This is a genomic window from Salinisphaera aquimarina, assembly GCF_042643355.1.
GTDB lineage: Bacteria > Pseudomonadota > Gammaproteobacteria > Nevskiales > Salinisphaeraceae > Salinisphaera > Salinisphaera aquimarina.
On the sequence record NZ_JBHRSS010000001.1, the window covers coordinates 1 to 56748 of the forward strand.

At 63.3% G+C, this 56748-nt stretch carries 51 protein-coding genes and 1 pseudogene (1 of these 52 only partly in view); 25 read left to right on the forward strand and 27 right to left on the reverse strand.

The genetic code is table 11. The features are described 5' to 3' along the window. From ACFOSU_RS00005 to ACFOSU_RS00020, 4 genes are all read left to right on the forward strand, one after another. Positions 1-523, forward strand: a 523-nt coding sequence (locus ACFOSU_RS00005) for a phosphomethylpyrimidine synthase ThiC (protein ID WP_380685150.1), incomplete at its 5' end; no start/stop codon positions are given. Positions 524-609: 86 nt separating this feature from the next. Next, positions 610-1002, forward strand: coding sequence for a DUF3015 family protein (locus tag ACFOSU_RS00010; protein WP_380685152.1), 393 nt, complete (start codon positions 610-612; stop codon positions 1000-1002). Between the two features lie 177 nt (positions 1003-1179). After that, on the forward strand, positions 1180-2109 hold the full coding sequence (locus ACFOSU_RS00015) for a histone deacetylase family protein (protein WP_380685154.1): 930 nt from the start codon (positions 1180-1182) through the stop codon (positions 2107-2109). A 41-nt stretch (positions 2110-2150) separates the two neighbouring features. Continuing rightward, on the forward strand, positions 2151-2558 hold the full coding sequence (locus ACFOSU_RS00020; RefSeq protein WP_380685156.1) for a hypothetical protein: 408 nt from the start codon (positions 2151-2153) through the stop codon (positions 2556-2558). A 272-nt stretch (positions 2559-2830) separates the two neighbouring features. Here ACFOSU_RS00020 and ACFOSU_RS00025 read toward each other — a convergent pair. The 3 genes and pseudogenes from ACFOSU_RS00025 to ACFOSU_RS00035 form a co-directional block, all read right to left on the reverse strand. After that, positions 2831-4366, reverse strand: a pseudogene (locus ACFOSU_RS00025) (AMP-binding protein); the annotation flags it as partial. A gap of 79 nt (positions 4367-4445) precedes the next feature. Continuing rightward, positions 4446-6446 carry a TRAP transporter permease gene (locus ACFOSU_RS00030; RefSeq protein ID WP_380685158.1) on the reverse strand — a complete coding sequence of 667 codons (2001 nt, stop codon included), beginning with the start codon at positions 6444-6446 and terminating at the stop codon, positions 4446-4448. Between the two features lie 138 nt (positions 6447-6584). Further along, positions 6585-7742, reverse strand: coding sequence for a TAXI family TRAP transporter solute-binding subunit (locus ACFOSU_RS00035; RefSeq protein WP_380685160.1), 1158 nt, complete (start codon positions 7740-7742; stop codon positions 6585-6587). Positions 7743-8327: 585 nt separating this feature from the next. Here ACFOSU_RS00035 and ACFOSU_RS00040 point away from each other — a divergent pair. After that, positions 8328-8591: a ComEA family DNA-binding protein gene (locus ACFOSU_RS00040; protein WP_380685162.1), complete on the forward strand. Its 264-nt coding sequence runs from the start codon at positions 8328-8330 to the stop codon at positions 8589-8591. 222 nt (positions 8592-8813) lie between these two features. Here ACFOSU_RS00040 and ACFOSU_RS00045 read toward each other — a convergent pair whose 3' ends face one another. Together ACFOSU_RS00045 and ACFOSU_RS00050 are read right to left on the reverse strand one after the other, a co-directional pair. Continuing rightward, the gene (locus ACFOSU_RS00045) at positions 8814-9479 is read right to left on the reverse strand and encodes a glutathione S-transferase N-terminal domain-containing protein (RefSeq protein ID WP_380685164.1); all 666 of its coding nucleotides are present in this window, start codon (positions 9477-9479) and stop codon (positions 8814-8816) included. Positions 9480-9571: 92 nt separating this feature from the next. Further along, on the reverse strand, positions 9572-9850 hold the full coding sequence (locus ACFOSU_RS00050; RefSeq protein WP_380685166.1) for a DUF3634 family protein: 279 nt from the start codon (positions 9848-9850) through the stop codon (positions 9572-9574). Positions 9851-9890: 40 nt separating this feature from the next. Here ACFOSU_RS00050 and ACFOSU_RS00055 point away from each other — a divergent pair, with 40 nt between their 5' ends. Beyond that, positions 9891-10310: an RNA-binding S4 domain-containing protein gene (locus tag ACFOSU_RS00055; RefSeq protein WP_380685168.1), complete on the forward strand. Its 420-nt coding sequence runs from the start codon at positions 9891-9893 to the stop codon at positions 10308-10310. Between the two features lie 11 nt (positions 10311-10321). Here ACFOSU_RS00055 and ACFOSU_RS00060 read toward each other — a convergent pair whose 3' ends face one another. Further along, on the reverse strand, positions 10322-10813 hold the full coding sequence (locus tag ACFOSU_RS00060; RefSeq protein ID WP_380685170.1) for a pilin: 492 nt from the start codon (positions 10811-10813) through the stop codon (positions 10322-10324). A gap of 177 nt (positions 10814-10990) precedes the next feature. On the opposite strand from ACFOSU_RS00060, the gene ACFOSU_RS00065 reads away from it, so the two are divergent. Beyond that, the gene (locus tag ACFOSU_RS00065; protein WP_380685172.1) at positions 10991-11470 is read left to right on the forward strand and encodes a polyribonucleotide nucleotidyltransferase; all 480 of its coding nucleotides are present in this window, start codon (positions 10991-10993) and stop codon (positions 11468-11470) included. Between the two features lie 162 nt (positions 11471-11632). On the opposite strand, the gene ACFOSU_RS00070 is transcribed toward ACFOSU_RS00065, so the two are convergent. Beyond that, positions 11633-12916: an MgtC/SapB family protein gene (locus ACFOSU_RS00070; RefSeq protein WP_380685174.1), complete on the reverse strand. Its 1284-nt coding sequence runs from the start codon at positions 12914-12916 to the stop codon at positions 11633-11635. Positions 12917-13046: 130 nt separating this feature from the next. Here ACFOSU_RS00070 and ACFOSU_RS00075 point away from each other — a divergent pair, with 130 nt between their 5' ends. Next, a complete protein-coding gene (locus ACFOSU_RS00075) occupies positions 13047-13856 on the forward strand; it encodes a crotonase/enoyl-CoA hydratase family protein (RefSeq protein WP_380685176.1) in 810 nt (269 codons plus the stop codon). A gap of 24 nt (positions 13857-13880) precedes the next feature. Here ACFOSU_RS00075 and ACFOSU_RS00080 read toward each other — a convergent pair whose 3' ends face one another. Then, a complete protein-coding gene (locus ACFOSU_RS00080; RefSeq protein WP_380685178.1) occupies positions 13881-14438 on the reverse strand; it encodes a phosphoribosyltransferase family protein in 558 nt (185 codons plus the stop codon). A gap of 182 nt (positions 14439-14620) precedes the next feature. On the opposite strand from ACFOSU_RS00080, the gene ACFOSU_RS00085 reads away from it, so the two are divergent. The 3 genes from ACFOSU_RS00085 (at position 14621) to ACFOSU_RS00095 (ending at position 17657) form a co-directional block, all read left to right on the forward strand. Further along, positions 14621-15745, forward strand: coding sequence for a zinc-dependent alcohol dehydrogenase family protein (locus ACFOSU_RS00085; RefSeq protein ID WP_380685180.1), 1125 nt, complete (start codon positions 14621-14623; stop codon positions 15743-15745). A gap of 107 nt (positions 15746-15852) precedes the next feature. Beyond that, on the forward strand, positions 15853-16359 hold the full coding sequence (locus ACFOSU_RS00090; protein WP_380685182.1) for a plastocyanin/azurin family copper-binding protein: 507 nt from the start codon (positions 15853-15855) through the stop codon (positions 16357-16359). Between the two features lie 173 nt (positions 16360-16532). Then, positions 16533-17657 (forward strand): alkene reductase, encoded by a 1125-nt coding sequence (locus tag ACFOSU_RS00095; RefSeq protein WP_380685184.1) that lies wholly within the window; start codon positions 16533-16535, stop codon positions 17655-17657. A gap of 199 nt (positions 17658-17856) precedes the next feature. Here ACFOSU_RS00095 and ACFOSU_RS00100 read toward each other — a convergent pair whose 3' ends face one another. Together ACFOSU_RS00100 and ACFOSU_RS00105 are read right to left on the reverse strand one after the other, a co-directional pair. Next, complete coding sequence (locus tag ACFOSU_RS00100; protein WP_380685186.1) at positions 17857-18144, reverse strand: tautomerase family protein; 288 nt, start codon at positions 18142-18144, stop codon at positions 17857-17859. Between the two features lie 103 nt (positions 18145-18247). Further along, positions 18248-19120: an AEC family transporter gene (locus ACFOSU_RS00105; RefSeq protein ID WP_380685188.1), complete on the reverse strand. Its 873-nt coding sequence runs from the start codon at positions 19118-19120 to the stop codon at positions 18248-18250. Between the two features lie 214 nt (positions 19121-19334). On the opposite strand from ACFOSU_RS00105, the gene ACFOSU_RS00110 reads away from it, so the two are divergent. Then, positions 19335-19637: an antibiotic biosynthesis monooxygenase family protein gene (locus tag ACFOSU_RS00110; protein ID WP_380685190.1), complete on the forward strand. Its 303-nt coding sequence runs from the start codon at positions 19335-19337 to the stop codon at positions 19635-19637. 435 nt (positions 19638-20072) lie between these two features. On the opposite strand, the gene ACFOSU_RS00115 is transcribed toward ACFOSU_RS00110, so the two are convergent. After that, complete coding sequence (locus ACFOSU_RS00115) at positions 20073-21014, reverse strand: DNA ligase (protein WP_380685192.1); 942 nt, start codon at positions 21012-21014, stop codon at positions 20073-20075. A 100-nt stretch (positions 21015-21114) separates the two neighbouring features. Between ACFOSU_RS00115 and ACFOSU_RS00120 the strand changes: the two genes are divergently transcribed. Continuing rightward, positions 21115-22011: a polysaccharide deacetylase family protein gene (locus ACFOSU_RS00120; protein ID WP_380685194.1), complete on the forward strand. Its 897-nt coding sequence runs from the start codon at positions 21115-21117 to the stop codon at positions 22009-22011. 73 nt (positions 22012-22084) lie between these two features. On the opposite strand, the gene ACFOSU_RS00125 is transcribed toward ACFOSU_RS00120, so the two are convergent. Then, positions 22085-23527 (reverse strand): alanine/glycine:cation symporter family protein, encoded by a 1443-nt coding sequence (locus tag ACFOSU_RS00125; protein WP_380685196.1) that lies wholly within the window; start codon positions 23525-23527, stop codon positions 22085-22087. A gap of 517 nt (positions 23528-24044) precedes the next feature. On the opposite strand from ACFOSU_RS00125, the gene ACFOSU_RS00130 reads away from it, so the two are divergent. Both ACFOSU_RS00130 and ACFOSU_RS00135 read left to right on the forward strand, forming a co-directional pair. Then, positions 24045-25208, forward strand: a complete 1164-nt coding sequence (locus ACFOSU_RS00130) for an alcohol dehydrogenase catalytic domain-containing protein (RefSeq protein ID WP_380685198.1) — start codon at positions 24045-24047, stop codon at positions 25206-25208. Next, positions 25205-26251, forward strand: coding sequence for a proline racemase family protein (locus ACFOSU_RS00135; protein WP_380685200.1), 1047 nt, complete (start codon positions 25205-25207; stop codon positions 26249-26251). The genes ACFOSU_RS00130 and ACFOSU_RS00135 overlap by 4 nt, the downstream gene beginning before the upstream one ends. Before the next feature lie 7 nt (positions 26252-26258). Here the strand turns inward: ACFOSU_RS00135 and ACFOSU_RS00140 are convergent, their stop codons facing one another. Next, positions 26259-26489, reverse strand: a complete 231-nt coding sequence (locus ACFOSU_RS00140; protein ID WP_380685202.1) for a hypothetical protein — start codon at positions 26487-26489, stop codon at positions 26259-26261. Positions 26490-26648: 159 nt separating this feature from the next. Between ACFOSU_RS00140 and ACFOSU_RS00145 the strand changes: the two genes are divergently transcribed. Then, a complete protein-coding gene (locus tag ACFOSU_RS00145; protein ID WP_380685204.1) occupies positions 26649-27227 on the forward strand; it encodes a DNA-3-methyladenine glycosylase I in 579 nt (192 codons plus the stop codon). A 294-nt stretch (positions 27228-27521) separates the two neighbouring features. On the opposite strand, the gene ACFOSU_RS00150 is transcribed toward ACFOSU_RS00145, so the two are convergent. The 3 genes from ACFOSU_RS00150 to ACFOSU_RS00160 form a co-directional block, all read right to left on the reverse strand. Further along, positions 27522-28007: a cupin domain-containing protein gene (locus ACFOSU_RS00150; protein WP_380685206.1), complete on the reverse strand. Its 486-nt coding sequence runs from the start codon at positions 28005-28007 to the stop codon at positions 27522-27524. Positions 28008-28162: 155 nt separating this feature from the next. After that, positions 28163-29026, reverse strand: a complete 864-nt coding sequence (locus ACFOSU_RS00155; protein ID WP_380685208.1) for a TraB/GumN family protein — start codon at positions 29024-29026, stop codon at positions 28163-28165. Between the two features lie 391 nt (positions 29027-29417). Beyond that, positions 29418-29972, reverse strand: coding sequence for a PadR family transcriptional regulator (locus tag ACFOSU_RS00160; protein WP_380685210.1), 555 nt, complete (start codon positions 29970-29972; stop codon positions 29418-29420). A gap of 38 nt (positions 29973-30010) precedes the next feature. On the opposite strand from ACFOSU_RS00160, the gene ACFOSU_RS00165 reads away from it, so the two are divergent. Next, entirely contained in the window at positions 30011-30625 is a 615-nt protein-coding gene (locus ACFOSU_RS00165; RefSeq protein WP_380685212.1) for a DUF4188 domain-containing protein, read from the forward strand. 15 nt (positions 30626-30640) lie between these two features. Here ACFOSU_RS00165 and ACFOSU_RS00170 read toward each other — a convergent pair whose 3' ends face one another. Next, positions 30641-31810 carry a hypothetical protein gene (locus ACFOSU_RS00170; RefSeq protein WP_380685214.1) on the reverse strand — a complete coding sequence of 390 codons (1170 nt, stop codon included), beginning with the start codon at positions 31808-31810 and terminating at the stop codon, positions 30641-30643. Between the two features lie 282 nt (positions 31811-32092). On the opposite strand from ACFOSU_RS00170, the gene ACFOSU_RS00175 reads away from it, so the two are divergent. Continuing rightward, entirely contained in the window at positions 32093-32416 is a 324-nt protein-coding gene (locus ACFOSU_RS00175) for a hypothetical protein (protein WP_380685216.1), read from the forward strand. A 108-nt stretch (positions 32417-32524) separates the two neighbouring features. Here ACFOSU_RS00175 and ACFOSU_RS00180 read toward each other — a convergent pair whose 3' ends face one another. From ACFOSU_RS00180 to ACFOSU_RS00190, 3 genes are all read right to left on the reverse strand, one after another. Further along, the gene (locus ACFOSU_RS00180; protein WP_380685218.1) at positions 32525-33268 is read right to left on the reverse strand and encodes a hypothetical protein; all 744 of its coding nucleotides are present in this window, start codon (positions 33266-33268) and stop codon (positions 32525-32527) included. Positions 33269-33354: 86 nt separating this feature from the next. Beyond that, on the reverse strand, positions 33355-34218 hold the full coding sequence (locus ACFOSU_RS00185) for an EamA family transporter (protein ID WP_380685220.1): 864 nt from the start codon (positions 34216-34218) through the stop codon (positions 33355-33357). Between the two features lie 344 nt (positions 34219-34562). Further along, positions 34563-36263, reverse strand: coding sequence for a class I adenylate-forming enzyme family protein (locus ACFOSU_RS00190; protein WP_380685222.1), 1701 nt, complete (start codon positions 36261-36263; stop codon positions 34563-34565). Between the two features lie 314 nt (positions 36264-36577). On the opposite strand from ACFOSU_RS00190, the gene ACFOSU_RS00195 reads away from it, so the two are divergent. The 6 genes from ACFOSU_RS00195 (at position 36578) to ACFOSU_RS00220 (ending at position 43627) form a co-directional block, all read left to right on the forward strand. Beyond that, positions 36578-37747, forward strand: coding sequence for an acyl-CoA dehydrogenase family protein (locus tag ACFOSU_RS00195; protein ID WP_380685224.1), 1170 nt, complete (start codon positions 36578-36580; stop codon positions 37745-37747). A gap of 222 nt (positions 37748-37969) precedes the next feature. Then, positions 37970-39028 carry an amidohydrolase family protein gene (locus ACFOSU_RS00200; RefSeq protein ID WP_380685226.1) on the forward strand — a complete coding sequence of 353 codons (1059 nt, stop codon included), beginning with the start codon at positions 37970-37972 and terminating at the stop codon, positions 39026-39028. A gap of 145 nt (positions 39029-39173) precedes the next feature. Next, the gene (locus ACFOSU_RS00205) at positions 39174-40418 is read left to right on the forward strand and encodes a cation:proton antiporter (RefSeq protein WP_380685228.1); all 1245 of its coding nucleotides are present in this window, start codon (positions 39174-39176) and stop codon (positions 40416-40418) included. Positions 40419-40523: 105 nt separating this feature from the next. After that, positions 40524-41399, forward strand: a complete 876-nt coding sequence (gene yghU / locus ACFOSU_RS00210) for a glutathione-dependent disulfide-bond oxidoreductase (protein ID WP_380685230.1) — start codon at positions 40524-40526, stop codon at positions 41397-41399. A gap of 139 nt (positions 41400-41538) precedes the next feature. Next, entirely contained in the window at positions 41539-42507 is a 969-nt protein-coding gene (locus tag ACFOSU_RS00215; protein WP_380685232.1) for an MBL fold metallo-hydrolase, read from the forward strand. A gap of 508 nt (positions 42508-43015) precedes the next feature. Then, entirely contained in the window at positions 43016-43627 is a 612-nt protein-coding gene (locus tag ACFOSU_RS00220; RefSeq protein ID WP_380685234.1) for a biosynthetic peptidoglycan transglycosylase, read from the forward strand. Here the strand turns inward: ACFOSU_RS00220 and ACFOSU_RS00225 are convergent. Then, positions 43559-44230, reverse strand: coding sequence for a hypothetical protein (locus tag ACFOSU_RS00225; RefSeq protein WP_380685236.1), 672 nt, complete (start codon positions 44228-44230; stop codon positions 43559-43561). The two genes, ACFOSU_RS00220 and ACFOSU_RS00225, sit on opposite strands and share 69 nt — an antisense overlap. A 112-nt stretch (positions 44231-44342) precedes the next feature. After that, positions 44343-45029 carry a glutathione S-transferase family protein gene (locus tag ACFOSU_RS00230; protein ID WP_380685238.1) on the reverse strand — a complete coding sequence of 229 codons (687 nt, stop codon included), beginning with the start codon at positions 45027-45029 and terminating at the stop codon, positions 44343-44345. 342 nt (positions 45030-45371) lie between these two features. Here ACFOSU_RS00230 and ggt point away from each other — a divergent pair, with 342 nt between their 5' ends. Further along, positions 45372-47288, forward strand: coding sequence for a gamma-glutamyltransferase (ggt, locus tag ACFOSU_RS00235; RefSeq protein WP_380685240.1), 1917 nt, complete (start codon positions 45372-45374; stop codon positions 47286-47288). Positions 47289-47909: 621 nt separating this feature from the next. On the opposite strand, the gene ACFOSU_RS00240 is transcribed toward ggt, so the two are convergent. From ACFOSU_RS00240 to ACFOSU_RS00260, 5 genes are all read right to left on the reverse strand, one after another. Then, positions 47910-50147 (reverse strand): DUF6351 family protein, encoded by a 2238-nt coding sequence (locus ACFOSU_RS00240; RefSeq protein ID WP_380685242.1) that lies wholly within the window; start codon positions 50145-50147, stop codon positions 47910-47912. A 144-nt stretch (positions 50148-50291) separates the two neighbouring features. Beyond that, positions 50292-53450, reverse strand: coding sequence for an amidohydrolase family protein (locus ACFOSU_RS00245; RefSeq protein ID WP_380685245.1), 3159 nt, complete (start codon positions 53448-53450; stop codon positions 50292-50294). Positions 53451-53752: 302 nt separating this feature from the next. Then, the gene (locus tag ACFOSU_RS00250) at positions 53753-55351 is read right to left on the reverse strand and encodes a sodium:solute symporter family protein (protein ID WP_380685247.1); all 1599 of its coding nucleotides are present in this window, start codon (positions 55349-55351) and stop codon (positions 53753-53755) included. 46 nt (positions 55352-55397) lie between these two features. Beyond that, complete coding sequence (locus tag ACFOSU_RS00255) at positions 55398-55547, reverse strand: hypothetical protein (RefSeq protein ID WP_380685249.1); 150 nt, start codon at positions 55545-55547, stop codon at positions 55398-55400. A gap of 117 nt (positions 55548-55664) precedes the next feature. After that, on the reverse strand, positions 55665-56748 hold the 3' portion of the coding sequence (locus ACFOSU_RS00260; RefSeq protein ID WP_380685251.1) for a Zn-dependent hydrolase. Its footprint extends 137 nt past the window's final position; 1084 of the gene's 1221 nt are visible here — the last part of the coding sequence; its start codon lies off the right edge, out of view; the stop codon is at positions 55665-55667.

Genomic DNA, 56748 nt, shown 5'->3' on the forward strand with positions numbered 1-56748 from the left:
CACCCTCGGCCCGCTCACTACCGATATCGCCCCCGGCTACGACCACATCACCTCCGGTATCGGCGCCGCCCAGATCGGCTGGTACGGTACCGCCATGCTCTGCTACGTCACGCCCAAGGAGCATCTCGGCCTGCCCAACAAGGCCGACGTGCGCGAAGGCATCATCACCTACAAGATCGCGGCTCATGCTGCGGATCTGGCCAAGGGTCACCCCGGCGCGCAGATCCGCGACAACGCGCTGTCCAAGGCGCGCTTCGAATTCCGTTGGGAAGACCAGTTCAATCTCGGCCTGGACCCGTTGAAGGCACGCGAATTCCACGACGAGACCCTGCCCAAGGACAGCGCCAAGGTCGCGCATTTCTGCAGCATGTGCGGCCCGAAGTTCTGTTCCATGCGGATTTCACAGGAAGTGCGCGAGTTCGCCCACGAACGCGGCATCCATACCGCGCAGGACGCCATCGATGCGGGCTTGGAGGAAAAGGCCGAGGAATTTCGCGAGGGTGGGAGCAAGATCTATCAATGACGAAAGTCCTTTGAGGTTAAGTCTCGATTCATCTAGATCGGGCTAGCTTCAAGATCAGCAAGAAGTGGCTAAAAGGGAAGTGAAATATGAACATGAGTTCCAGCACGATCAAACGCGGCGTTGCGCTGTGCAGCGTCATGGCAATCGGCCTGAGCGTCGCGACGATCAGTTCGGCGCGTGATCGCGATGACCTGATCACCACGGCCAGCACGGCCGGCACCACGGCCTATATCGTCGGCAAGAACATCGACGATAACGATTTTGCCCAGGCCCAGGATTTCGCGGACACGCAGCAGGTCGCCTTGCGCCGTGAGGCCGCCACCGGCGAGGGCGAGAACATCGACTCGCTCGCGGCCCTGCTGGGTGAAGAGAATCCGCAGGCTTTCGGCCAATGGATGCAATCGCATTACGCCGAGCTGTATTCGAACGAGGCGTCGGCGAAGACTAATCTCGCCGATCGCATCGTGGCCATGCGTTGAGTCCCGGGCACTAGGCTTGACCATGACCAGGCGCCGCGTTCATCGCGGCGTTTTTTTGTCCGCGGCCCAGCGACGCCGGGCCTGTTGCAATCAGGCAGGCGCTGGTGTTGGATGAGCGCTGAACAATAACAGCGGCCGGCCGAGCCGCCCCGAGGAGCCAGCGCAGATGGGCAAAGCATGACGACCGCGTATTTCAGTCACGACAGCTCGGCGCTGCACGACATGGGCGGCGGCCACCCCGAGTCGCCGGGCCGGCTGATCGCCGTCGAGAAGGGCATGGGCGTGGTCGGCGTGGACCGGCGCGTGCAACGCCACGAAGCGCCGGCGGCGTCGGTCGAAGCGATCAAGCGCGTCCATGACAGCGGCTATGTCGACGAGCTCATGGCGTTCGCGCCGCGCGAGGGGCTGCGCCAGATCGACGGCGACACCGCCATGAACCCGCACAGTCTGACCGCCGCGCTGCATGGTGCCGGGGCCGCCATCGCCGCCACCGACGCCGTGATCGCAGGCCAGGTCGCCAACGCGTTCTGTGCGGTGCGTCCACCCGGCCATCACGCCGAACATGCCCGAGCGATGGGGTTCTGTTTTTTCGACAACGTGGCGGTCGGCGCCGCCCATGCCATCGCCGCACACGGCCTGAGTCGGGTCGCGATTCTCGATTTCGATGTGCACCATGGCAACGGCACGGAAGACGTCTTTCGCGGCAATCCCAACGTGCTGTTCTGTTCCAGCTACCAGAATCCGCTGTTCCCGTTCACCACCGATACCAGCGTGCCCGGCTCGTTGATCAAGTCGCCGCTGCGTCCGGGCACCGGCGGCCATGTGTTTCGCAAGGCCATAGAGCGCGACTGGCTACCGGCGCTGGACGCCTTCGCCCCGGAAATGATCTTCATCTCCGCGGGTTTCGACGCGCACCGCTCGGACCCGCTCGCCGATCTGCTGCTCGAGGCCGATGATTTCGCTTGGGTCACCGAACGAATTACGGAAGCGGCGGCGCTCTATTGTGACGGCCGTATCGTGAGTACGCTGGAAGGCGGCTACGCGCTGGATGCGCTGGCGGCGAGCGCGGCCGTGCATATCGATACCCTGTCCAGTGCAGGTGAGTGATGAGATATCCGACGCTGACCACGGGATGGCGGATCGCGGCCTTGCTGTCGCTGGCTCTTGTGGTGATCACGGTCACGGCGCGCGCGCAGGACGCGTCCGGCGGGGCGCCGACGGACGGTGACGACGCGCCGCCGGCAGCAACGGCCGAGCGCCCGCATAGCAACGATCCGCGCGACTATCTGAAATTCAGCACCACGCTGACCGCCGACTGCATGCTGCATCGCGCCCAGCTTCGCCAGATCGTGAATACCCATCCGACGCGGGCGATAAAGGTCGTGTTGTGGAATTACACCGGCAAGACGCGCAGCCAGGGCAGCAGCACCAAGATACTGCCGCCGCATGCCAAGCCCGAACCGCTGGGATGCGACGGCATGAGTGGGCTCAAGCGCCATTGGGAGATTGAAAGCGCGGAATTCGTGGCGATAAACGATCCGCCGGATGACAAATAGCCGTGTCGATCATCTATGGCATGTGCCCGACTCGACGGGACAGGGCCACGTAAGCCGGCGCGACGACGGTATGCCTCACGCAAAGGCGCAAGGAAGAGATGAGCATGTCGATGTAGGCGCTTCGCAGGCATGGCCTTCAGATTACCGGCGTCCTTGCGGCTTCGCGTGAACCCTCTTTTCTCGAATGCGTCTAATGCGCGTATTGGTGTGGAAACAGGCCGCCCGGCTTCGCCCACGATCAGGATCGACGTTCATGCCGCGCCATTGTCAGCTCAGACGCCGGCTGCGTGGTGTTCCAGCCACCAGGCGCGGAGCCGTTTTCGGGCGATCTTGCCGTTGTCGTCGCGGGGCAGATCGGCCACCCGCGTGAATCGTCGCGGTACCTTGTAGCCGGCGATGCGCGCCCGCAGTTGTTCGCTTAGCTCGGACTCGATCGATGCGGCGCTGCCCTCAGCCGCGACCAGGGCCACCAGCGACTCGCCGTATTCGGGATCGGGTATGCCGAAGACTGCGCAGTCGAGTACGCCAGGCAGATCGATCAGCACCGCCTCGATTTCGGCCGGGTAGATGTTGACCCCGCCGGAGATGACCATGTCGGAGGCACGGTCGCAGACGAACAGATAGCCGTCGGCATCGAGATAGCCGATATCGCCGACCGTCACGAGATCGCCGCGCGCCATCGCCTGTCGGTCGGCATCGCGGTTCTGGTAGGTGAAATCCGCGACCGCCGGTTGATGACAGTAGATCAGACCGGCCTCACCGACCGCGCATTCGACGCCGTCCTCGCCCACGATGCGCACCACTGCGTCGCCCGCCGGTCGGCCGGCACTGCCGGGTTTGTGTCTGACGTCGTCGGGCGTCTGCACCGTGATCACGCCGGTTTCGCTCGAAGCATAGAACTCGTGGATCACCGGGCCCCACCAGGCCAGCATGTCGGCCTTGACCTGCGGGGCGCACGGCGACCCCGTCGATGCCACGAAACGCACCGACGAGATGTCGTAGCGATCGCGCACCGCCTGCGGCAGTCGCAGCAGGCGCACGTACATGATCGGCACCAGGAACACGGTTTCCACCTGGTGGCGTTCGATCAGCGCGAGTGTCTGTTCGGGGTCGAAACGCGGCGCCACGACCAGGGCGTCGCCCTGCAGCAGCACGTGCTGCGCGAACAGGCTGGGTCCGCTGTGATAGAGCGGCGCTGGCACCAGCGCGCGCACGCCCGGCCGGATGCCCAGTGCGGACTCGAGAATAGGGCGCATCTGCTCGGCCTGGCGTGCCGCGCGATCGCTGGGCGACTGCAGGCGCCGCACGCCTTTCGGCCGGCCGGTAGTACCGGAGGTATAGGCGAGATGCCCGCGCGGCGTGCGCGCCGGTCCGGCATAGGCCGGCTGCCGCGCCAGCCAGGGCTCGAACGACATGGCGTCGGTGCCGGCCGCGATTGTGGGCTCGGCGGGCGTGGGCTCATCCACTACGAGGACGGTGACCGCGACCGGTATGCTGCCCGCAATCTGGTCGAGCAGGTCGGCCTGCACGATCAGCACCTTCGCGCCGGAGTCGGCGAGAATATAACCGACTTCATCGGCCTTGAAGTGCCAGTTGACCGGGCAATAGAAACAGCCGGCGCTGCGACAGGCCTGGATGATGTCGATATAGACCGGGTGATTGCGCAGCATCACCGCGATCACGTCGCCGTCGTCCACCCCCAGCGCGGCGAGGCCGCCGGCCAGCCGCAGGCTGCGCCAGTCGACCTCGTCACCCGCTATGCGGCGGCCGTCGAAATACAGCTCCGCGGTCATCTGCGTGCGGCCGAACGCGACAGCGTCCGGCCGTGTTCTGCCAGGCGTCGGCGTTCAGGCCGACGCATCGGATGTGGCCATGCCGTGCGCACAATCAGCCATGGGCCGCCACGACCCGGCCGCGATTCGACCAGAACGCCAGCGCCAGCGCCGGCAGGCCGAGCACCGCGCTGATCAGCCAGAGCTGGCTGTCGGACAGCGGCACCGCGCCACCGCCGGGCACGGCAATGGCCAGGCCGGCCAGTATCAGCATCAGCCGCATGGGCCACTGCAACAGCGCGTGGCGACACAGATTGCCCACGCCAAGCAGATAGCCCTGCATGGCGCCGGCGATCAGGACGACGCCGATCACCGCCTCGCTGAACACGAGCGCGATCTCCCCGGCGCTGCCCTGCAGAATCAGTGCCGGGTTGAGTACGAACAGGAAGGGAATGAAATAGATGATGCTGCCCAGGCGCATGGCCTGGAAGCCCGTGGCCATCGGCCGGGCCCCGGCAATGGTCGCCGCGGCGAAGGCGCCGAGTGCGACCGGTGGGGTGATATAACTGAGCATGCCCCAGTAGAGAATGAACAGGTGCACCGCCAGCGCATTCATGCCGCCGCCGTTGACCAGCGCCGGCGCCAACGCCACCGCAAGGAAGATATAGGCCGCGGTGACGGTCATGCCGATGCCGAGAATGAAACTCGTCGCCGCGCCCATGAACAGCAGCACCAGCGTGCTGCCGCCGGCCAGATAGATCAGGTCGTTGGCGATGGTGCCCGACAGCCCGGTCACAGACAGCGCGCCCACCAGCAGGCCCACGCCACAGAGAATGGCAATGAGTTCGGCAAACAGCTTGGCCGCGCCCGAGAAGAAGTCCTTGACCTCGGCCCAGCCCCAGCGTTGGAACGGCAGCACCTGGTTGATCACGATCAGCAGGGCGGTGGCATAGAACGGCGCGATCGCTTCCTGGCGCAGCACGAACAGCATCCAGATCAGCAGCACGAACACGAAGATGAAATACCAGCCTTCCTTCATGGTCTGAGCTAGTGACGGCAGTTCCTCGCGCGGCAGGCCTTCGAGCTCGTGGCGCGCGGCATAGGCATCGATCTGGATGAACAGACCCAGGAAATACAGCACCGAGGGCACCACCGCGGCGAGCGCGATATCGCCGTAGGGGATATTGAGAAAGCTGGCCATGATGAAGGCGGTCGCGCCCATCACCGGCGGCATCAGAACACCGCCGGTCGAAGCGCAGGCTTCCACGCCGGCCGCGTAGGACTTGCCGAAACCGACCCGGCGCATGGCCGGAATCGAGAGCACGCCGGTGGTGAGCACGTTGGTGATCACGCTGCCGCTCATGGAACCCATCAGGCCGCTGGAAAAGATCGACACCTTGGCCGGGCCGCCGCGGACGTGGCCGAGCAGGGCGAAGGCGAGATTGATGAAAAACTTGCCGCCGCCGGTTTTCTGCAGGGCGACGCCGAACAGCAGGAAGCCGATCACCAGATTGGCGAAGGCCTGCAACGGAATACCCATGACGCTTTCGCGGCTCATGGCGTGATAGATGGCGGTCTGCGACCAGCTCGACGGAAAGCCCTGGATCGGCCCGGGCATGACGTCGGCGAAGATCGGGTAGACGCTCGCCAGGCCCACGATGATCGCGATCGGCAGCCCGCCCGCGCGGCGGGTGGCTTCCAGCACGACCACCCAGAGCAGAAAGCTCATGTATATCGCGTTCTGGGGCGCGGCGTACTCCCAGCCCAGATCGATGATATCGGTCGCGTTATAGACGAAATATCCGCAGGTGCCGAGTGCCACCAGAAACAGGATCACGTCGTACCACGGCACCGTGGTGCGCCTGGAGTGGCCCCAGGCCGGCCACATCACGAACACCAGCGGTAGCATCAGCAGCACCACGGTATAGAAGAACTGGCTCTCCACCGAGGTGATGATCGACAGATAGCCCAGATTGAGCAGGTAGTCGAGCGTGGTCAGGGTCAGCGCGAGCGTGGCCAGACGCGGCAGCCACGCCCAGGCGCCGGCCAGTGGGCGAATCCCCGATATCTCGGTGGCTTCGCTGTCTGTTTCCTTGATCGGATCATTCGGTGTCATGGACATAACCGCGGTACGGTGAAAAGCGCCTGCGAATCCGGAGGGTTCGCGCGCGAGAGTGAACGGGCCGGGCCCGATAGAACGAGCGACGGCGCGTGTCGTTGCCGATCACGCGCCGCCGTCGTCGGTGGTATGACGCTACTTGAAGACGGGGTCCATGCCCTGTGCTTCCAGCGCTTCGGCTCGTGCCGACATCCAGCCCTTCTTGAAGGCCGCATCGTCGCTCGGCGGATCGCTGGCCATATAGCCTTTCCATGCACTGGCGAGCGTGTCCTGACGCTTGACCAGCATGTCCTGATGGGCCTGCATGGCATCGGTCCAGTAGCCGGTGTCCTTGTAGTACTGGACCACCGAATCATGGAACGGAATCACCCATTCCATGTTCTGCTTGTCCCGCGCATAGCCGGCGTTGCCCGGCGCGGCGTCCTTGTACTTGTCGAAATCCTCGATCAGTACCTTCACCAGGCTGTAGGCGGTCTTGTCGTCGAGCTTGTCGGTGCCGATGAGGATCGGATAGGGATAGCTGGCGCCGACCCAGGGTTTGTCCTTGCTGTAACCGCCCGCGGCCGAGGTGACCTGATGCGGGTCGAAATAAGGCGCTACCGTCTTGAGACGCTTCCAGCCCTCGGTGTCCTTCGGATCCAGCGTCGGCCAGACGATGCCGCGCGGGCTGGCCGCCAGCTGCTGGGCCGGCGGCGCCACGCTCATCGTGAACGACGCATCGACCTGGTTGGCGATGATGCCGTCGAAGGAGCGCCCATAGCCGGGATAGGTCACTTTCTTGACGTCGTCCCAGGTCAGGCCGCCAAAGGCGAGGAACGCCTCGGTGCCCTTGTTGAGCGCATCGTCGCCGCGGATATAGGCAATCCGCTTGCCCTTGAGATCGGCGGGCGTCTTGACGTCGATATCATCGGCCACGGCAACGCCGAGACCGAAACTTGCCGTCGAGGTGGCGATCACCCGGATCGGCTGCGGTCCCCACTGGCGCCCGGCGAACATCAGCACGCCCTCGAAACCGTAGTAGCTGGCAATACCGCAGGCGCACAGCGGAACACGGCCCACGCGCAGCGGCGTCATCCGCGACACATCGTTCTCGCCGGGCAGAATACGCACCGACGTGCCGTATTCGTTCTGCAGCAGGTTGCCGATGGATACCATCTGCGTATAGCCCGCAGAGCCGGTGCCATAAGCGGTCATGGCGAGGGTTTTAGGCAGTTCCACTTTATCGGCGGCGAGCGCCATCGATGTGCTCAGCGCGAGCGCGCTGACGGTCAGCGCCTTTATGATCGGTCGCATGGTTAGGGTCTCCTGAGGGCTTTTGGGGCGTGCAATCGCTGCACATGTTTCGCTTAGTGAAACTTTGTTTTACTCGATTCGCGATTAACAGTAGACAGCGCGCTCGGGAGTGTCAACGAATCCTTGTCTACAACTTTTGTAGGACGGATATCGTTGTAATTGCCATGTTTTCAGCCGGTGCGCAGCGAAATCGATATGCCCGGATCAACTTTCGGGCCCCGTTCGCCGGTTTGTCAGCAGCGCTGTTTTTCTCTCGTTCAATGGGCACATCGACGCTCGTCGGTGCCTGAATAAAAGCATGGACGATCGCCAGGGTCCATATAAAATATTGTTTGTTAATATTTTATTTAAATAGTAGAGCGTTGGAGGGTCTGATTCTATAGCGGCACGATAAGGCGATTATCCACGAAATAGCGAAGATTACCGCACTGAAATCATGTTTTATGACTAGGTTTCGATCGATCGATGGAGGTGGCGGCCACGGCGTATCGATAAAGAAAGAAATCCAGCGCTGTGATTTGCACTCGTGAATTACCTGCGTGTACCTTGCACTTTCGGCGTAAATACAACAAAAAAGGACTGATAATGAAAACAACAATCCTGATCCTGGTGCTCATGACGGGCTTCTTCGCGACGGCCGCGCTCGCCGCCGTCAACGTCAATACGGCCGGTGCCGACATGCTGGAACAACTCAGCGGCATCGGGCCTGCCAAGGCCGACGCGATCATCGAGGATCGTGAGGAAAACGGGGACTACCAGAAGCTGGACGAGATGACGCGCGTCAGCGGCATCGGCAGCAAGACCGTCGATGGTCTGCGCGACGAGGCAACGGTCACGACCAGCCAATAGGACCGATGCTCCAGCAATGCGCAAGAAAGCCCGCTTCGGCGGGCTTTTTCATGGGAGCAACCATCCGTTTCCAGAATGGGTGGCTGGGAGGCGGCCGGCTACCGCGTCGACGAGGCTAAGCTATACCCGCGCCAGCCATCCATTGTCCATCGATTCGCGTGCCAGTGCACTGCGCGGGCGTACACGTCGACCCGGGCATCGACAGGCCGTGTGGGTAAGCGCTCAGGCGTAGGCGTAAGGCCCGCCTTTTTCGAGCGCCCGGAGATAGGCGGGTCGTTCGTGGATGCGTTTTACGAAAGCCCGGATTCGCGGGCATCGGTCTTCCAGGCCGCGGCGGCTTGACGCTGCCTCGAGCGGGAAGCTCATCATGATGTCGGCGGCGCTGAATTCGTTGCCCACAAACCACTCGTGCTGACGCAGTTCGTTTTCCATGTAGTCGAGATGCAGATCCAGCTGTGGGCGAATGAACTGTTTCTTCACGTTTGCCGAGATCGCCTTTGCGATCGGCCGGATCAGGAACGGCGATTTTTTCTCCACGGTGTCGAATACCAGATGCAGAAGCAGTGGCGGCATGGCCGAGCCCTCGGCGTAGTGCAGCCAGTAGTCATACTGCAATCGCTCCGGAGTGCCGCGCTCCGGTGCCAGGCGGCCGCTGGCGTGACGATCGACGATGTAGTCCACGATCAGGCCGGTTTCGGCGACCGTGTTGGCGTTGTCGGTAATCACCGGCGACTTGCCCAGTGGATGAACCTGGCGCAGGGCATCGGGGGCGAGCATGGTTTTCGGATCGCGCTTGTAATGCTTGACCTCGTACTCGAGCCCCAGCTCTTCAAGCAACCACAGCACACGCTGCGAGCGTGAATCTTCGAGGTGGTGAACGGTAATCATCTCAGGTCTCCCGGTGCGTCAAAGCATCGGTCAAGATACGCCGATGTCTCATCTATTTCAGCGACATGCCTTAGGGGATGCACCGGCGTGACCTAGCCACGCGCCCGCCGGCCGCCCCCGGGGCCGGGCGCCGTGGGTGGTGCCCATACATTGCGAATCGCCTGACGGCCGACTTCGGGGAAGTCGTCTGAAAATCGCAGCCGCGCGTGGCGGCCGCGGCCCTTGCATTCGATTTCGCCGCGGGTCACGCCATGCAGGGCGATCACGTCGCGCACCGCGGCGACGAAACGGCGGCCGGGCTGGCCAGTGACGATCTGCACGCCGTTGTCCGTGACCCGCAGTTTGTAGACCAGACGAAATCGGGAGAACAAGGATATTTGTGTTGGATCGGTTTGATGTCACAGTCTGCGTATGAGCTCAGATTCTGGCAAGCAGCGGGACGTCACCGCCAAGACCTCGGTGCGGGTCGACAAATGGCTGTGGGCGGCGCGATTTTTCAAGACACGCTCGCTGGCGTCGCAGGCGGTCAAGGGCGGCAAAGTGCATGTGAACGGTCACCGGGCCAAGGCGAGCACCGGCGTTCACGTGGGCGATCGTCTGGATATCACCAAGGGCGAGGTCGCCTTCGTGATCGACGTTATCGATCTGGCCGAGCAGCGCGGTTCGGCCGAGCGCGCGCAGCAGCTGTATGCGGAGACGCCGGCCAGTTCACAAGAGCGCGAACGCCGAAGTGAAGAGCGGCGCGCAGCGCGTGTCTCGATGCCAAGGCCTTCCATTCGGCCGGACAAGAAACAACGGCGTCAGCTGCGGCGGTTCAAGCAGGGCGAGTAAGGTCTGTTGACCTAGCGACAGCTGGCCGGCAGATAACGCACCGGTACGCCATCGCTGGATGGCGCAGTGCAGTTCCACCGGATCGTGCCACCGTTGAAATCGGCCTCGATGAACACGAGTTCGTTGTCCAGCAGGCCGCCGTCATAGCGGATCCGGATCGCGGGATGGTTGGTGTTGTTGTTCCACCAGATACGTTTTACGTATCGCCCGCTGCCCGCGCCGGCCTCGCTGTCGTTGCCCATGCCCAACTCTTCGAGCACGTTGCCCCAGTTGTTGTTGGCCACTACCGGAAGGCGGCCGTTGACGGCGTAGTATTCGGCGACCGCACGACGCAGTGGCTGTGCGAGCGTCAGGCCCTCGCTGACCTTGGTGCGGGCAACATAGTTCTGATATGCCGGAATGGCGATCGCCGCCAGTGCACCGACGATGGCGACCACGATCATCAGCTCGATCAGGGTGAAACCCGGTGTTGTGCGCCCGGCCACTCGGCTGAAGTGTCGCATCGCGGACCTTTTTATTATTTTTATTATGAAGATAGTTTTCGCGCGGTTGCCCGGACGCTGTCAACCCGTAAGCGATCCATGCCGCGCGACCCGCTACAATCGCGCTGCACCGACACCGGGTAACGATGACGTGGGGTCGTCGCCGGCGTCGAGCCATTCGCAAGACAGGGAGAGAACATGACAGATCGGTTCAGTAAGGCGCGGCGCGCCGGCATCGTTGCGGCCATGGCCGGTACCTTGATCGGCACCACCGCCTGTGGCGTGGTCCTGTATCCGGAACGCAAGGGCCAGGTCGACGGGCGTATCGACCCGGCGGTCGCGGTCCTCGACGCGGTCGGGCTGCTGTTCTTCATCGTGCCTGGCGTGATTGCGTTCGCGGTCGATTTCGCGACCGGGGCGATCTATCTGCCGGGTTCGGCCGGCTTCACGACGCTGGATATGGATGATGCCAATGTCTACAGGATGGATGCCGGCAGTCTCGATGCCGCAGCTATCCAGCGCGTGATCCGGGAGCAGACCGGCGAGCAGGTATCGCTGGCCGACCCCGCGCTGCGTACCCGCAGCGTTGGCGGCGAAGCGTGGTTGCCGCTCGACGCGGTGCTCGACCGTAGCCAGTACGCGGCGCTCACGGGCGTGCGCATGCAGGCCGCGCGCTAGCCTGCCCGTCCGTGTCCTTGTATAGCGAAGACACGGCCGCAGCCCGCTGCGTTCGAGGCATGACCAGGACACACGTTATCTCGTCAATCGGCAGGCTGCGTCGCTTGAGTAAAAGGCGCGCGGTAGTGGGTCGTCTTTTCCCCGGCGGGTATCACATCGGCCTCAAAACAGGGGCCAGTAATCGAGCATTATCAACAGTGCCACGGCGCCGGTCATCGCCACACAGGTAGCGCTGGAGGCCACCAGCAAGCCCAATCGCTGCCCGCCGAGCAGGTAGGCGAGCAGGCTCTTGAACAACACACTGCTCATCGCCGCGACGACCAGCGCCCGGGCCGCGGTGTCGGTCGGCACGCCGGTTTGGGTCAGCTGTGCCATCGACAGGGTGACCGCGGTCAGATCGCCCATCGCCGCAATGGCGGCAATGGCGAATACGCCGGCATCGCCCACCAGATGATGCGCGGTTGCGCTGGCCAGGGTGATGGCGACCAGTAGCACCGCGAAGCGCAGCGTGTCTTTGAGACGAAACGGCGGCCCCAGCCGGCGCGGGGCACGCAGGCGCGAGGTATCGAGGCGTGAATGCAGCAACAGGGCGCTTATCAGCGCAACGCCCATCATCACCAGCAGCGGCACGACGGCCGCGCGCGCAAGCACGGGGCTGGCGACCGCGGCGACCACGATCATGCGTGGCATGCCCATGGCCTGAGCGAGGATGATGCCCACGGCCAGCAACGCGTCGAGGCCGCGGGTGCGACGCGACAGGCGCGCGAAATGAAGAGTGAGCGCGGTCGACGAGGCCAGGCCACCGAACACGCCAGTGGTAAGAATGCCGCGGGCCTGGCCGAGCAGCCGGACCGCGAAATGCCCCGCAAACGAGATCGACGCGACCACGACGACCAGCATCCAGATCCGATAGGGGTTGAGCGTTGCCCACGGGCCCAGGCCCTGATCGGGCATCAGCGGCAGCACCAGCACCGAGATCATCAGCAGCTTGAGCGCGGCGATCAGTTCGTCGCGATCCAGACGCTCCAGCCAGCCGTGCAGTTCCGGCTTGAGGCCCAGCAGGGTCGCGGTGACCACGGCGCCGGCCGCGGCCGGCGCCGGTGAGCCCGTCGTCGCCATGGCCGCCAGCGCGAAAGTGGTGAAGGCCGCGATCTCGCTGGTGATGCCGTAATCGCGGCTGGCACGCGACGACAACACATGGGCGGCGATGAGTATGGATGCGATGGCGATCAGGCCCAGCCCGAGCACGATCGGCCCCATCGTCACGGACAACTGGCCGATGACGCCGCCCCCGACACCGATGATTGCGAAGGTTCGCAATCCGGCCACGCGCTGCCCCGAGTCGGCATCGCGTTTCTGCCAGCCGCGTTCGAGGCCGATGAGCAGGCCGACCGCGAGCGCGACCGCCAGATTCCGGAAAGCCAGCAGCGTGGGATCGATCTCCATGAACCGGATTTTTACCCATCTGGGCGTGCGCAGGGTAGTCAGGCGCCAGTGGAAGTCCCGGAGCGTGCGTCACTGGCTCGCGTCGCGCAAAGACGGCACAGTGAGACAAATCCCTCACCTCGTCGCTTGCATGAGCCAGTCCGAAACCGTCGTCATTGAACGCCAGGCCGATGTGGCCCACGTATGCCTGAACCGGCCAGACAAGCACAACGGCATGAATTTCGAGATGCTGGACGCGGTCAACGACGCCGCCAGGACTCTGGCCAAGGACCGTGCCCTGCGCGCGATCGTCCTGCAGGGAGCCGGCCCGTCGTTCTGTGCCGGGCTCGATTTCAAGGCCGTATTCAATGCGCCACTGGCCGCGGCGCCCGCGCTGGCGCAGCTGTGGCTGCCCTATGCCAATCGTTTCCAGCGCTGGAGTCTGGGCTGGCGCGACATCGGCGTGCCGGTAGTGGCTGCGGTTCACGGCAACTGCTTCGGCGCGGGGCTGCAACTCGCACTGGGCGCGGATATACGCGTCGCGCGGCCCGACGCCCGATTGTCGGTCATGGAGGCGAAATGGGGACTGATTCCGGATATGGGCGGCGTGGCACTACTGCGCGAGCTCATGTCCATCGATCAGGCCAAGCGGCTGACGCTGTCGGCGCGGGTGATCGACGGCCGCGAGGCGGAGCGGATCGGGCTGGTCACGCATCTGGCCGACGATCCGCTGGTGGCGGCGGCTGAAATCGCCGACGAGATGAGCCGTTATTCGCCGGATGCGGTGGCCGCCGGCAAATTCCTTCTCCAGGAAGCCTGGCAGAGCAGCGAATCACAGGCCACGGCCGCCGAGCGAAAATATCAACGAAGGCTGATCGGGCGGGCCAATCAGCGCATCAGCATCGAACGCAACAGCAGCGATGCCGACAAGCCGTTCAGGAAACGGCGGATCGATTCCTAGCGGCTTTCAGCCGGACGCGGCTATTTACGCATCGGTGAAGATCGGCAGATGGCCGAGGGCGATGACGTCGCGCCAGTTCTCGCGATCGCCTTCGGTGAGGATCGCTGCCTGCGCAGCGATCGTGGCGCCGGCCTTGTCCATGATCGTGCGCATTGCCTCCAGCGTTGAACCCGAACTGATGACGTCGTCGACCAGCACGATCGGCGCGTCGGAGACCAGGTCGCGGTCCTTGGCATCCAGAAACAGCGTCTGCGGCTTGCCCGTGGTGATCGACAGCGTCTCGGCCTCCAGCGCATCGCCCATATAGGGTTTGTAGTTCTTGCGCAGCACCACGTACGGCTTGCCGGTGACGACCGACAGCGCATGTATCAGGGGAATGGATTTCGCCTCGGCGGTGACCAGAACCCGGTAGTCGACGACCTTGAGTCGCTCGGCGAGAGCAGTGGCCGCGGCCTCCACGAGCTCGGTATCGCCGAGCACGTTCAGCACCGCGATCCGGGTGCCGGGCGCCACTTCGAACAGGGCCAGATCCCGGTGCAGGCCGGCGATATCGATAGCGTGGGTGCTCGCGCTCTGTTTCATGGTCGTACGTATCCGAAAACTCAGTGGTGACAAAGGCCGGGGGCCGCGATGGCCTTGGCCGCGCATTGTGCCTCATGACAGGCCACGGCTCGACCGCAAGGCGCGCAAACCCCGATCGCGCCCGGATGATAAATTGCCGGTTCGGCCGGAACAGCCCGGCATCAGCAATCCAAGGAGACGCCATGCAGACCCGAGCTGCCGTTTTGCGCGATATGGCCCCGTCGCGGCCTTATCACGAGTCCAACCCGCTCAAGATCGAGACGTTCGATCTGGCGCCGCCGCAGGCGGGCGAGCTGTTGCTCAAGATCCATGCGGCGGGGCTGTGTCATTCCGATCTGTCGAGTATCGACGGCAACCGGCCGCGGCCGATGCCGATGGTGCTTGGCCACGAAGCGGCCGGCGAAGTCATCGAGATCGGGCCCGACGTGCATGATTTCGCAGTCGGCGATCACGTCGTGTGTTCGTTCGTGCCCAGCTGCGGGCATTGCGAATACTGTGCCGATGGCCGTGCCGCGCTGTGTACCCCGGGGGCGAAGGCGAACAACGACGGCACGCTGCTCTCCGGCGGCCGCCGGCTGAGCGAAAACGGCGCGGACGTGCATCATCATCTGGGTATTTCGGGTTTTGCCGAATACGCGGTCGTGCGCCGCGAATCGCTGGTCAGGATCGACCCGGAACTCGACTATGAAATCGCCGCGGTGTTCGGCTGTGCGGTACTCACCGGTGTGGGGGCGATGATCCACACGGCGAAACTGCGTCTGGGCCAGACCGCGCTGGTGGTCGGGCTGGGCGGCGTTGGCTTGTCGGCCGTACTGGGCGCGATCGCGGCGGGTGCCGCCCAGGTGATCGCCGCGGATATCGACGACGACAAATTGGCCAAGGCCCGTGAGCTCGGCGCTACCGCGACCGTCAATACCCGTGACGAGGATGCGCTGGAACAGATTCAGGCCCTCACCGGCGGCGGAGCCGATGTCGCCGCCGAGTTCGCCGGCGTGCAGGCCGCGCTCGAATTCGCCTTTGCCGCCACCGGCAAGGGCGGCAAGACCGTCAGCGCCGGCCTGCAGCATCCGGACAGCCGCATGCAGCTGCCCGCGCTGCAGCTGGTGGCCCAGGAACGCACGCTGATGGGCTCGTATCTGGGGGGGCACGTGCCCAAGCTGGATATACCCGAATACATCGCGCTCTATCAGGCCGGCCGCCTGCCGGTCGACAAGCTGCTCACCCACCGGCTGACCCTGGACGAGATCAACCTCGGCTTCGAACGGCTGGCTGCCGGCCAGGCGATTCGCCAGGTGGTGGTGTTCTAGCAAGCCGACGTTCAGGCATGGCGCCGTAGATTGAATCTGTTGTAGCGGCCGGACGCGTAGCAGTAGGCACCACTGCACGCGTGCATTTCCGGTCGCCGGACTTGCGCATGCCGCGCTATGGTTGCATGGTGCAACGACAAATAACGAAGGAGATCTCTCGTATGATGAAGAAAACGATGGCCTTGATGATGTTCGCCGTATTGTCGGTCTCGGCGTTTGCCGCCCAGGCCAAGACGGTTGAAATCGAAGGCATGAACAGCCTGAAATTCAGCAAGGAAAGCATCACCGTCAAGCCGGGCGAAAAGGTCACCATCAAGCTGAGCAACAACAGCAAGTTGCCGGCTGCAGCGATGGCCCATAACTGGGTGCTGCTCAAGGCCGACGCGAACCCGCAGAAATTTGACGAAGCCGCGGTCAACGCCAAGGACAGCGACTACATTCCCTCCGATATGAGCGATCAGGTCATCGCCCACACCGGACTCGTGGCGGGCGGCAGTTCGGATACGGTGACCTTCACCGCCCCCGACAAGCCGGGCGACTACACCTACATCTGCTCCTTCCCGGGGCATTTCGCGGCCGGCATGAAAGGCACGCTGACTGTCAGCGGCGGCTAATCAAACCACCGTACAGCGCCTCTCCGAGGCCCCGTCGCGCTGCGGCGGGGCCTTTTTCATGGGCGCCATTGCCACAGCACATCGTCGCGATTAATAGCGCGCGGCTTGATTTTGCGCAACCCAACGCCATCTCATATAGCCAACAGCAAACCTGTTTCCCCAAAGGAGATTTCATGGGTTTCGATAAATTGCTTTCGCCCGTCCGGTTCGGTGCGGTCGACCTGCCCAACCGCGTGATCATGGCGCCGTTGACGCGCTCGCGCACGCCCGATCAGGTGCCCGGCCCCATGCAGCAGGAATATTATTCCCAGCGCGCCGGCGCCGGTCTGATCATCTCCGAGGCAACCAATATCTCGGAAGGCGCACGGGGCTATGTCTACACGCCCAGCATTTTCACCGATGCCCAGGAAGCCGGCTGGAAAGGCGTGGTCGATGCCGTGCATAAGGCAGGCGGTCGTATCGCCCTGCAACTGTGGCACGTCGGCCGGGTCGGCCATGAAATGGTCCACCCGGACGGGCGCAAGCCGGTCGCCCCCAGCGCGATCCGTGGCGAAGGCGCCAAGAGCTTCGTCGAGTTCGAGGACGGCTCCAACGGTCTGCAGGATTCCAGCACCCCGCGCGCGCTGGAAACCAAGGAAATCCCGGATCTGGTCGACGAGTACCGCCAGGCCGCGATCCGCGCCAAGCGGGCCGGGTTCGATCTGGTCGAGGTGCATGCCGCCAACGCCTATCTGCTCCAGCAGTTCATGGCCACCGGCTCCAACAAGCGCAGCGATGCCTACGGGGGTTCCATCGAGAACCGGGCCCGGCTGGCACTGGAAGTCGTGGACGCGGTCTGCGAAGTCATGGGCGCGGATCGCGTGGGCATTCGCCTGTCGCCGTTCATCGAAATCTTCGGGCTGAGCGACGACGAGCCCAAGGCGATGGCCTTCTACATGGCCGAACAGCTCAACGCGCGCGGTCTGGCCTATCTGCACGTCAACGAGCCCGACTGGGCCGGCGGCGATATCAAGCTCACCGACGCGTTCCGTGCCGCCATTCGCGAGCGCTTTTCCGACGGTGCCTTGATCTTCTGCGGGCATTACACCGCCGAGCGCGCCGAAGCGCTGATCGAGAACGGCAACGGCGACGGCGCCGCGTTCGGTCGACCCTTTATCGCCAATCCCGATCTGGTCGAGCGTTTCCGCGTGGACGCCGAACTCGCCAAACCGGATGAAGCCACCTATTACGGTGGCGACGAGAAGGGTTACACCGACTATCCCTTCCTTGGTGAACAGCAGAAGACCGGCACGGCGTAGATCGAGAACATGCGCTGGTAGCAGCGCGCTACGTGAATCGAAAAAGCCGGCGGGGTTTTCCCCGCCGGCTTTTTTAGGTCTGGTTCATCCGCAGGTTCACGCCGATAAAGAAGGGAATCGGCAGCCATTGCCCGCTCGAGGAGGGTGGGGCGCGTCGCCGCATCCGCGTTTCCAGTCCGCGTTCATCTGCGGATAGCAGTCACGCCTCGAAGAAACTCGCCCTGCCGTCGGCGGACGACCAGTCGATATCGTTGTTCTCGGCGATGGTGATCATCACGTTGTACGCGTCGATGCCGGGATGTTTCTTCAGGTTTTCGGTGCACTTCGCGTAGAACGCCTTCTTCTGCGCATCGGTCTTTCGCGAGCGCATGATCAGCGACAGCATCACCCGGTCGCCGCTGCGCGTGTGCAGTTGCAGCGCGTGCGGCGGGTATTCCCGGATCAACTGATAGCGATCGACGGCCGGAAAACCCATGGTCTCGATCACGGCTGCATTGACGCCGTCGGCGACGGCCTCCGCGTAGTTTTTCCCCTACCTTCGAGAATCGCGATATTGACGAACGGCATGATGGTCTCCTGAGTAGTTGGATTCAAAGCACGAAATAAAGCGTCAGCGGAATAGCCGCCAAGGCGATGACGTGGCCCACCGCGACGATCGCCGCGACCCGCTGCGGCGCGACCGCGAACTGCTCGGCCAGCATGTAGTTGAGCACCGCCGGCGGCAGCGCGCCGAACACGATCAACAGGGCTGCCAGCGGCGGCGCGGGTTGCGTGAGCCAGACCCAGGGCACCGCAATCGCCAGACCGGTCAACGGACAGGCCAGCCCGCCCACGAAACCGGCCGCCCACTGGCCCGGCGCGCCGTCGGCCAGGCGCACGCCCAGTGCCACCAGCATGAGCGGAATCGATACCTCGCCGAGCATACGGATGCCGGGCGCGATCATCGCCGGCGCGTGCCAGTCCATGATCATGCACAGCACGCCGGCCGCGGTGGCGATGAGCATCGGGTTGGTCGCGAGCTTGCGCAGTTGCACGGAATCGCCCAGCAGCCACAGACCGACCGTGAACTGGAGCAGGTTCTCGGTCACCAGCAGCACCACCGCCAGCGGCAGCGCGTCCTCGCCGAAGGCCAGCAAGGCGATGGGCAGGCCCAGATTGCCGCAGTTGTTGAACATCGCCGGGCCGACATAGATCGCCGGGTCGCGGTGCGTCAGCCGGGTCCACAGCCAGGCGAGTACGCCCGAGCCGAGCACGATGACCACGGCACCCAGCGCCGCCATCACGAAATCGCCGCTGCCCTGTGAGCGTTCGGTGAGCGCGTGAAAGATCAGCGCCGGCGTGAATATGACGATATTCAGGCGATTGGCATCGCGCAGATAGGTCGGTCGCGCGCGCCCGTAGAAATAGGCCAGGGCGATGATGCCGAATACCGGCACCGTGATTTCGAGTATCCGAAGTAGCACGAATGCTCCCGGTGGTGTCCGCAGGGGTACACGGCGCGCGCATTTCAGCCGGTCGCGGCATGCGCCACCGATGTGCGAGCGATGCGAAGGGCCTTGGCGCCCGACGCCCGGGCGGACAAAGCGCTGCAGTCTAGCTGTATTCTGCAGGCGTAAGCCATCGTGGGGCGGCGCGGGCCCGTATACTCGGGCGCGAGTTTTCCAACACGAGAGCGCCATGTTCATTGCCATGAACCGATTCAAGATCAAGCCCGGCCACGAGGAGGATTTCCTCGAGGTCTGGCGCAGCCGCGATACGCATCTGCAGGAGGTGCCCGGCTTCAAGCAGTTCAATCTGCTGCAGGGCGCGACCACCGACGAGCACACGCTGTTCGCCTCGCATTCCGAGTGGGAATCCCGCGAGGCGTTCGAGAAATGGACCCAGTCCGAAGCGTTCCGCAAGGCCCACGCCAGCGCCGGCGCGCGCAAGGATATTTACTTAGGCCCGCCGCAGTTCGAGGGTTTTGAAGTCAAGCTGTAGACCGCCTGAGGCTGAAATCGGCGGTCTGGTGGCAGCCAAAGGAGGCCAATCAATACAGGCGAAGGCCATCCGCAGATAGACGCAGATGAACGCAGCATCAAGGCGGAAATGAGCCCGCGGCTTGCCGCGGGCTCATTGCGACAGCGTTCAGCGCCGAGCCAAAAACTGGCGTCGGCACAAGCGAGGGCTGCCCATTCGTCTGCTTGACGATGTGCAAAGCTCAGCTCGCTATTTCGCCTTCAATTCAGGTATTGGAAATATTCAGGCAAAGCCGTTCCACGCAAAGCCGCGAAGGCGCCATAAGGCCAGATCTGCACCACGGGCTTATCTTTCCATCGCGGCTCAGCGTCTTTGGGCGAGGCGTGCGATGGCGCGTTGAGTTATCTGGCCTTGCGTAATCGAGCCGGCTGAATGTTATACACAATCAAGTTCGTCTTATCTGTGTTCTTCTGCGTCATCTGCGGATAAATCTCCGTCGAATCGACTGCGTGATCGGTTTGATGCGCTGTCGACGACTTCCGGCGGCGGCCCGCCCGGTCGCCGGCGCAGAAAACGCGCGAAGCGGGGCAGGCCGGTCGCGGTTTCGCCGGTATAGCGGTAGGTGATCCACGACCCCACCGGCGGCGGATCGGCGCGCTGGTCGTCGGAAAAGCCGCTACCGATGGCGAACGCGCGCCCGTCCGGCGTGACCACATCCACCGACCCCATCAGCCCTTCGAGCCGGCCGCCGCCGGGATTGATGCCCACGACCTTCGCCTCGGCGTCGTCGAATGGCTTGAGCTTGAGCAGGTCGTCGCTGCGCCCGGCGACATAGGCCGCGCCGCCGCGATGCAGTACCAGACCTTCACCGCCGTGGGCGAGCACGTCTTCGAATGCGGCATCGAGCGCGGCCGCATCGTCGACGTGGAACTGGCGGATAGCGATTACCCACGGCTCGTCGATGGCGGCTACGGTATCGACAATCGCGGGCACGCGAGCGTCGAAATGGCCGGGATGGTCGGGCAGGTCGAATATCCGGTAGCTCACGTCGTGCCATTCGGCGTCATCTGCGGCGTGGCTTCGCACGATGCCCGATACGCGCGCGAATTCGCCGTAGCCGCTCCAGAGTTCGCCGTCGAGCGCGGTGTCCGGCCAGCCGGCGGTAAACCAGTCGGGCGCGTTGATCACCGTGCCGCCACGGGTGAGCAGGCGCTCACCGTCCCAGTAGCCGCGCACGCCGTCGTATTTCTCGCTGACCCAGTAATCGGTCAGCGCGATGCCGGGCGTATAGCTTTCGGCGAGCGTTACCGCGGGTGGCGGCGCGGCCGTTGCCGTTGCGCTCAGCAGCAGGCAGAGCGCAACGGCTTTTGCGAGTCGTATTGTTATGGTTTGTCGCATCGAGCCCCCAGCCCGACGCTATCGCAGATTGGCGTGGCCTGCATCCGTCGGCGCGCGCGGACGCTAGACTGGTTCCTTGTGCAGCGTTACCCGGATCCGCATGTCTATCGAACTGCCCAGCCACGATCGCTATGCCTACAGCGCCATCGGCGATCGCCCGGATTTCTCCTGGCCGCAGGGCTGGCGGCTGGCCGTATACATCGGACTCAACCTGGAGCATTTCGCCTTTGGCGAAGGTCTCGGGGCCGCCTTGGTCCCGGGGCGTGCCAAGCTGGACGTGCTCAACTATGCATGGCGCGACTACGGCAACCGGGTCGGCGCCTGGCGGCTGCTGGATCTGTTCGAAGCACTGGATCTGCCGGTCGGGCTGATCGCCAACAGCGCGATCGCCGATTATTGCCCGGAGTTGGTCACCGCCTACAGACAGCGGCTGAATACAGAACTGATCGCGCACGGACGCACCAACAGCGAAACCCAGAACGCATTGGACGAGCGCGGCGAGAGCACCCTGATCGTGGCCGCACGCGACCGGCTGGCTGCTGTGTTTGGCGATACGCCCACCGGCTGGCTCGGGCCTTGGATCGCCCAGAGCCAGGTGACGCCCGATCTGCTCGCCGAGGCCGGCTTTGCCTATCATCTGGACTGGTGCCACGACGATCAGCCGACATGGATGGCCACGCGCGGCGGTGAATCCATTCTGTCGGTGCCGTACCCGCAGGAGTTGAACGATATCCCCGCAATCGGCGTGCGCGCTGCAGACTATCGCGAATTCGCCTGCATGATCGTCGATCAGTTCGACGAAATGCTCGAACAGTCGCAGGCTCAGCCGCTGGTGATGGGCATTGCACTACACCCGTATATCGTCGGCCAGCCGTTCCGGCTGCGGGTGCTGCGCCAGGCGCTGGCCCATATCGCCGCTCGCCGCGACGAGATCTGGCTGACCACCCCGGGCGCGATCGCCGCGCACTACGCGCGTGTTTTTCCGGCCGCCGGATAGGCGCGCGCGATTATGAACCGCCGGGGCTTGAAGCCGCCGGCGGTCCGTAGCTGGCAGGCGTTGGAAACCGTGCTTAGTTCCCGCGCTCGGCTTCGACGTCCTTGTTCCAGATCGATTGATCGATGCCATCCCTGAGTTGCGGGTATTCCTTGATACGGAACAGCGGCTCCTCGCCTTTCTTGCGTTGGGCGAAATAATCGCGGGTCAGCAGGATCACGGTCTTCGACAGGATCAGGATCGCGATCAGATTGATGGTGGCCATGGTCGCCATGGTGGCGTCGGCGAAGTTGAACACGGTCTTGACCGGCTGCAGCGCGCCCCAGATCACCATGCCCAGCGCGGCCAGCTTGAGCACGGTCAGCGCCGAGCGCTGGCCCAACCCCAGAAATTCCATCGCGTTTTCGGCGTAGGAATAGTTACCGATGATCGACGTGAACGCGAAGAAGAAGATGGCCACGGCCGCGAAGGTGGGGCCGGCAAAGCCGATATGCGCGCTCAGCGCGTTCTGGGTCAGCTCCATGCCGGTGACGCCGTCGGGGCCGTAATCGACCGCGCCCGAGAGCAGGATCATGAGCGCCGTTGCGGTACAGATCAGCAGCGTATCGATGAATACGCCCAGGCCCTGCACCAGCCCTTGACTCGACGGGTGATGCGGGTCCGGCACCGCGACCGCGGCGATGTTCGGCGCCGAACCCATACCGGCCTCGTTGGAGAACATGCCGCGCTTCACGCCGTTGAGCAGGGTGGCCATGATGCCGCCGGCAAAGCCCGATGCGGCCTGATCGAAACCGAAGGCGGATTTGACGATCAGCGCCAGCACGCCCGGCACCTCGGTGATATGGATCGCGATGACGTACAGGGCCAGCAGCAGGTAGAGTCCGGCCATCACCGGCACGATCTTTTCGGCCACGCGGGCAATAGAGCGGATGCCGCCGAACATCACCACGCCGGCGATGACGGCCACGCCAATCCCCGTGGCGAACTTGGGTACCGAGAACGCCGACTCCATGGCCTCGGCGATCGAGTTGGACTGCACGGCCGAGAACACCAGGCCGAACGAGGCCAGCAGGCACACCGAAAAGACCATGCCCATCAGCCGCGAGCCCACGCCTTTTTCCATGTAGAAGGCCGGGCCGCCGCGATACTGTGAATCCGCGTTGCGCACCTTGTACAGCTGCGCCAGCGTGGATTCGGCATAGGCGGTGGCGATACCGAACAGCGCTACCAGCCACATCCAGAACACCGCACCCGGCCCGCCCAGATAGATGGCGACCGCCACACCGGCGAGGTTGCCGGTGCCCACGCGTGACGCCAGGCTGACCGTGAGCGCCTGCACCGGCGAGATGCCATCGGCGGTGGCCCCGCGCGAGCCGATGATCACGCGGAAGAACTCGGTGAAGTGGCGGAACTGCGGGAACCCGAGACGGATGGTGAAGAACACGCCCGTCGCGAGCAGGCCGTAGACCAGCACGTACCCCCAGAGTATGCCGTTGACGAAATCGATCACAGTAGACATTGCTTTGCCCCCTTGGCAGGTCTTTGGAACAGCCGGCACGCCGGTTCGTGACGCGACGTGCAGGCCGCTCGGCCGGTACGCCGTTTATTGTTTCTGAGTGCCGAGGCGAGGTCGGATGCCAACCCGTCGGAAGCAGCTCAGGCTTTTATCGATTAACCATTACACAAGCAGCAAGAAAAATGCCAGAGACAGAGGGACGCACCGTCCTCCAAGGCCTGCGACGCACGGATGTGATCGGATAGGGACCACTGCCGAGACTGGCAAACGGTGGATTGACGTCACGCTTCGGATCGGCGATCGCGGCTGCGTGGGTACGCCTCCGTGACTGTCCGTCTGACCAGGCGGTTCACGCGCCGGCGATCCGCCAGACCATGCGCGGTCGCAACCGTGAATCGCGACCAGGGAACACGTAGCGCATCGTTGCTGTCTCGAAATCAGCGATTCGTTGCCGCGTGGTGGTGCAGGCGCGCGAACGACGTTTGCTATGGTCCCTAGGCGAGCACGAAGGAGCAACGATATGGCAGCAGTTGAACTTCCCGACACCATGGCCGCGATGCGGCTCACCGGCCATGGCGGTATCGACCGGCTGGTGTATGACGAAGACGTGCCCACGCCGCGGCCGGGTCCGGGCGAAGTGTTGGTGCGCGTGACCGCGACTGCCAAGAACAACACCGATCGCAAGGCCCGGGAGGGTCTGTATCCGACCGAAGAGGAAGACGATGTCACCTCGTTCGCGATCGGCGGCTCGCCCACGCTGACGTTCCCGCGTATCCAGGGCGCCGACGTGGTCGGACGTGTGGCCGCGGTGGGCGAGGGCGTCGACGCGGCTCGCATCGGCGAGCGCGGCCTGCTCGATTTCAATATCTACGCCGACGATCGTCGTGATATCAATCTCACCCCGGACTACTACGGCCACGGTGCAGACGGCGGCTATGCCGAATACGTCGCCGTGCCGGCGGACCAGTTCCATGCGGTGGCCAATGCCGATCTGAGTGACGCGCAGCTGGCATCGATGGGCATGTGTTCCTATCAGACCGGTTATCACATGCTCACCGCCGCCGGCATCAAGGCCGGCGAACGCGTGCTGGTCACCGGCGCCAGCGGCGGCGTGGGCACCGCGCTGATCCAGATGTGCCGGGTGATCGGCGCGATTCCCTACGCACTGAGCAAGCCGGACAAGGCCGAGGCGCTGCGCGAGCTGGGGGCGGAGGCGGTTCTGGATCGCTCCGACATGGACGGATTCACCGATACCGTGAAAACGCTCACCGGCGGTGCGCCGATCGATGCGGTCATGGATCTAGTCGGCGGCGACATGACGCATCACTTCATCGACGCCATGATCTTCGACATGAAGCGCCGCACCACCTATCCGCGCCTGAGTATCGCGGGGGCCAGCGGTGGCAACGTCAGCGAAGTGATGTGGACGCGTATCTATCTCTATCAGGTGCAGATATTCGGCGTGTCACACGGCACCCGCGAAGAGGCCGACCAGCTGGTGGCCTGGATACGTTCGGGCCAGCTCAAGCCAGTGTTGCATGCGGCGTTCAGGCTCTCGGATCTGCACGCGGCCGAGCGTTACTTCATGAGTCGGTCGAGCAACTACCTGGGCAAGATCGTGATCGTGCCCGACGCCCAGTGGGACGAATACGGCGCGCCTTACGCCATCCAGGACAGCCAATGAAAGACCAACTCACGCTACAACTGATCGACACCCACGCCGGCGGCGACGTCAGCCGTATCGTCGTCGGCGGGATCAATCCGCTGCCAGGCGCGACCGTGCGGGCGCAGATGGAATACCTGCAGAGCGAGGCCGACGGGCTGCGCACGTTGCTGCTCGAAGAGCCCTACGGCATCCCGGAGATGTCGGTGGATCTGATCGTGCCGGCCACCGACCCGCAGGCCCAGGCCGGCTATATCATCATGGAAGTGATGGGCTATCCGATCTATTCGGGTTCGAACACGATCTGTACCGCCACCGCGTTGCTCGAAAGCGGCATCGTGCCCAAGAAAGAGGGCAGCCAGCGTTTCGTGCTGGAGTCACCCGCCGGTCTGGTGCAGATCGAGGCACGGGTGGTCGACGACGTGGTCGAATCCATCACCTGTGAAGGTCTGCCCAGTTATATCGACACCTATCGGGCCAGCGTGCACGTGCCGCTACTCGGCGACGTGACCTACAGCATCGCCTACAGCGGCGGCTTCTACGCGCTGGTCGACGCCACCGAACTCGGGTTTGCGCTCACGCTCGACGAGGAAAACAGGCTGGCCCACTGTGCCCAGGCAATCGTCGAGGCGATCCGCGAGGAGAAAGGCTTTTCCCACTACACGCTCGGCGACGTGGGTCCGCTGCCGTTTCTGCATTTCATGGGACCGGTGGAACAGATCGACGGCCATTTCTACCGCTCGCGCTCGGCGACCTATGTCCATCCCGGCGTGATCTGTCGCAGCACCACCGGCACCGGCACGTCGGCGCGGCTGGCCCTGATGCACTACGAGGGCCGTCTGCAACCTGGCGACCGGCTCGAAACCGTGTCGCTGCGCGAGACCTGTTTCATCGGCGAGTTGATGGAGGTCGAGCAGGCCGGCGCGCACGACGTCATCAAGAACACCATCACCGGCCGCAGTCATGTACTGGCCCACTCGGACATCGTGGTCAACTGCGACGATCCGCTGGTCGACTGCACGGGGCTGCGGCAATTGCTCACGCCGGTCGAGCAGACGAACTGAGCGGCATTCAGCGCTGCGGGTCGTCGTCCACTTTGCCGTGGCTTGAATCCTGCCCGCCCGGACGCGGGCTCGTGCCCGGTCTGGTACCGGGCCGCGCCGCAGACTGCGCCGGCGCCGTATCGGTACGTTTGCGATCATTGAAGCGAGACCACAGCTGTCGGGCCGTTCGCTTGATTCTCTGCTGGTTTTCCGGCTTTCTCAGCCAGTTCGCCGCCATGGCGCCGAGTGCGCGTTTCATTATCAACTCCAGGGTGTTTGTGTGGGGCGACGCGCCCGCTCCTGCGGCGGACGCCCTTTGGCATCCAGCATACGCGTGCGCGGCAAACACCGGGCCGACGTCGCCGCATTCCGCGGTGTACGATCGCCTGGCTGAACAATTGCCGGCCTCTGGAACCTTATGAAAACAGACAACAGGGATGGACGCTGTGGATGGGCCGCCGGCCACGACACGCTCGCGGCGTATCACGACAGCGAATGGGGCGTGCCTGAATACGACAGCCGTGCGCTATGGGAAAAACTCATGCTGGATGGTTTTCAGGCCGGGCTGTCGTGGCTGACGATACTGCGCAAGCGCGATGCGTTCCGGGAAGTGTTCGCCGAGTTCGACCCCGAGGCAGTCGCGGCTTTCGGCGCGGCCGACGTCCAACGGTTGCTGGAGGACGCGCGGATCGTGCGTTCGCGCGCCAAGATCGAAGCCACGATCGGCAACGCCCGCGCTTATCTGGCGATGCAGGCTGCCGGCGAGGATTTCGCCACCTTCGTCTGGTCCCATGTCGATGGGCGGCCGATCGAGGGCGACGGTATCCACGTGCCCACGCAAACACCCCGGTCCGCGGCGTTGTCGAAAGCGCTCAAGCAGCGCGGCTTCAAGTTCGTCGGTCCGACCATCGTCTACGCCTGGATGCAAGCGGTCGGCATGGTCAACGATCATGCCCTGGACTGTTTTCGACGCGAGCCGGTGCGTGCGCTGCGCTGATGCCGATTAGCGGCTTGTCGGTCGCTGCCTGCAGCCCGTGGAACGGCCACACGGAAACGAAAGGGGAAGATCGCCCTGGAGCACGGTCTGCCGGTGCTAACTGTCAGCACAGTCGAACAACGCGGGTGGCTTTCGCTGAGCACAGCAACACCCCCTTCAAAGAGCAGCCCATGCCAACAAGGCCTGCCCTACTGTGTTCGTGCTCGCGCACACTGGCATTGAGACGGCGCTGTGCGGGTGAATCGGCAGGCAGCGAGCACGCGCGCTGCCGCTGCCTGCCGCCGATGGCACAGACTACCTGGCGTTGCGCGGATCGTCCTTCGGGTCGAGATACTCGATCTTGAAGGGTCCGATAGCGGTCAGCTGAACCACGGCCGGCCTATCGGTGGTCCAGACCGAGTGCGGTGTATTCGAGGGCAGGTAGATGAAGCCGCCCGGAGCGACTGCCTGTGCATCGGCGTCGTCGTTGCCCAGATCATGCATCATCTCGCCCGAGATCATGGTCAGGTTTTCGACCATCGGGTGGGTATGCATGGCCACCTTGAAATGGGCCGGAAAGCGGAAACGAACCACGAACGGCCCTTGTTTGCCCGGATCGCCGGCCAGCACCTTCATTTGCGCGCCTGCGGGCAGCGAATCCGGCCCTGCCTGCCATTCGATCTGGTCGGCCTGAGCGATATGAAAGGCATCCTCGGCGGCAAGAGCCGCCGGTGCCGCGCTTGCCAGGGCGGCGGCCAGCAGCAGGGCAAGAGGCTTACGTGATGCACGCTTCGTCATCATGAATATCTCTCCGTGGGTGCGGGCACTCGCTGACGCAGGCGGGCCCGTTATCCGTATTTATCGTTGAACGTCGGCCCAAGGGTAATCCAGATTGTGGCTGTATGCTTCGCCTGCCGATGGTGGTGTGCCAACCTCCGGCAGAGACGCTTGTCACATCAATCCATGCGCTCGACGCGATAGCCTTTCGATTGCAGAAGTGCCACGAGCCCGCGTGGGCCGACCAGATGCGCGGCCCCCACGAGCACCATGGCGTTGTCCGGGCTGTTGAGCACCGCCGTGATCGTGGCCAGCCACTGCGTGTTGCGATCGAAGATCAGCCGGTCGTAGAGCGCCGGATAGGCATCGGCCTGTTCATTCACCGATTGGGCGAAGCCTGCGATATCGCCGCTTTGCCAATAGCGATAGATCTGCTCGGGTGACGTATCCAGTTCGTCGGCGTTGTCGAGGGTGACCGCGAGCTGATCACGCGACAGCGTCGCGGGCATGTCCGTGAATACTGCCAGATGGGCGGCGATGGTCTGTAACGGCAGAATCGGTTTGTCATCACGCACCGCGCGATCGTGGAAATAGCCGTCCAGGCCGAGATCGGGGCGAAATCCCTGCGCCTGATAGGCCTGCACCTCGATCGCCATCGACACGAACCAGGGCCGGTAGGCATTCATGCGGTCGATGGACAGCCCCGTCCGGTCGAGGACCTCGCGCGTGCGCGCAAGCATGGGCGCGTCCAGATGATCCACCAATCCGCCTTCGCGGTAGTGTGCGGCCGCGAGCATGGTCTGGCGCACGGCATCGGCCTGCAGTCTGTCCTGATCGGCTTCGACGACCAGCAGGCCGCTGTCCGCGTAGGCGTCTTCGTAGGCCTGCGGCAAGGGGTAGGCGCGCTCGGGCAACAGATGCATGGAACCGGCGAGGTAGACCGTGTTTTCGGTGCCCGCAACCCGCCAGACGAAGCTGCCCGCATGCGCGGACGCGCTGACGATGCATGCCAGCAGCACAACGGCTCCAATCACTCGGCCCATGATTCACTCCCCGTGCCCGCGATGATCCACATTAGCGAGTTACGGCTGCCCGATGCCAGCGGTTGCCGAGGGCCGTGTGTAGTCACCAGGGCACGCCCCGTTCGACGGGCTTGATCTCCTCGGCGCTCACAGCGAGATCGAAGGCAGCGAGGGATTCGTCCAGGCCCTCGCGGGTGCGCGCGTCGACTCAGCGGCACGAGGCGTTCGTCCTGGGACGCTACTCGGACGATCGCGCCCCGGCAGACGCCTGCGCCTGAATTCAGCGGTCGCCTCGTTGCGCCGGGAACGGCGGCTAACGCCTGGACAGAGTGGGAATCTGACAGTGCATGCCCGGCCGCCTGTTATGTGCCGGCCTTGCGCTGGTGCAGATCCCGATGTCGCCACCGGCGGGTCATGACGCCTGCCGGTCCGCCAGCAAGGCCAGGGTTTCGCTGATCCAGTCGAGATAGCTTTCAGCGGCCAGTATCCCGCGCCGCAGGGCGATATAAAGCATGAAGTCTCGATCGATCGGCGCCCGCGCGTCCGGTGCGGGGCTGTAGTCGAATGACTCGATCGCGCGATATGCCGCAAGACGCGCCTCGGTCTGCTCGCGCTGCCGATCGAGTTCGGCGCGCAACGACGCGATGGGTGCGACCGGTCCGGCAAGCAGCTTGACCAGCACCGGTTCTTTCTCGGCGCGCGGGGGCAGCGGCTTGTCGACCCATGCCATGAGTTCGGCATGACCCGTTGTGGTGATCGAATACACCTTCTTGTCGGGTCGGTCGCTCTGCGTCTGTCGATCGAAGCGGACCCAGTCGCGCTCCGCGAGGCCGCCGAGTTCCCGATAGACCTGCTGATGACTGGCTGACCAGAAATAGCCCACCGCGCGGTCGAATGACTTGACCATCTCGTAGCCGGTCAGCGGTTCGTGCTCGAGCAGGGCCAGGACGACGTATCGAAGTGACATATGCAAACAGTTGCATAAAAATGCTTGGAGCGCTATATATGCAACAAGTTGCTTATGTATCGATTCTATCGATGGACGACGTCACAAGAGACGATCGTCGCGGTTACGGGAAATACCGGGCCAACGACGAATTGTCTTCACGCCTGTCATCAATACCGGAGGTCAAACCCATGCCGACAATCGAGACACAGCGCGTCACCGCCGCCATCGACGGCGACTTCGTGGTTTTTCTCATCGGTGTTCGCATCAACGCGTTCTGGAGGATAAACAAGTGGTTGCCGGTGTTCCTCGCCATGCCGCGCATGCTGCGGGAATTGTCGATGCAACCGGAACTGGGTCTGATGGGTTTTCGTACACGCTGGGCAGGCCGCCATGTCGAGGTCATTCAGTACTGGCGCTCGTTCGACCAGTTGAACGCCTATGCACGGCAGCGCGACGCCAGCCATTTGCCTGCATGGCGTGATTTCAACAAGAAGAACAGCGGCAACAAGGCGGTCGGGATCTGGCACGAGACCTACCTGGCGACCGCTAGCCAGCACGAATCCGTCTACGTCAATATGCCTGCGCACGGTCTGGCGGCCGCGACCACCGCGGTCCCGGCCACCGGTCGGCGCAAGACCGCCGCCGGGCGCCTGGGCCGGCCGACGGCCTGACGGGGTAGGCGAGCGTCAGGCGGCTGCTGCCTGCGCTTGTCTATGCGCCGCGAGATAGACACAGGCGCCGGCCGCCACCGCGAATACAAGACAAATCGCCATGATCCCGCCCCAGCCCATCAGTTCGTAGAGCGACACCATCACGCTCGAGCCGATGGTGCCGCCGGCAAAGACCGCGGCCACGAACAGCGCGCTCACGGTGCCCGACTGAGAGCGGGCGAAATAATCGTTGAGCAGCACGATCTGGGTGGCCTGCATGAAGACCATGCTGCCGCACAGCAACACGACGCCGCCGACCAGCGCGATGAACGAGCCCTGGATGACGCCGCACAGACCGATCGTGAACAGTATGGCGGCCGCCAGCGTGGCATTCGGCAGCCCGCGGCTGATCCGCGTGATCCGCGGCGCGCCCAGCGAGGTCGCGATGCCGATGGCATAGCCGCCATAGACGATCGCCAGCATCAGCGTGCCGCCGCGGTCGTAGCCGATTTCGAACGGCAGGCAGGTCAGTACCGTGGTCAGGGTACCGAACGATAGCGCCAGCCCCGGATACGACAGCGTGACCGCGCTGAACCAGCTTTTCTTCTCGATCGGGGCGACCACGCCGCTATGCATGCCGGTGACCGGGAGCTCGCTTGCCAGAACGGGTGGCCGCCGCAACAGCGCCGCCGAACACAGCAACATCGCGGTGATCGCCAGACTGCCCAGCTGCCAGTGGTCCAGTGCCACCGAACCCACGGCCACCAGGCGCCCGCCCACGCCACCGACGATGGTGCCGGCGGTGTAGAACGCCAGATCGCGGGCCCGGTTGTCCGAGCCGCGAATATTCGACGAGCCGGTGATCACCGCGGGAATCAGCAGCGGCAACAACAGCACCTGCAGCCCGCGAATCACGAAGTAGGCGGTCGGCGACGTCGCCAGCGCCTGCACCGCGAACAGCGCGGCGAGGATCAGCTCGCTGACGACCACGATACGCATCGCCCGCTGCACGGTGATCAGCCGGCCGAACAGCACCGGGCCCGAGGTGAGCACGATGAATGCCGCGGTCATGGGCATCGCGCCCCAGAGGGCGGTCATATCGAACGACGTCTGAATACGCGCGGCCAGCGGCTGCGGAAAATAGATACAGGCGGCGGCCGCAGCGCCCGCAACGGCGAGCTTGAGTCCGTCTCGGTAAGGAGTCATGTATGCGTCTGGGTCGATGTCAGCTGATATGCCCAGAGTGTGGCTCATACAGCGAATGCACGCGAACAGGCCGCTGCTCGCGGCATCCTGACCGGGTTGGGCGTAGATCGCGTCTCTGGTGGGGTCGTACCGGTAGCAACCCGGAGGCGATATCCTCGGTTGAATCAACGATATGGCCAAGGCAGGCGCTGTTCGCCCCGGTCATTCGTCAGAAGACCGTCTATGACGGATCGCGCCCGACCCCCACGCTGACACTCGACCGCAAGCCGCGAGGTGCGAACCATGCGACCCAAAGCCGAGTTACGCTCGCTAGCCGAGCAGCGATGGTATTACATGCCTCTGGATGCGGCCGAGGTCGATGACCAAGAGCAGCACCGGATGAAACTACGCTTCGAATACCGTTATCTGGATGCCGGCAAGCCGGATAAAATGGCGCTGTGGTTCGCTACACGAGCTGACGGCGGGCGGGTATCTAATCTGTCGCCGCAGTCGATCGTCGGTTCTGGATTCCTCCAGCGTTATCACGCCACGGTGTGTGCCGATCCCTCGCAGCCCGTGTGGTGGATTGCCGGGCATCGTCAAAAGTCGTCACGGCGGACCGGTTGAATAACCCGGCCGTACCGCTGGCCGATAGCGGCACTGCCACGCGATCGCGCTGGATAATCGGCGCTCGACTGTATTCGCGTCGCATCGCGTGGCGCCGGGCGGGTCGGCTCAGTGGCCGGGGCTGGACGCGCCACCGATCGGATACCGGCCGAGCCGGTTGAGCGGGAAGGTCGCGATCCCCCAGTCCGGACTGGTGCTGCCACGGGCATGAGCCCGTGCCGTCGGGTCTCGCGGCACGGCCTGGCCGAGATGGAAACCGAGCAATGGCGGTGACGCGACGGTGAGTCGGCGCAGATAGTGCTCGGCGGCGGCAGTGGATAACGTCTGTCCCGGCGGCCGGCAGAAATAGCCGAAATAAGCGCGGCGGGGGCGGTTCAGCGGGTCCAGCGACTGCAGCGCCCAGGTGCGGATGAAGGCCATGCACGAACGTGAGCCTGCGCCGCCGCGATGTCGATAGAGGCGATAGTCGATGCCGGCGCCCGGTAGTTCATGCGCCCGGGCCGGCTCCCATTCAAGCGGCCCGGCCTGCCGGTTAAAAGCCCAGAGCCGGGTCAGCGATTCGAGCTGTCGGGACGACAGATCCACCGCCGTGCCCGAAGCGGTGGCGCGGATGAACAAGGCCTCGGCGCGGCCGTCGACGTGAGAGCGATCGTATTCCTGGTACTCGAACGGGCTGCGATAGGCTACGGCCTGATGGCCGGAAGCGGCGGCGCCGGGCAACCGCAGGTGTCGCATGTCGTCCTGCACATAGGCGCTGCCCGCGGCCGAGCCACGCAGAAAGGCACAGCCGCCGAGCAATACGACGGCGCCGAGCGTCATGACAAGGCCGATGAGTTGTGGGAATCCGCGCATCCGAACCTCGTTGCCTGGCACGTTCGAGCCGATCCACACGCTACGACAGAATGGCCCAACCCGGCGGCGCCAGATTCAGGTTCCTGTCAGCCCAGAACGAGCGCCGCGATGCCGCAGATCATGCCGGCCGCGCCGAGCAGACGCGTGCGTATCTGCCCTTCGTCGAGCAGCCGCGCACCGAGCACCACAGCGATCAGAATACTGACTTCCCGCGCCGGCGCGACATAGCTCACCGGCGTGAACGTCATCGCGGTGAGTACGAGGATATAGGCCAGCGGGCTGAGTACCGCCACGCCGATGATCGCGCCGCGGTTGGCGCGCCACTCGCTCGCGATCTGCCCGCGCCGACGCAAGGCATAGGGCGTGATCAGCAGCATGCGGCCGAGGTTTCCCAGCCAGTCGTAGAGCAGCGGCGGTATCAGCAATGCGCTGACCGCGTATTTGTCGAGCAGCGTATAGCTTGCGATGAGCACGCCGGTCAGCAGCCCGTACCCGATGGCTGCGGCCGGTGGCCGTGTCCCGGTCAGGCCCTGCAATCCACCGGAAAGGATGAAGACGCTGACAATGATCAACGCGGCACCGACGAGCGCCAGCCCGCTGGGCTGCTCGCCGAGCAGGGCAATGGCCAGAACGGTCGCCAGCAAGGGCCCGGTGCCGCGCGCCAGTGGATAGACCAGCGACAGATCGCCGCTGCGATAGCCACGCTGCAGAGACAGAAAATAGCCCAGATGCAGAAGAGCGGTTCCGGCGACGCACAGCCAGGCGCCGAGCCCCATGTGCGGCGGCTGGAGAATAACCAGACTCGCAACGAACGGGGCATAGATCAGGGAGGACAGTCCGGCGAACAGCCAGACGAATATCGCACCGCCGCCGCTGCGCTTGGCGAGCAGATTCCATGAGGCGTGCAGAAAAGCGGCGGTGAGAATCAGCGACAGGGCCAAAAGCGTCATGCAAGGTCTCCTTTGCCAACGCCAATGGCGTCAACAGAAAATGAGACCTCCAGGCTTTTATCCCGTCAGTTGTCGGTGCACGACCAACGTCAGTGCATATACACCGTGACACCGCTCGGTCCAGTCCGCCGTCGGTACGAGAGCGCGGAACCCTAGGTGTAATCGGACTCCAAGCTAGCACGCTGCCAAATCGTCCCGCAAACGCGGCCGGCACCGCCCTAGCGGGATCGTTCTCGACCTGTCGGCGGCTGCCCGCGCAAACCGAGGTGGCGCCGCCAAGCGCTCGCAGGGTCCGAGCGCGCGGCGGCGAACAGGTGTCGGGCCTGTGCGGAGCCTGCCGCCGCTCAGTGACGCAGCGCCTTCTTGTCGAGCTTGCCGACCGGCGTCAGCGGCATCTCGTCGATGAAATGGATCAGCTTGGGCACCTTGTAGGGGGCCAGATGCTCGCGGCAGAAGGTCATGATTTTGTCTTTCGCCTGGTCCTCTGGCTGCGCCCGGCCGGCGGCCGAGAGCTGCACATAGAGGTTGACCTTGTCGTTGCCGGCGCGCTGTTCGTCCGGCGTACCGATGACCGCGGCGATCTCGATTTCCTCGACTGCCTTGAGTGCGTTCTCGACCTCGACGGAAAATACCTTGTAGCCGCCCACGATCAGCATGTCCTTGCTGCGGTCGCAGATGGTGATATAGCCGTCGGCGTCCATGCGCGCGATATCGCCGGTATAAAAGAAGGTCTTGCCGTCGTGTTGTCGCAGCGCCTTGGCGGTTTCGTCGGGCAGCCCGAGATAGCCGCCGAACACCTGCGGTCCGTGGGCGATCAGTTCGCCGGGTTCATTGAAGGGCATGGGCTCGGTACCGTTCTCGGCATCGACGATACGGATATCCGTGCCGGGCAGGGCAACACCAATGGTGCCCGGTCTGGCCTTGCCGACCGGGTTCATGGTCAGCACTGGACTGGTTTCGGTCAGGCCATAGACTTCACAGAACTTGCCTTGTCCGACGATGGCTTCGATTTTCGGAATCAGCTCGGCCGGCATCGGCCCGGCGCCGGATATCGCGATCTTCAGATGCGAGAAATCGACCTTGCGGAACTCGGGCTCGCCCAGCAGCATCTGGTAGAGCGTCGGTACGTTGCCGAAAAAGGTCGGCGGATGGCTCTGCATGGCCTTGCAGAACGACTTCAGATCGCGTGGATCGGGCACCACGATAACGCGAGCGCGTTGGCGCAGGCCCATCAGGCAGGCGCCCAGGCCGGCGATATGGAAATACGGAAACACCGAGGCGAAGGTCTCCCGGCCGATGTCGTAGCCGACCATCGACTCGCTCTGCACCGCGTTCGCCTGGACGTTGCGCAGCGTCAACTCTGCGCCCTTGGGCCGGCCGGTGGTACCGCCGGTGTACTGGATGAGCACCACGTCGTCCATGCCTACATCGCTGTGCACAGGGGCGTCGCCGGCGGCATTGATCGCCGGCCAGAATTCGATCAACTTGAGTTGGCGGGTCTGCGGCAGGCTGAATTTCGGCACCTTGCGCAGCAAATGCGCGAGCATCTTTTTCCAGCCCGGCAGAAAATCGATCGGCGAACAGACGATCACGGTCTTCAAGCCGGGCAACTGGCCGTCGTTGGGGGCCAAGGCCGAGGCATACAGGCTGTCGAGCGTGACCAGATAGCGGATGCCGGCATCCTCGACCTGATACTTGAGTTCGGGCGCGCTCAGTAGCGGCGATACGCCGGATGCGGGGCAGCCCAGCTTGGACGCCGCCACCAGGGCGATGACGTACTGCGGCGTGTTCGGCAGATGGCAGCCAATCACGTCGCCGCGCGCGATGCCGCGTTCCTGCAACAGATTGGCAAAGCGGTTGGCCCAGCGATCCAGATCGCCGTAACTGATCGAGACCCCCAGATACGTCAGGCCTGGCGCATCCGGCGCGGCCTGGGCATGTGCCTCGATGACCTGTGCCAGGGTGTGTTCATCGCTTGCCGGCATCGGCGGCGGTGCCGGCGCGAGATCCGGCGTTGCTGCAACTTCGTTCTGATGGGTGGCCATGACGTCTCCTCGAGCGTAGCGCTCTTGTTTTTATGTTTCTCGTCGGGCCCGGTGTCTCAGGTCGGCCGCAGCACCGCAATATGCCCAGACATTTCGAGTCTTGAGTGTCCTGCGGACAACGTCAACAAATCAGGGTAAGTGAAGCGATGGTCGTACCGTGGCGTGGTCGCCGGTTTCGATACCGCGCTTGTCTGAATTGCTGCGCTATATGGTATGGATGTCGCCTCGCCGAATGAGGCGCGCCGCGGTTTGCCTGGCGTCGGCCGGGCCGCAATAATCACGGGTCGGACGACCTTGGATTGGAGAATATCCGCATGGATTTTAATCTGACCGATGAGCAGCGCGCGATCGGCGATGCCGTCGAAGCCATGATGATGACTTATCCTGACGCGTACTGGGCTGAAAAGGATCAGAAAGGCGAGTTTCCCTGGGAGTTCTACAACGATTTCGCCAATGCGGGATATCTCGGCGTCGTCATGCCGGAAGAATATGGCGGGGCTGGACTCGGCATCACGGAAGCATCCATCGTGTTGTCGAAAGTCGTCGGTGCGAGCGGTGGCGGGCTGGCTGCCGCGACGGCGGTTCATTTGAGCATCTTCGGAATGACGCCGGTCGTTAAGTTCGCAAGTGCCGAAATGCGGCGAAAGTATCTGCCGCGTGTCATCTCCGGCGATCTTCATGTGTGTTTCGGGGTGACGGAGCCAAACGCCGGCACGGATACCACGCAGATTCAAACCCGGGCGCGCAGATCAGGCGATAAGTATCTTGTCAGCGGTAGCAAGGTCTGGACTTCTAAAGCGCTTGAGTCGGAAAAATGCCTATTGCTGACGCGGACCACGCCGATTGCCGAGTGCGCCAAACGCACGGACGGTATGACCCTTTTGCTGGCTGATATTCAGCGCCCCGAAGTGACGCTGCGGCCAATACCCAAGATGGGGCGCGCGGCCGTCTCTTCCTGCGAAGCGTTCTACGATGAGTTGCCGGTCGATGTCAGTGATCGGGTGGGCGAGGAAGGCCAAGGCTTTCGTTATCTGCTCGATGGCCTGAACGCCGAACGCATTCTCGTCGGCTGGGAGGCCGTGGCGCTTGGCCGCGCCGCGCTCCGGCGGGCGACGCGCTACGCGCAAGAGCGCCGAGTATTCGGACGTTCCATCGGCCAGAATCAAGGGGTGCAGTTTCCGCTCGCCGAGTCGTACGCCAAACTCGAAGCCGCGCAGCTGGTGTGCGAAAAAGCGGCGTGGTTGTACGACAACGATATGCCCTGTGGCGAGTTGAGCAATATCGCGAAACTGCTGGCTTCCGAAGCAGGCTTTGAGGCGGCCGATCGCGCCGTCCAGACGCATGGCGGATTCGGCTACGCCAAGGAGTATCACGTCGAGCGCTATTTTCGGGAGTCGCGCGTCTGGCGTATCGCCCCCATTTCGCAGAACTTCATTCTGTCGTATATCGCCGAGAAGGTGCTCGGTCTGCCGCGTTCGTATTAGCCAACGCCTGTCTGCGCTCGCGGCGCAGGCGAGGCAGGGCTGGGCTCGGCCCCGCCGGATGGTCCATCTATCGCCAAATTCAGGGCTATTATTCTGGTGACGAAGTAGGCAAATGCTGAAGAAGTAATTTCGCGTATTTTGTCGCCGAACTGATAGGTTGTGGTATGAGTCGAATTGGCCCGCAACCATGCCGCAGCGGGCTCTGCGAGAGGACACCAGACGATGACCACGCCCGCCGAACAGATTCTCGAGCCGGAACGGCCGATCATCGACCCACATCATCACCTGTGGGATCGATCGCGGCTGGACCTGAAGGAGGGCCCGTTCGCCGACCACGGCTTCACGCAAATGCTGCGCGAGCGCGCCCGTTATCTGCTGGAGGAGTTCCAGGCCGATCTCGACAGCGGCCACAATATCCGCGCTTCCGTGTTCATCGAATGCCGGTCCATGTACCGCGCCGATGGGCCGAAGGATTTCCGCTGTGTGGGTGAAACAGAGTTCGTCAACGGCGTCGCGGCCATGGCCGCCAGCGGCACCTACGGCGACGCCAGGGCCTGTGCCGGTATTGTGTCGCACGTCGATCTGCGTATCGGCGCGCAGGCGAAGGACGTGCTTCAGGCCCATATCGAAGCCGGCGGCGGGCGTTTTCGGGGTATCCGTCATAGCGCGGCGTATGACGCCGATGCCAATGTGCTCGGACCGCTGTCGGCTCGAGGCGTGCCCGAAGGGCTGTTTCGCGATGCCGATTTCCGCGAGGGCTTTGCCGCCTTGCAGCCGCTGGGCCTGACCTTCGACGCCTGGCTGCTCGAACCGCAGCTGCCGGACGTGATCGATCTTGCCCAGGCCTTTCCGGATACCGCCATCGTGCTGGATCATGTCGGTGGGCCGGTCGGTATCGGCGCCTATGCCGGCCAGCGCGAAACCCGCTTCGCGGGCTGGCGCGATCAGGTCCGGGCACTCGCCGCCTGCGAGAATGTGGTCGTCAAGCTTGGTGGTCTGGCCATGCCGTTTCCCGGTTTCCAATGGTCCTACGGCAATCGCCCGGCGTCGTCGCAAGACCTCGCCAAGGCCTGGGCGCCCTATATCGAAACCTGTATCGAGGCTTTTGGCGTCGAGCGCTGCATGTTCGAGAGCAATTTCCCGGTCGATCACTTCACCTGCGATTACGACACGCTCTGGAATGCGTTCAAGCATCTGGTGGCCGACTATTCCGAGCACGAGAAAAACGCGTTGTTCTCTGGCACGGCGGCGCGTATCTATGCACTGGACAACGTGGTCTGACACGTAGCGGTACGCATCCGAGCCCGTCGCCGCGAAGTCAGGCGGGGCGGTCGTCTGGCTGGCCGTGTGATCGGGCGCGTGGCGCGGGGAGGGCTGTACGCAGGGGTTATCCTGAGCGCTGCCTGCCATCCACGCGACTGCTCACTTGACTCTACTTCCCATTACCGCCGTTCTGGTATCGCTCGCCGCGCTGCTGGCGTTCATCAATTATCGCTTTGTGGGGCTGCCGACCAGCATCGGGGTGATGCTGCTGAGCCTGGTGTTTTCCGCCCTGCTGGTCGCGGCCGATTTTTTTGGCCTGGGCATGGGTATTCGTGACCACACCGAGGGTTGGCTGCTCGGCGTGGATTTCAACAAGGCGCTCATGGACGGCATGCTCAGCTTCCTGCTGTTCGCCGGCGCGTTGCAGGTCAATCTCGGCGACCTGTGGAAGCACCGGTTTTCCATCGGCGTGCTGGCATCGGTGGGCGTGGTGCTCTCCACCGCCATCATCGGCGTGGTCACCTACCTGCTGTTTCCACTGCTCGGCTTCGAACTGCCGCTTCTGTATTGCCTGTTGTTCGGCGCACTGATCTCGCCGACCGACCCGATCGCGGTGCTGGCCATTCTCAAGCAGGCTGGCGTTACGCCCGAACTGGAAACCAATATCACCGGCGAATCGCTGTTCAACGACGGCGTCGCGGTGGTGGTCTTTCTCGCCCTGCTGGGTCTGCTCGGGGCCGAATATGCCAGCGGGCCGGGCGGCATCGCCTTGTTGTTTCTGCAGGAAGTGGTTGGCGGCGCGGTACTGGGCCTGGTTCTCGGCGGCGCCACTTTCTGGATGCTCAAGGAGATCGACGATCATCAGGTCGAGATCCTGCTCACGCTGGCACTCGTTCTCGGTGGCTATCAACTCGCGCTGGCGCTGCACGCCTCCGGGCCGATCGCCATGGTCGTGGCCGGTCTGCTCATCGGCAACCACGGCCGCATGTTCGCGATGAGCAAGACCACCCGCGAACATCTGGATATCTTCTGGGAGATCGTGGACGAAATCCTCAACACCGTGCTGTTCGTGATGATCGGCCTGGAAATGATCCACATCACCGTCGATGGTCGCTATCTCACCGCCGGCCTGCTGGCGATTCCGCTGGTGCTGGTCACCCGTTTCGGCTGTGTGAGCACGGCGCTGCAACTGGTACGCCCGTGGCATCGTCTGGGCGAGCATGCCAGCCTGCTGCTCACCTGGGCCGGTCTGCGCGGTGGCATCTCGGTCGCCCTGGCCCTCGCGCTGCCGCAAGGCGAGGCCCGCAACGCCATCCTTACCATCACCTACTGCGTGGTGCTGTTCTCCATCGTCGTGCAGGGGCTGACCGTGGGCAAGGTGATCGGCCGGCTCAGCCCGCCGTCATAATCTACGCAGGCCATGCCATGCGTCATACAGCAATGTTCTCCATTATCTGTAGACTCTGACTCACCCCGGCGCATCACTTCGCGCCCTCAATCGGGAACACGATTCATGAACGACGAAACCTCCTATACCCCGCCCGCCGTGTGGACCTGGCAGAAAGAAAGCGGTGGCAAGTTCGCCAGTATTAACCGGCCCATCGCCGGGCCGACCCACGACAAGGAATTGCCGATCGGCAAGCACCCGTTCCAGCTCTACTCGCTGGGCACGCCGAACGGCGTCAAGGCCACGGTGATGTTCGAGGAACTGCTCGCGGCGGGCCATACCGGCGCCGAGTACGACGCCTGGCTGATCAACATCGGCGAGGGCGACCAGTTTTCCAGCGGCTATGTCGAGATCAACCCCAACTCCAAGATTCCGGTCATGGTTGATCACAGCGCGCCCGAGCCGATCCGCGTGTTCGAGTCCGGCTCCATCCTCGTCTATCTGGCCGAGAAGTTCGGCGCCTTCCTGCCGAGCGACTTGCCGACCCGCACCGAAACCATGAACTGGCTGTTCTGGCAGATGGGCAGCGCGCCGTATCTGGGCGGTGGCTTCGGCCACTTCTATGCCTACGCGCCGGAAAAACTCGAATACCCGATCGACCGCTTCGCCATGGAAGTCAAGCGCCAGCTCGACGTACTGGACCGTCGCCTGGCCGAGACGCAATTCCTCGCCGGCAGCGAATACACCATCGCCGATATCGCCACCTGGCCGTGGTACGGCCAACTCGCCAAGGGCCGTCTCTACGACGCCGGCGAATTCCTGCAGGTGCAGGAATACAAGAACGTCCAGCGCTGGGCCAACGAGATCGAGAACCGTCCGGCCGTAAAACGCGGACGCATGGTCAACCGCCCCTTCGGCGAGCCGGAAGAGCAGCTACGCGAGCGGCATGATGCGAGCGATTTCGAGCTACGGACCGAGGATAAGCTGCAGGCTTCGGGATAGAGGGCTGCGGGGCTACAGGACTCGCGCTGGCGTTTCATGCGGGTGCCAAGCATAGTTTGACGACCATCACGCGATGGGTAATTGCCAATAGGGGCGGCCACCAGCCGCCTGCTTCATGAGCACGACCGGGAGATCAAGCATGTCCACCAAAGCCCTGCACACGACTGCGGTTGTTCTGGCCCTTGCGATCAGCGGCTCGGCCAGCGCCGCCGACGTCGTCAAGGTCACGCCGCTCGGTGGCCAGAGCGGGGAGTTCTGCACCCTGGACCGGGCGCTGGTGTTCGAGGACCCGAACGGTACACGGCTGCTCTACGACGCCGGCCGCACCGTGGCCGGAGCCGACGACCCGCGTCTGGGCGAGATCGACGCCGTGCTCGTCAGCCATGTGCATGGCGATCATATCGGTGACCGGCACACCAAGGCCGTCAATGCCGGCAGTTGTGCCAAACCGGATACCTCCGTGGACGCCACGCCGGAATCCAGCAGCGTGCAGATCGCCGTCGCCAAGCAGGCCAAAATCGTGACCGGCAGCGAAATGGCGAGCTTCTTCGGCCAGAAGCTCGAAGCGGCAGGCGGCAACGCCGACGATTCGGTGCTGGTGCGGTTCGGTGCCATGACCCATATTGGCGGTGTCGGCATCACCACCGTCACCGCGGCGCACAGCAACGGTCTGGATCCGGCGTTCCTCGACGGGTCGCTGGGCAAGTCGATGGCGGCCGACGGCGTCAAGGCATCGGTGGGGCCACCCACGGGCTATGTGTTGACGTTCAGCAACGGGCTTGTCGTCTATCTGTCCGGCGACACAGGCATCATCGCCGATCAGAAAACCGTGGTCGGGGACTACTACAAGCCGAAGCTCGCGGTCATGAATATCGGTGATACCTACACCACCGGGCCGACCGAGGCCGCCTATGTCATCAACGATCTCGTCAAACCCGACTCGGTCATCCCGTCGCACGCCAATGAAGCGGCCACGCAGGACGGCAAGGTACAACCGGGCACCCGCACGCAGGCGTTCATCGACGCAACGGACGTCCCCGTGCATGTGCCGCTGAGCGGGAAGACGATGTCGTTCGATTCAGATGGGCAGTGCACCGCCGGATGCTGAAGCGCGTCTTTGAGCACCACCATCATGGTGAATGCTGTCGAACCGAAGCGTGCCGGCGTGCGTTCTATAGTACTGACAACAAAGAAAATCGCCGGCGCATCGAAGCTGTGAATCGCTTCTGTTTTACAGAGTACCCGTGGGGTTTGCTCATGCCGCAATTGGCTACGACTCGCTTTTTCTCGGGCAACGGATCAACGGACGGCTTTACGATGCCGGCGAATTCCCGCATGCAGGTGTAAGAACACAAGAACGTCCTGCGCTCGCCCGGCGAGATCAAGAATTGGCCGGCCGTAAAACGCAGTCGAATGGTTCATGGAGACTTCGGCGAACCGGAAGAGCAGCTACGCAGGCGGCATGGCACGAGTGATTTCGAACTACCGGCTGAGGATAAGCAGCAGGCCCCTGGCTAAGCTTTTGGACTTAGAAGATGTAGGGTCAGCGTATTAGCTCGCAAACGTGATGCGACCATGCAATATGTAACTACATATTCCGACTAATCAAAAAAATCATGACTAGTAAACCCAAGCTACGCCCGAGATTTCTCAGAAATCTGTTATTGTCGGTAAATTTTGACTTGTTCGCTATTCACGATGTGCTTTCGCTTCACGTCGATCAATCGCGATTCAAATTGTCTACTTTTGAATCATTAGTGCTTGTCCTAGAAGACAGGCGCTTTAAACGACATATTGGTATAGACGTTAAATCGGTGCTGCGAAATATATTTTATGCGCTTATTAAACGGCGCCATGGGGGTGGCAGTACGATCGATATGCAGCTTGTGCGTACGATTACCAATCGCCGCGAGAAGACAATTAGGCGGAAACTTAGAGAAATGCTTCTTGCGGTCTTATTACAGTTGCGGTATTCGAAGCTAACGATACTTCGAAGTTACATATCAATTGCTTATTTTGGTACTGGACTGGACGGCGCCGCTGCCGCCTCATGTAAATGCTTTAATAAATTACCTTCAGAACTGTCTGTCGATGAGGCCGCTTGCGTAGCGTCGATGTTGGTTTATCCTCGACCGAGAACACCTTCTGAAGCTTGGCAATTAAAAATCGACCGGCGAGCGAGTTACGGAAAAGCTGTCTATATCGCGAATCCAGAGAAGTTTAAATAACTCCCAAGTCGTAAAACGCTGAAGATTTGTTGCCGTGGGGACTACGCGATTGACTCCAAACAACCTCGTTCTCGTTTCCTGCAACAGGGTTTGAACGTGGTCGACGAATTGCCCAGCGTGACCCTGAATGCTGTTCAGCTCTCCGTCCGCTTTTATGCCAGCTATCTCGGCACTGCGCACATCTCCTCGATGAGCGCTAATTATTTTATTTATTGATGAATTAGCTTGTACAAACAAAGGCTGTATGACGTGCTCTAGATTGTGAGCTAGAGTTTTGGCAGATAGATGGTTCAAACTCACGCAGTAAGCGACAAGAGCTTGGTTCCAAGTCGAAAGCTCTTGATTATAGTCTTTCACAAGCTTTTCAAAAAGTTCTTGGTCTGTGTTTCCCGCGTTTTTTGCAACTCGCTGCATTGCAAATATTCTCGCGGCAATGGATTGGGATATCTTGTCGGTCAAGGTTTGCAGCAACTCGTATTCACGTTCAGCTTGCAAGACCTGGCGACGATAGAGCCAAGTGCGGAGTTGCCACCGAGTCAATAGCCGGTTGCCCACGTAAGCAGCGATTATTGGTGCCAGAAGTACTGAGATTGAAGTGATCATGCTGAGTGGTGGAATAGTTTAGAGGCAGACCTTGCGCTGCCCAATTTATCGGATGTTGTTAGGGCCTTCTGAGCGGGTAAATTTGTCACGAGTGCTGTGCTCTGGTTTGACGTCAACTCTGCCGTCGATTAGTGAGGATTTTCCGCCCACGAACGCAATCCTCTTCGTGCGGTTTATCGACCCAAGTCTCCTCGATACCTTCGTGAACCCACTGAGAGATCGACGGGTGATGCCACAGGCGTTCGGGGTATGCCATGGCCGGCTCGCCCAGCGTGAGCTGATAGCCGCGAATACGCACCGCGACCGGGGCGTAAAACGCATCCACGGTGGTGAAGTCGGAGCCGCCGAGCCAGGGACCGTGGAAACGGCTGAGGCCGTCGGTCCATAGCTGGTCGAGCCGGTCGAGATCGGCTTGCAGGGCGTCGCTCGGCGTGCCGAGGTCGATGGTCAGGCTGCAGTTCATCGAGCATTCGTCGCGCAGAGCGGGAAACCCGGAATGCATTTCGGCCGTGGCTGAGCGGGCCCAGGCCCGTGCCGGGCCGTTTGCAGGCCAGGCGTGCGAGTAGCTTTCGGCCAGATACTCGGCAATCGCCAGCGAATCCCAGATGGTGAGTTCACCGTGTTCCAGGCAGGGCACCTTCCCGGTGGGCGAGAAGGTGTCGAAGGCGGTCTGTCGACCGGCGCCGTCGAACGGCGTGAGAACTTCCTTGAACGGGATGCCCAGCGCTTTCATCAGCACCCAGGCGCGCATGGACCAGGACGAATAGTTCTTGTTGGCGATATGCAGCCGGTATGACATGAGTCCTCGCACGCGATGATGTGGTAACGCGAATAAGCCGAGGATGCCAGATCGGCCGTGATGCGTGCGAGATGGTGTGCCGCGGACTTGCATGGAGTGGCAGTGTCAATTTTTATCGAAGAATTGATCAGGCCCTGGACGGCCAAGGTGCGATGCGTGCCACGAGCAGCCTTGAGCGAATTCAAGGATATAGCGGCCCTGACTGTCGCCAGGCCGATCCTCAAATCCCTCCGGGCCGAGCGAATAACCGTGTCGCGCGGGTTGCGGCGGTAGACGCTGCTGACATATAACTGACTTGCCGGCCTCTTACGCCTATACAACAACGAAATGGAGGGTCTAGCCATGACTCGTTCCTGCCGCGTTGAGGATTCTGTGCTTTGGTGGCGTTTATTCGCTGCATGGATCGGGCTGGTGATGCTGTGCATTGCACTGGGCGCGCCGGCGGTGTCGTTCGCCGGTTCCGGCGTGGGCGTGCCTGGCGTGCGTGGTGGTGTGGTCACCACCACCGAACCCAATGCGGCCCGCGCCGGTGCCCGGATACTGCGCGAGGGCGGCAATGCGATCGATGCGGCAGCAGCCGTCGCGTTTGCGCTGAACGTGGTCGAGCCACAATCCTCCGGCCTCGGGGGCGGCGGGTTCATGGTGGTCTACGACGCCAAGCACCATCAGACATGGACCGTGGACTCGCGCGAAACCGCGCCGGCTGCGGCCACGCCGGACATGTTCGTGCCGTTTACCGATGCCGGGAGCGTCGGCGGCGGCTTTGGCGTTGCGTCCACGACCGGCCTTGCGGCCGGCGTGCCGGGCACTGTTCGCAGTGTCGAACTGGCGCTCGATCGCTGGGGCACAAAATCCTTCGCGCAGGTGTTGCAGCCCGCGATCGACCTCGCGGAAGACGGGTTTCGGGTTGGGCCGCGGCTTGCCGAGAGCATACTCAGCGGCCGTCTGAGCAATGAACCCGGTGTGCCGGCCTACGACGAGGCTCGTGCGGTATTCCGGCCGGGCGGTGAGCCGCTCGAGACCGGCGAGTTGCTGGTCCAGCCGGACCTCGCGTCCACGTTCAAGATGCTCGCCGAGCAGGGGCCGGATGCGTTCTACAATGGCCCGCTTGCCGAGGCGATCGTGGCTACCCAGCGCGCCAGCCGAGGCGGCCGGCCCGAGGGCGAGGGCCGCATGACGCTGGATGACCTGGCGGGCTACGAGGCCAAGCTGCGCCGGCCGGTCGAGGGCGATTATCGCGGTTATACGGTCAAGGGCATGGGGCCGCCGTCCTCGGGCGGTCTGACGGTGCTGATGATCCTCAAGCAGCTGGAACGCTTCCCCGTGGGTGATGACGAACAGGGCTTCGGGTTCGGCAGCACGCGCACGCTCAATGTGATGGTCGAATCCATGCGTCTGGCCTTCGCCGATCGCGCGGTCTGGATGGGCGACTCGGACTTCATCGACGTGCCCGAGAAAGGCCTGATCAGCGACGCCTATACCCGGATGCGCGGCGCCATGATCGACCCGGACGGGCGTCAGGCCACCGTGGAGGCGGATGATCCACGGCCCTACGACACCGCCTACAACGGCGTGCCGGTGAAACTCGCCAGTCTGGTGCCGGAAGGCCGCAAGGGGCTCAACACCACCCACTTCTCGATCGTGGATCGCTGGGGCAATATCGTCAGCTATACCAACACCGTCGAGTCGGCCTGGGGTACCGGGCTCATGGTGCCGGGCTACGGTTTCGTGCTGAATAACGAACTGACGGACTTCAACTTCGTGCCGACCGCCAACCCGGACCCGGCCGATTTCAATCCCGGCGCCAACGACGTCGCCGGGGGCAAGCGGCCGCGGTCGAGCATGTCGCCGGTCATTCTCTTCCGCGGCCGGCGTCCGGTGGCCGCCTACGGCTCGCCCGGCGGCTCCACCATCATCAACACGGTGGCGAACATGACGATGAACCTCGTCGATCACGAACTCGATGTACAGGAGGCCGTGGACGCGCCGCGTATTTCCCAGACCAGTGCCAACGGCTCCGTGTCGCGGGAGATCGGTTTCGATGAGCAGGCGATCGACGGGCTCACCGCACTCGGGCACCAGGTCAACTTCCCCGGTGAGATCGGCTCGGTACAGGCGGTGGTGATCGATCCCGCCGGCCGACAGCAGTACGGCGCCGCCGACCGCCGCCGCGTCGGGGCGATCGTCACGCTGACGCGCGACGAATTATCGCGCAAAGGCAGAGGTGGCCATGGTGGGGGTCATTTCCCCGAGCCATAACCGTTCCCGAATAATGGGTGGCACCACTGACAGACCGGCAGACTACTGGTGTGAGGTGGCCTGACCCGTGATCAGCGCTGCGCCCTCGAACTCATCGAGCCGAGCACGGCGCAGCGGCTCTGCGACGATCGGGGAGTCGCCGCTACGTGGGTGCGCCGAACTCGGCAATGGCCCACGGTCATGCCCTCGAAACATGGATGCGGGACGCCTGTCGGGGCCAGGCGCTTGGCCGGTCAGTGCGGCTGACATCGTGTGCGGCCGCACGCAGTGATCCGCAAGAGCTGGCCGGCAGATCTGCCGGCTTCAATGCCGCTCCGATTTTCTTCGTCCAACTTCTGGTACTCGATTAAGAATTGGTGAGTGTCGGGCTGAGCAGGGCGCTACTTATTATCGGCGCAGTTGTGCATCGGAGCATGTGACAGCTCCTGGTGAATGCGGCACGCGGGTCCGATGTCTTCGAGCGGATCGTTAATCAGCGAGAATAGCTCGTGACGCGTGCAAAACGTTGCGCTCGTCGTCATACGAGGACGCTGGCAGGCGGGGCCGGCGGCGTTTTATGCCGCCGGCCGTTGCATCAACGCAGTGCAGGTGCCCGCGTCGACTTGTGTCTATCGGCGCGGTCTAATCCTCGACCGTATCCGTGATGTCATAGACGAGATTGACCGGCGATGGCCCGAACGAACCGTTCGCGACCACGCCGGTGTAGTTGCCGGACTGGGTCCAGTCGCAGACCCCGTCGGGAAACACGTCCTGCAGACGTGTCCATTCGGCATCGGTGAAGGTGATGTTGTAGTCGTCGCGGGATACGGGCTTGAGATCGCATTTCATGATGTTCGCCGCCAGCGGGCCGCCGGCGATAAAGCGCGGAAAGCTCCAGGACGGGAACAGGTCGTTGCACTGCGAGCCTTCGGTGCCCAGCGTCTGCTCTTCGGCAATGAAAGTCGTCTCATCGCTCCAGCACCCGTCGACCGCGTCGGCCGGCTTGTTGCGGATGACTTTCTCGCGCTCGGTTCCGTCGGCCTGGTCTGCCTTGTCGGCGGCGACCCAGGCGATGAAGGTCGACCAGACGGTGTCGTAGGGGACCGGATTCCCGCGCCACATGACGTGGTTTTCGGTATCGCCGTTGGCCTTCAGCAGCCGCTCGCGCAGAGCGAAGTGAAACCACTGATAGTGGTAGCCGCCGTCGTCGTTGTAGATACCGGTGATATCGAACACCGGGATCGACGCCAGGCCGCCATTACCGCCAAGTTGTAGCCCGGACTGCTGGGCACGCAGCATCGCGCCCGGGTCCCCTTCACTGCGGGCGGACTCGAAGCTGGCGTCGCGATCGTAACCGCCGGCACCCGCGTTGAGGTCCAGGAATTGCGCGACCGAGATCGCCCCGGCATTGAGGGCCTCCAGCCCGTACTGCACGCCGATATTGTCGAAGGGGCGCAGCGCGTAGCCGTCCGCATCGATGCCGTAGATATTGCGGGAGGCGTCATACACCGTCGGACGCGCCCCGGTCGGGTTGCTGTCCGGGTCGTAGCGAAGATCCACCGGTACGGCGTCGTTCCAGGCCGCATTCACGGCATAGCCGGGAATATCGCTGCCCTCGGGCCGGGTCGGCACCGGGTCGGTGCGCCGCGCCTGATCGGCCAGGTCGAGATGGGCCTGCGCCGTCTTGTTGCCGGTGACGGCGGCGATCTCATCGTCGGAGAATTCGCCCGGATGCTGGTCCCAGTAGTGCTGTAACAGCCGCCCGTCGGATGACGACAGGGCGATCGAGAGCGGGTCCGGGAATGTGCAGGTGATCAGAATGCCGTCGAACAGATCGGGAATACGGTCGGCGGGCAGGGCGCTGCCGTAGGAGCCGCCGGAACAGCCGGCACTGACGGTGAACTCCGGCACGCCGTGGTTCTTGATGAACTGCTCCTTGGACATCATCGCAGCTTCGCTGGCGAGCACGTGGTTGCAGTTGTTGGAGGCGTGCTGCAGCGTGTTGGCGAACGTCGCGTAGCCTTCGCCCAGCTGTTTCACGTTCAGCAAGGTGAAGTCTGCACCTGCAATCGACAAGTTGCCCTGACTGGCGCCCTGGATATACCAGCCGCCGGGACAGCCGAAGCCCTCGACGGCGATCAGGCGCCGGTTCCAGCCCTTGGGCGGATTGAAGGGCGTGGGTTCCGCTTCTGTTGTGGGGTCGTGCAGGACAACGCTCTGGTAAATACCGCGATCGACGGTGCTGGTCTGCACGCGGACCACGAACGGCACCGTGACGCCGGTGGTCGTGGTCGTCGTGGCGACGTCGTCCGGCAGCGCGCTGGTATCGTCCATGGGCACCAGTTCCGTCCCCCCGTCCGGCAGATACAGATAGGTGACCTGGGGCGCGGCGGTGCAGTCCTCATCCAGTGCACCCTGAAGGCTGGTACCGTCCGGCAGCAGGAACTCGGCGGTCTGACAGATGAAGGGATCCTGGTGCGGCCCGGAGATGATGGGGCCGGTGATCGGATAGGAGGTCAGTTCGTAGCTCGTCGAGCGGTCGTCCTGAGTCGCGGTCAGGGTGTTGCTGCCGTCGTCGAGATCGGTCACCAGTCCGAGCATGTGCCCCGGTTCGGTCGGGCTTTCCTGGAAGACATCGGTGACGTCGACGCCGTTGAGTTGGACGTTCAACGCCGCGCCGCTCGAATTGGGCGTGATATCGATGAGGGCGCTGCCGCCCGACACGTATTCCGGCATTGATGAAACAGCCCGGACAGCCGGTGGCGAGACGGTGGCGGTATCGTCTCCACCGCCGTGGTGATCACTGTCGCTACAGCCCCCAAGGACGAGGATGGCGGCCAGGACCGCCATCGATTGCACTGCGGTTTTTATCGTTTTCACGTCGATCTCCCTGTATGAACAAGCGCATTGGGGCCGTGTCTTGCACGGCTCCGGTTCAGAACGCGTGACTGGAAATCGACGGCGATGCCGATTCCCGGTTCATGGAATTTTTCTCAACGCGTACCGCAACGGATGCCGACTCCATCACGGGCTCTGTGCAAACGGTTCGAGCAGATCGTCAATGGTGTACAGATGCCCGCCTACCATCACCATCTGCACGTTGGCGGCGGCGCGAATGTCTTGCAGCGGATTGCCGTCAACGAACGACAGGTCGGCGAGTTTGCCGGGCTCTAGGGTGCCGAGATCGCCGCCACGGCCCACGTCGCGCGTCGGTGCCACCGTGGCGGTACGCAGTGCCTCATAGGGTGTGAAACCGCCGAACTGCACTTGCGACTCCAGGGTCTGGTGCAGGCTCTGGGCTACATGCACCAGTGGTTCGTCGGTACCGGCCCACACGGAGCCGCCGCCTTGCTGGATCTTGTGCAGGGTTTCGCCTTCGCGGCGCAAGCCGTCGCGGGCCACCGATTGATCCGCCGACGTGACGTCGTCGAAGGTGTCCTGAAGGCTCTGCAGCTGCCACGGCGTGAACAGCGTGGTGATACGGGGGTCGCTGATGTCCTCCGGATGCTCGTTGAACAGGGTGGAACTGGCGAACGGCGTGTCGGTGATCGCCATCCTGGAGGCGGTCGCCAGATCGATGACGTCCTGATAGGTACGGCCGCCGAGGCTCTTGGTATGGGAGAACTCCCAGCGCTGGGTCGCGGATAGATGTGACATGTCGTCCTGACCGAAGCCCAGAGACGGGTAGAAATAGTGCGAAAACGTCGGCAGGCCGTGCTCGTGGGCCGCTTCGTTCGCGCGCAGTTGAAGATCGAAGGGCAGGCGGACATAGGTCTTCACTTGGTCCATGCCCAGCGCGAAGATGCGCGACAGTTCGTTGGTGAACATCTTCTCGTTCGACGTCGTGCGCATGAAGCCGTAGTAGATGCGCGAGCCGTTGATATGCCCGCCGGTCGTAAATGCACGCGGGCCGACCAGGTTTCCGGATTCCAGCGCTTCCTTGCGAGCCTGGCCGCGGTAGGCCGGGTCGCCCAGCGACACAACGCTGGTGATGCCGTAGGCCAGCAGCTGACGCCCCAGCCGAGCGCCGACATAGGGAATCCACTCGCGGTGCATGTGGCCCTCGGTCAGGCCAGGCATGACGGTCAGGTTCGAGGCATCGACATAGCGCACGTTGTCGGCCGGGTCTGCGTCCTCGTGGTCGCGGATGGCGACAATGCGTTCGTCCTGCAACTCGATATCGACATCGCTGCGCAGGCTCTCGCTCGCGCCGTCCCAGAACTGGCCGGCATAGACGATGGTGCGTCCTTCGGGCAGTTGCGGTGTCCAGTTCAGGTCGACCGGCACGGTCTGGGCGTCGCCACCGCTGGCGGCGATGGTGCGCAGCACGCCGTCGGCCAAGTACATGAGCTGCTGAGAGTCGCCGCGCCAGCTGATGTAGTCGGCGTTCTCGTCGGTGACCAGCTGCGGCGAGCCGGCCGCCTCGCCGGCCGGACCGACCGGCAGCAGATAGAGCCCGTCGCCGCCGTTATAAGCCATGAACTGGCCGTCCGGCGACCACACCGGGCCGTTGCCGGAATCGCGCTGGTTGATGTTGCTGAACACGTCGTCCGGGTCCGGCGGCATCTGCCGCGTTTCGCCGCTGTTCACGTCGACGACCAGGATATGGTTCCAGCCCTGGCGGAATCGAACCGAGGCCGCATTGAGCGCGGCCATGGCCAGCGTGTTGCAGCTCGGTCCCCAGCTCGGCCGGCCGGCCTCGAACTGCTGCGATAGCGCGTCCACCGCGGTGACGGCGCCGGAATCTACATCGGCCACGTAGGTGATCGGCGGAGTGAACACACCCCGCCCGGTCTGGAAGACGATACGGTTGCCGGTCGGGCACCAGCTTGCCCGATACTGGTTCTTGGCGGCGTACTCGTCGCCCGCGAAAGAGGCCAGCACGCGTTCGTCGCCGCTGTCCATGTCGCGGATATAGATCTGTTCGATGCCGTCGCGGTCCGAGGAATAGGCCAGCGACTGGCCGTCGGGCGACCAGGTCGGCTGCAGTTCGGTGAACGAATCGTCGGTGATCTGCTCCGGCGTACCGCCGATATCCATGACCCAGAGATCGTTGAGTGCGACGAAGGCAACACGGTTGCCGTCCGGAGAAATTGCCGGCGTGACGATGCCCTTGACCTGGGCCGGAGGGCGGTCGGCGCCGTATTCGTGATTCTTGTAGCTGTAGGTCTTGCGGTCGAACGAGATTTTGGCCTCGAACGGAATCGCGTCGAGGCTGTCGCCGTCGAGATCGCGGCGCTGGATCTTGCCGTCCGAGGTGTAGAGCAGGGTACTGTCGGACAGCCAGCGCGGCCGGAACTGGAAGACATCCTCGTCTTCATCGGATACCTGGGCATCGTCCACATAGAGATGGTTGTTGCCATCGACCAGAAGCGTGTAGGCGATGCGGTTGCCGTCGGGCGACCAGGCCGGTGCATTGATCTGCCCGCTGGGTTGGCGGATGAGCACGGTCGTGTTGCCGGTCGCGTCGGTGGCCTGGATGCTGTACTGGCCGTCGCCTGCCGCGAGGTCCGTCGGCGAACTCACGGTATAGGCGATACGCGTGCCGTCCGGCGACCAGGCGGGCTGGTATTCGGATTCGGGATCGTCGGTCCATTGGGTGAGATCGCCGCTGGCGATATCCAGCACCCAGATATTGGAATTGCCCTTGGTCGTCGGGTCGTCGTTGCGGTCGGACGCGAAGGCGATCTTGCTGCCGTCGGGCGAGTAGACCGGCCCGCGATCGTCGTACTGGCCCGAAGTCAGCGCCTGCACATCGGAGCCGTCCGGCGCCATCGTCAGGATATGGAAATTGTTGTCGGTATAGCCCTGGAAGACGATCCGCTCGCCGTCCGGCGACCAGTCCGGCCGCACGTAGTCCTCTTCCGGCTCGTTGAGCCGCGTGGCCTCGCCACCGTCGCCGGCCATCCGCCAGAGGCCGTTCTGGAGGCCGAAGATGAGGGTGCTCTGATCGGGCGAGAGGTCGGCATCGAGATCGGTGCCCTCGGTGATGGTCACCGTCTCGGCCTGCCCGCCGCCCGTGCCGGAGCTCGGCGGTGGCGGGGCGGAGCCGCCGTCGTTGTCGTGGTGATCGTTGTCACTACAGCCGGCGGCGATGACGCACGCCAGTAGTGCAGCGGCTAGCGGCCCAATGGTAATGGCCTTGCGGCCTGTCCCGAGCGCTGATTGCAGAGTCTTCTTCATGACTTCTTCTCCAGCTTATGCCCCTCGCTTATTGTTCTACTGCACCGTTTCGAAGCGCGACACTATCCCTTTGTCGTATGCAACAATCTCGGTAGCGTTGTATTTCGACGATTTGCGGCGGGCTGCCCGTCTGGGCCGGATAACTACACTGGGCCGCCCTATAGGACGATCCCCTAGGCCGACCAGACCGAGGAAACAGCCCCGAGGCAAATGCGGGGACGCGTCGGACGGCGACACACAAAAAAGCGCGGTGCCGATTACCGGTCACCGCGCCTGTTTTTGTGCGATATCGAACGCCGTCGTCAGAGCCCGAGGCGCACGAAGAATAAGCCCCAGAGCGCGGTGGCTATGACCACCACGGCGAGCATGACCAACCATACGCGCCGATATTCGCGGATGAGCGTGGCGCCACTGCTGTCCTGCTGCAGGAAACGGCCGATCGTGATCTCGGACATGCGCTGTGTTTTCATCTCCTCGAAGCGGTCGAGTTCGTAGTCGCTGGGATTACGCATGAAACCCATGATGATCAGCGTCACCGTGCCCAGGGCGAAGGCGATCATCAGGCTGTCCAGTCCGGCGGGCAGCGTGATCAGCCCGTTGCGCTCGAGTTCGCCCAGCAGTACGAAGCTGATCGAGCCGACCAGCATGCAGGTCAGCGCTGCCGACGCATTCATTCGTCGCCACTTCATGGCGCCGACGATCGTCGGCAGCCAGGCGACGGCGAAGATCGAGCCGGCATAGATGGAGATCCAGTAAATGCCGGCGGGCCGGGCGATCGCGATCACGCACACGATCGCCGCTACGACGATCTGCGACACGCGCCCGAGCAGCACGCTGCGTTTCTCGCTGACCTGTTTTTCGAACAGCTTCTCGTAGAGATCGCGGGCCAGCGCAAAACCGGTGAGTACGAACAGGGTGGAGGCCGTGGACATGATCGAAGCCATCAGCCCGGCCAGGCCGAGGCCGGCGAGCGCTGGGTTGGTATGGTCCATGAAGCCGACGATCATGGCGCGATCGGCCGGCTCGATGCCGGGCTGGATGACCTGCATGGCGGCGGCGGCCATATAGACCATCAGCTGCAGCGCCGGCGCGAAGAACACACCGATGATCGCCACCTTGAGGATGACGAAATCGTTCTTGGCCGGGAACACGCGCGACACCAGCGCGGGGGTACAGGCAAAGAACAGAATCCAGACCAGGAACTGCGAGATCGACCAGCTGAAGGTACGGCCGTCGGCGCCTGCCAGCGTCCAGTAGCCGGGCAGGCGCTGGCCCAGATCGCGCATGCTGTCGAGGCCGGCCTGATCGATCAGCATGGGCGAGATCACGAACGCGATCGCCAGCATGGTGAAGAACATCATGGTGTCGGTGTAGACCACGCCGTACATGCCCGACAGGCTGCAAAACACCATCAACGCGAGGGTGAAGGCGACGATGATCACCGGGAACGGCACGTTGATGATCTCGGCCAGCACCAGCCCGGCGCCGATCAGCTGGATGATGCCGTAGCCGAGCAGGCCGATCACCATGAGGATGAGCGCGACCACGCTCACCCACTTGTTGTTGAAGCGCCGATCGAAGAAATCCATCATCGTGCGGCACTGCATGGCCTTCATCTTGCGGCCGATCCAGACCACCGCAATGAGCGTGCCGATCCAGGCGCCGAAGGAGCCGAGTGCGCCGATCACCAGCGGCCCTTCGCTGTAGGAGATGCCGGCGATGCCCATGAGCGTGACCGCGCTCAGGAAGGTGGCGGCGAGCGTACCGACGATCAGCAGGGTCGAGCCCTGCTCGCCCATTACGTAGAAATCGTCGCGATTCTTGATCAGGCGCGCGAGGCCGGCGGCCACCAGTACATAGGCCGCGAGTACCGCGACAAAAATCGTGAGCGTTATGGTCATCGTCGACCCTTTTCGAGCGGTTTGGTTGGGTGCGGGCGAGCCGCTACTAGCGCTGGCGGGCGCGGCGTTCCTGCTTGAGACGCTGGATCGTGGGCCGGTATTCGCGCAGCAGGACGACGGCCACGACCGCCGCGGAGATCAGCGTGGTCAGCAGGGCGTTGCCGAACAGCATCAGTACATAGGGTTTGAAATCCATCAGTGTGATTGCCTTTTCGGGTGCGTTGTCGAAGGGGCGGCGCGTGCGCGGGCACAGGCCGGTCGGTATTTCGGGCGGGCACGATACAGGGCGCGCGCCGGTTTGAGGCCGGCGGCGTCAGACACGACCGGCTCGCGCCAGTGCGGCATGCAGCAGCACGTCGGCGCCCTGGCGGGCATGATCGGGTTCGATCGACTCGGCCTCGTGGTGGCTGAGGCCGCCGGCACAGGGAATGAAGATCATCGCCGTCGGGCAGTGCCGAGCCAGATGAAAGGCGTCGTGGCCGGCGCCGCTGATCATCTCTTGCCAGCTGACCTCCAGCGCCCGGGCGGCGTCGCGGACATGGCCCACGCAGGTCGCGTCGAACGGCAGGGCCGGGCTGCGCCAGTGCAGATCGATACGGCATTCGACGCCGCGCGGTTGGCACCGGCGCTCGAACAGGACGTGCAGCTCGTCGATCAGCGCATCGACCACGCCATCCTCGGGATGGCGCAGATCGAGGGTGAACCTCAGCTCGCCGGCGATGGTGTTGCGCGAGGCATGGGCGACATGGAATTCGCCGATGGTGGTCATCAGCCCGTCGGTCTCGGCGACGCGCGACTCCAGGGCCTGAATGAGTTCGCTGGCCGCGAACAGCGCATCCTGGCGGACCGCCATCGGCGTGGTGCCGGCATGGGCGCTGTGACCGGTCAGATGCACGTCGAGCCAGCGAATCGCCTGGCCGCCGGTGACCACGCCGATCGTCTTGTCGTTGTCTTCGAGCACCGGCCCCTGCTCGATATGCGCCTCGAAGTAGGCATCGAACGATCGACCGAGCGGAGCCTCGCCGGCTTCGCCTGTGGCTTCGAGGCTTTCGGATAAACGTACTCCGTCGGCGTCTGCGCGCGCCAGCCCATCCTCCAGCGCCATGGCGCCGGTGAACACCGACGAGCCGAGCATGGCCGGCGTGAAACGCGCGCCTTCCTCGTTGGTCCAGTTCGCGATCTCGATCGGCGCGCGCGTGGCGATATCGTGTTCGTTGAGCGTGCGTACGGCCTCGAGCGCGGCGAGTACGCCGTAGACGCCGTCGAAGCGTCCGCCTTTGGGCTGGGTATCGAGATGGCTGCCGATGACCACCGGGTCGATATCCTCGCTGCCGGCGCGGCGCGCGAACATATTGCCGATCGCATCGCGCGAGACCGTCAGCCCTTCGGCCTCGCAC

What these genes read in the sequence shown, in the direction of transcription:
- ACFOSU_RS00010 (WP_380685152.1), top strand. Translation starts at nt 610, where the DNA reads ATGAACATGAGTTCCAGCACGATCAAACGCGGCGTTGCGCTGTGCAGC.
- ACFOSU_RS00015 (WP_380685154.1), top strand. Translation starts at nt 1,180, where the DNA reads ATGACGACCGCGTATTTCAGTCACGACAGCTCGGCGCTGCACGACATG.
- ACFOSU_RS00030 (WP_380685158.1), bottom strand. Translation starts at nt 6,446, where the DNA reads ATGACACCGAATGATCCGATCAAGGAAACAGACAGCGAAGCCACCGAG.
- ACFOSU_RS00035 (WP_380685160.1), bottom strand. Translation starts at nt 7,742, where the DNA reads ATGCGACCGATCATAAAGGCGCTGACCGTCAGCGCGCTCGCGCTGAGC.
- ACFOSU_RS00040 (WP_380685162.1), top strand. Translation starts at nt 8,328, where the DNA reads ATGAAAACAACAATCCTGATCCTGGTGCTCATGACGGGCTTCTTCGCG.
- ACFOSU_RS00045 (WP_380685164.1), bottom strand. Translation starts at nt 9,479, where the DNA reads ATGATTACCGTTCACCACCTCGAAGATTCACGCTCGCAGCGTGTGCTG.
- ACFOSU_RS00055 (WP_380685168.1), top strand. Translation starts at nt 9,891, where the DNA reads ATGAGCTCAGATTCTGGCAAGCAGCGGGACGTCACCGCCAAGACCTCG.
- ACFOSU_RS00060 (WP_380685170.1), bottom strand. Translation starts at nt 10,813, where the DNA reads ATGCGACACTTCAGCCGAGTGGCCGGGCGCACAACACCGGGTTTCACC.
- ACFOSU_RS00065 (WP_380685172.1), top strand. Translation starts at nt 10,991, where the DNA reads ATGACAGATCGGTTCAGTAAGGCGCGGCGCGCCGGCATCGTTGCGGCC.
- ACFOSU_RS00070 (WP_380685174.1), bottom strand. Translation starts at nt 12,916, where the DNA reads ATGGAGATCGATCCCACGCTGCTGGCTTTCCGGAATCTGGCGGTCGCG.
- ACFOSU_RS00075 (WP_380685176.1), top strand. Translation starts at nt 13,047, where the DNA reads ATGAGCCAGTCCGAAACCGTCGTCATTGAACGCCAGGCCGATGTGGCC.
- ACFOSU_RS00080 (WP_380685178.1), bottom strand. Translation starts at nt 14,438, where the DNA reads ATGAAACAGAGCGCGAGCACCCACGCTATCGATATCGCCGGCCTGCAC.
- ACFOSU_RS00085 (WP_380685180.1), top strand. Translation starts at nt 14,621, where the DNA reads ATGCAGACCCGAGCTGCCGTTTTGCGCGATATGGCCCCGTCGCGGCCT.
- ACFOSU_RS00090 (WP_380685182.1), top strand. Translation starts at nt 15,853, where the DNA reads ATGCCGCGCTATGGTTGCATGGTGCAACGACAAATAACGAAGGAGATC.
- ACFOSU_RS00095 (WP_380685184.1), top strand. Translation starts at nt 16,533, where the DNA reads ATGGGTTTCGATAAATTGCTTTCGCCCGTCCGGTTCGGTGCGGTCGAC.
- ACFOSU_RS00110 (WP_380685190.1), top strand. Translation starts at nt 19,335, where the DNA reads ATGTTCATTGCCATGAACCGATTCAAGATCAAGCCCGGCCACGAGGAG.
- ACFOSU_RS00115 (WP_380685192.1), bottom strand. Translation starts at nt 21,014, where the DNA reads ATGCGACAAACCATAACAATACGACTCGCAAAAGCCGTTGCGCTCTGC.
- ACFOSU_RS00120 (WP_380685194.1), top strand. Translation starts at nt 21,115, where the DNA reads ATGTCTATCGAACTGCCCAGCCACGATCGCTATGCCTACAGCGCCATC.
- ACFOSU_RS00125 (WP_380685196.1), bottom strand. Translation starts at nt 23,527, where the DNA reads ATGTCTACTGTGATCGATTTCGTCAACGGCATACTCTGGGGGTACGTG.
- ACFOSU_RS00130 (WP_380685198.1), top strand. Translation starts at nt 24,045, where the DNA reads ATGGCAGCAGTTGAACTTCCCGACACCATGGCCGCGATGCGGCTCACC.
- ACFOSU_RS00135 (WP_380685200.1), top strand. Translation starts at nt 25,205, where the DNA reads ATGAAAGACCAACTCACGCTACAACTGATCGACACCCACGCCGGCGGC.
- ACFOSU_RS00140 (WP_380685202.1), bottom strand. Translation starts at nt 26,489, where the DNA reads ATGAAACGCGCACTCGGCGCCATGGCGGCGAACTGGCTGAGAAAGCCG.
- ACFOSU_RS00145 (WP_380685204.1), top strand. Translation starts at nt 26,649, where the DNA reads ATGAAAACAGACAACAGGGATGGACGCTGTGGATGGGCCGCCGGCCAC.
- ACFOSU_RS00150 (WP_380685206.1), bottom strand. Translation starts at nt 28,007, where the DNA reads ATGATGACGAAGCGTGCATCACGTAAGCCTCTTGCCCTGCTGCTGGCC.
- ACFOSU_RS00155 (WP_380685208.1), bottom strand. Translation starts at nt 29,026, where the DNA reads ATGGGCCGAGTGATTGGAGCCGTTGTGCTGCTGGCATGCATCGTCAGC.
- ACFOSU_RS00160 (WP_380685210.1), bottom strand. Translation starts at nt 29,972, where the DNA reads ATGTCACTTCGATACGTCGTCCTGGCCCTGCTCGAGCACGAACCGCTG.
- ACFOSU_RS00165 (WP_380685212.1), top strand. Translation starts at nt 30,011, where the DNA reads ATGCAACAAGTTGCTTATGTATCGATTCTATCGATGGACGACGTCACA.
- ACFOSU_RS00170 (WP_380685214.1), bottom strand. Translation starts at nt 31,810, where the DNA reads ATGACTCCTTACCGAGACGGACTCAAGCTCGCCGTTGCGGGCGCTGCG.
- ACFOSU_RS00175 (WP_380685216.1), top strand. Translation starts at nt 32,093, where the DNA reads ATGCGACCCAAAGCCGAGTTACGCTCGCTAGCCGAGCAGCGATGGTAT.
- ACFOSU_RS00180 (WP_380685218.1), bottom strand. Translation starts at nt 33,268, where the DNA reads ATGCGCGGATTCCCACAACTCATCGGCCTTGTCATGACGCTCGGCGCC.
- ACFOSU_RS00185 (WP_380685220.1), bottom strand. Translation starts at nt 34,218, where the DNA reads ATGACGCTTTTGGCCCTGTCGCTGATTCTCACCGCCGCTTTTCTGCAC.
- ACFOSU_RS00190 (WP_380685222.1), bottom strand. Translation starts at nt 36,263, where the DNA reads ATGGCCACCCATCAGAACGAAGTTGCAGCAACGCCGGATCTCGCGCCG.
- ACFOSU_RS00195 (WP_380685224.1), top strand. Translation starts at nt 36,578, where the DNA reads ATGGATTTTAATCTGACCGATGAGCAGCGCGCGATCGGCGATGCCGTC.
- ACFOSU_RS00200 (WP_380685226.1), top strand. Translation starts at nt 37,970, where the DNA reads ATGACCACGCCCGCCGAACAGATTCTCGAGCCGGAACGGCCGATCATC.
- yghU (WP_380685230.1), top strand. Translation starts at nt 40,524, where the DNA reads ATGAACGACGAAACCTCCTATACCCCGCCCGCCGTGTGGACCTGGCAG.
- ACFOSU_RS00215 (WP_380685232.1), top strand. Translation starts at nt 41,539, where the DNA reads ATGTCCACCAAAGCCCTGCACACGACTGCGGTTGTTCTGGCCCTTGCG.
- ACFOSU_RS00220 (WP_380685234.1), top strand. Translation starts at nt 43,016, where the DNA reads ATGACTAGTAAACCCAAGCTACGCCCGAGATTTCTCAGAAATCTGTTA.
- ACFOSU_RS00225 (WP_380685236.1), bottom strand. Translation starts at nt 44,230, where the DNA reads ATGATCACTTCAATCTCAGTACTTCTGGCACCAATAATCGCTGCTTAC.
- ACFOSU_RS00230 (WP_380685238.1), bottom strand. Translation starts at nt 45,029, where the DNA reads ATGTCATACCGGCTGCATATCGCCAACAAGAACTATTCGTCCTGGTCC.
- ggt (WP_380685240.1), top strand. Translation starts at nt 45,372, where the DNA reads ATGACTCGTTCCTGCCGCGTTGAGGATTCTGTGCTTTGGTGGCGTTTA.
- ACFOSU_RS00245 (WP_380685245.1), bottom strand. Translation starts at nt 53,450, where the DNA reads ATGAAGAAGACTCTGCAATCAGCGCTCGGGACAGGCCGCAAGGCCATT.
- ACFOSU_RS00250 (WP_380685247.1), bottom strand. Translation starts at nt 55,351, where the DNA reads ATGACCATAACGCTCACGATTTTTGTCGCGGTACTCGCGGCCTATGTA.
- ACFOSU_RS00255 (WP_380685249.1), bottom strand. Translation starts at nt 55,547, where the DNA reads ATGGATTTCAAACCCTATGTACTGATGCTGTTCGGCAACGCCCTGCTG.